The organism is Steroidobacter flavus (assembly GCF_042651805.1).
Classification (GTDB): Bacteria; Pseudomonadota; Gammaproteobacteria; order Steroidobacterales; family Steroidobacteraceae; genus Steroidobacter; species Steroidobacter flavus.
In genome coordinates this window covers 230687-287470 of record NZ_JBHSDU010000015.1, presented here as the reverse complement: position 1 = coordinate 287470, position 56784 = coordinate 230687, and the positions used below count along the sequence as shown (strand labels likewise).

The following is a 56784-nucleotide window of genomic DNA, read 5'->3' as shown; positions in this document are numbered from 1 at the left end:
TCCAGATCTTTGCGGCTGCGTTGTCCGCCGCTGTGAGTAATCGTGCTCATCGAAACACTCCGAGCCGCTCCAGCTCTTCGATGCGGGACGCGCTCAGTCCGCACAGGTCACGGGCAATCGCGAGGCTGTGCTCGCCGATCGACGGTGCGCGATAGGGGGAAGTGACGGCGCTCGAGAAACTGATTGGCGTGCGCACGTGGCCGAACGCGCCCAGCAACGGATGCTCCAGCGTCATCAGTGCCTGGCGGGCGGCAATTTGCGGGTCGCGTTCGGTGAGATCCTGGATGTCCTGGACGACGCCCGCGGCGATACCGGACGCTTGCAGCTGTTCCATGAGCGCATGCGCCTCGCGCTGCCGGCTCCACGCATTCAATGCTTTCTCGGCATCGTGCGCGGATTGATTCGGGTTGAGCTGCGTTAATGAGCACAGGATCTTCCAATCGGACAGCGAGCCGAGCGTGATCGCAATCCATTGATCGTCGCCTGCTGTTTGATAGACGCCCTGATGAAACACCTTCGGATCGTCGTTACCTTGTCGTGCAGGACGAGCGCCTTTGTCTGCGGCGACAATGGCGTCGTGCATTTGCTGGACGCAGATCTCATACATCGCCGCGTCGATGTGACATCCCTTGCCGGTGCGGCGACGATGATCGACCGCAGCGGCGGTCGCGGCTGCCATCACATAAGGAACGATGACATCGCCGTACGGCACGGCGCCTGGAATGACGGGATTGCGGTCGGGCCAGCCGGTCAGGAAGGTACGGCCGGACAATGCGGCGCCGGTGCCATCCACGCCCCACGATTCGGCAAGCGGTCCGGTTTGTCCGAACACGCTCCCGGAGACCATGATCACTCCCGGGTTGCGTTTCTGCAGCGATGCATAGTCGAGGCCCAGCTTGGCCATCGTGCCCGGCGAGAAGTTCTCCACGACGATGTCGGCCCAGTTGAGCAACGGGTTGAGCACTTCACGGCTCTGTGGGAGCTTCAAGTCGAGCGCGAGGCTGCGTTTCGAACTGTTCAAGTGCGCGAACCAGGGCTTGTCATCGAAACTGTCGGCGCGGGAGGCGTTCACTTGCACGTCGATGCGCGACAGGCAGGGGCGGCTGCGGGTTTCGATTTTGATGACGTCACAGCCGAGATCGCCGAGGACCTTGGTGGTGATCGAGCCGACCAAGGCCCAGGAGAAGTCCAGGACTCGCAGGCCTTTTAATGGACCGGTGCGCTCGATGGTTCTGGGGTTGGATCGATTCGGTTGCGCGGCTGTCGGTGCTTCGGTGATCGAGACGAAACGCGAAGGCTTGCGTTTGTTCTGTTGATCGCGAGTCCAGAAGTTGCGAGCTTCCAGATGTGGATCGGCCAGCACATCGCCGGGCTCTGCGACGACCGTTGCGTTGATGCCGCGACGGCGACCTTCCGTCGAGATCTCGTGGCGCGTGCGCGTTGAGAAGAAGCCTTCGATGGCTCGCTCCCATTCACGGCGCGTTTCCGGATCGAGCGTCGAGCGGTTGTAGCGTGTCCAGTCGACGCCTCGGAGTGGGTTGGGCAGGCCTGCTTCGTCGATCCAATCGCTCAACGCTTGATTGGCCGGGGCGCCGAAGCGGCCGGTCATCAATGTGTGGAAACAGAAGCCATCCGCGAGGGGCCAGATGCAGCGAACGGTCGCGCGACCGTAGTTCAAGGCGCCACCCACGCGGTGTAACTTACGACGATCGAACTGCCACACCAGCACGCCGTTGACGTTGCGTGAGAACGCGACCTCTTGAACCGAGATATCGACGTGCTGACCCCGGCCCGTGGTTGCAAGTTCCACCAGCGCGGCCATCGCGCCGGCGGCGCCTGCCATGTCCGCATGAAACCAGCAGGCATCCAACGCTTCCTTGACCGGCGGTCGATCCACGTCGCCGGTGACCCTCAGCGTTCCGCCCATCGCTGAGGCGATCAACTCCCCACCTCGCCATTCGGCTCGCGGGCCTTCGCTGCCAAAGGTGGTGACGGAGACGTGAATCAACTTCGCGTTCAATTGCTCGATGCGAGCCCGATCGAACCCCGCGCGTCGCAGGGCGGGGATGCCCAGGCCCTCGATTAGAAAGTGAGCGTTAGGGAGTTCGTTGGCCAGTGAAGCGAATTCGACCGGAGACACCTCGGCGCCGAAGGTCGCCAGCAACCGTGCCAGGGCGCCATCCGCAGCGTCGCCGAGAGCTAGCGCACGCAGGCTATGCAGCGGCTTCATGCGACCTCCAGCGTGCGACGGAACTGCGCGATCTGATCGAGCGTGTCGGCATTTAGCGTTTGAGGTTTCGAGGTGAGCATGAGCGTCGGCAATGACGCCTCACGCAGTGCGCGTTCGATGCGAGGGGCTTGCCAGGCGAGGCCGGTATCGGTGGCGACCATCCAAACAATGACACCATCAGCTCGTAACGCTCGGGCCGCGCTGACGAGATCGGCCGGGGACTGTAGCAGCGTGCTGATCGCATTGGTTCGGTCGTAGTAGCGGCGCGCGATGGTTTCCACCGAGTCGCCAGACACAGCGGCTCGCGGAGCCAGGAAGGACGCCTCATTGATTTCGCCCACAACGACGGTCCCATCCACTTCGATAGCGTTATGAACGCGATCGTCCGCAGGCGCGCTTCCAACCAACAACACACGCTTACGCGGTGCGCCCGTCGCACAATTGGACAGCCACTCTTGCAGAGACCGATCAAATTCTTCCGACCAGTCAGTCCGAGCCCCGCGCTCGATCCGATACGCGACGGACCCAAGCGGCACCTCATCCGCCGTTCGCCGCTTCGACAACTCAGCGAGCATCTTCTCGCGAACAGCAACGCGCTCCATCGCAGCGGGCAATCGTGATTCATCGACGCGAAGGGCGGCGGCAAGCGCCCGAGTGGACTCCATCGTATGAGCCACGCTCGTGCCCCGTTGAATGCGCGCCAGGTCATAGAGCAGGGGCTTCGGTCCTTTGCATACACCCACGCGTTGCAGTTCGCAAAGGTAGTAGTACAAGCGCTGAGCATTGTCATCGCTGCGGGAGAAAATCACGGCGTCCAATGCATCGAGACCACCATCGAGCCATCGCTGAGCGACGATGCGACTCTGCGCCGAGAAACTATTCTCCAAGAACCGATCGGCAAGCTCAGTGCCACAACCCGGCAGGGCACCCAACTGCACAGGCACCGCATCCGCCGCGAGAATCAACTCAACCGGCACATTCCACCCTAAATATCCAATGGCACGCCGAGACCCCACCGCATTCAGCGGATCGCTCAAGGCACGAACCAATAGCGAAGACAAGCTCATTGATGTAACCACCCGGGCAGCGCCAACGCCATCGCTGGCAAGGCGATCAGCAGCGACAGATGTAACAAATCGGCCGCCAGGAACGGCACGACGCCCTTGAAAATGCGTCCCAGCGGCACGTCCTTGGCGATGCCTTGAATCACATACAGGTTGATGCCGATGGGCGGATGCACGAAGCCGATCTCCATCGTGCGCACCAGATAGATGCCGAACCAGATCGGCGACAGGCCCAGATCGGTCACGATGGGCAGCAGGATGGGCGTCGTGAGCAGCATCAACGCCAACCCGTCGAGTACCGAGCCGAGCAACAACAGCAGGACGGTCATGATGACGATGGCCATCAGCGTGCCGCCCGGCAGGCCTTCCATGAAATCGGCGACCTGCTCGGCCAGGCCCGTATAGCTCATGAACACCGCGAAAATGAGCGCGCCGATAATTACGACGTAGATCATTCCCGTCGTGCGCAGCGTTTGCGCCAGCGCTTCGCGCAGAGAATCGCGATTCAACTTACGGCGCCACGCGCACAGAACGAGCGCGCCGGTCGCGCCCACCGAGGCGGCTTCAGTCGGGGTGAACCAGCCGAAGGCGATACCACCGAGCACGACGAGGATCAACGCACCGAGATCGAGAATGCGAAGGAGCGCTGCCCGCCGCTCGGACCACGGCGCCCGCGCTGTGGCCGGGCCAATGGAAGGACGCCACCGACACAACAACACGATGGTGACGATGTAGAACAACGCCTGCGACAGCCCGGGGATGATGGCGGCGGTAAATAACTTTCCGATCGATTGCTCGGCCAGAATGCCGAACACGATCAGCGCGCCCGACGGTGGAATGATCGACCCAAGCGTGCCGCCTGCCGCGATCGATCCAGTCGCGAGCGCATCGGAGTAGCCTCGCTTTCGCATCTCTGGCAAACCGATCAAGCCGATGGTGGCAGCGGTTGCGAGGCTCGAGCCGCTGATCGCACCGAAGCCCGCGCACCCTGCGACCGATGCGATCGCGAGACCGCCGCGACGATGACCAACCATTCGCGCGGCCGCTTCGAAGAAGTCACGACTCGCACCGGCGGCGAAACATAGGTGGGCCATGAATAGAAACAACGGCAACACACCGAGCTCGTAGCGAGTGATGGTCTCGAACAGCACGACGCCCGATTTGATGATGGCGGGCTCGGGCCCCAACAGCAGCATGAGGCCGGCCATGCCGACCACGCCCATCGACACACCGATGGGAACACCCAGCGTCAGCAGGACGAGGAGGGCGATGACGCCTAGGAGACCGTTCATGCGCGGCCTCGGAGCGAGCGCCCCATATCTCGCAGGAACACGAGCGCAATGGCGACGGCGGCGATGAGCGACACGATGCGGAGCGGACGGAAAGGAATATGCAACAGCTCGCTTTGCTCATGATCGTTCCAGGCTTCCACGGCAAGCCACAACACGCCGGTTGCCAATCCTACGAAGAACAGCGCCGACATCAGATTGGCAAAGGCGTGCAGGTAGCCGCGTGCACGTTCACCGACGCGCGTCGTGAGCAACGTGACGGTCGCATGGCCCTTGTTCAGCGTGGCCGACAGCATGGCGGTCGACGCCATCAACAGAATCGATGCCTGGATGATTTCCATCGCACCGAGCAGCGGAATGCCAGCATGACGACCGAGCACCGCGAGGGCTTCGACGGCCATCGCGAGCACCAGGCCGCCGGCGCCGATGTAGAACAACGGTCCGCGCGTCTGGCCGCCGCTGTTTCGTTCCATCAATTCAGCCACACGCCCTCGCTTGTGATGTGCAGTGTCAGTGGCGGCAAACCGGCTTCTATGCCGATCGTCTGAATGTAGTCGGCGATGCGTTGCGCGGCTTCCGGCGCAACGCGCGGTCGGCCCGGTGCATCGACGTGAACGGGAATGAAGCCCACGCGAATCTTGCCGCTTGCATCGATTCGCACTCGACCGAGCAGCGCATTCACCGCTTCGGGATGAAACGGTGCCAACACATACGCGGGATCGGGTTCGAAACCGAACAGCGCTTTACGCTTGCGAGCCCAGGCGGCGCGTTCGGGCGAGGCTTGATCGGGGCTCAACGCGCGAGTCACGACGCAGCCGTTTCCCAGCCCGTGGAAGATGGGCACACCCCGATGAAACTCGATGCCGCGCACGATGTGAGCGTGGTGGCCGATCACCACATCGCAACCTGCTTCAACGGCCGCATGAGCGAGGGGGCGCTCATAGGGCGCCAACCGAGCGCGTGTATGAACGATCCCTTTGTGAAACGCGACGACGACGAAATCCGCCTGCGCCTTGGTCCGTGCGATGTCATCGGCGAGCATTTGCAACGAGGCGGGGTCGATCCGCTCCAGCGCTGCCGCCGGACGAATCGGACCGCCATCGGCCGGTTCCACCCGAATATATGAACAGCCCGCGTGGGTCGGTCCGGCCCAGGCGCTCTCCGGTCCAACACAGTTGTAACTCAACACAGCGATGCGCTTGCCGCGCCGATAAATGATGGCGGGCTTGCGAGCATCGCTCAACGTCGCGCCGGCGCCGGTGTATGCAATGCCCGCGCGCGTCAGCCCGCGAATCGTATCGGTAATGCCGATTTCACCCAGGTCAGCGATGTGATTGCCCGCCAAGGTCACCGCACCGATGCCGGCTCGCGCCAGCGCGGGCAGGTGCGTCGGGTCCGCACCAGGTGCAGGCACATCGTCTCGACTCGCGGCGACATGCGTTGTATGTGGGACTTCCAGGTGTCCAATCGTGAGATCCGCATTGCGCAGCGCCGGTGCAATGCCGCCCAGCCAGTGGTCCGGCTCGGGTTCATCGAGGATCAGATCGCCGGTGAAGATCAGCTCCATGACGCGATCGGTCCCGGTTGATTGTTGACCAAAATATCGATCATATTGTCGGCCATGCCAGCCAAGACCGACACCAAATCTCGATCCAGCGTTAGAGCTGAACCGCGGAGCGTCAGCGACGTCGTCGACTGGATTCGCGAACGCATTCGCCGGGGCAGCTTCGTGCCGGGCCAGCGCCTGGTGGAAGCGGACATCATGCGCGAGCTGCCGACCGCGACTCGGACTCGGGTTCGCGAAGCGCTACAGCGGCTGTCGAGCGAAGGATTGGTCACCATCGAGGAGTTCCGGGGCGCGTCAGTGAAGCGCTTCACGCACGACGACCTGCGCCAGATGTATCGGGCGCGGATGGCGCTCGAAGGCATGGCCGCAGCCGATTTCGCCGCCGCGGACCGGCCCGACCTCAAGCGGAAGCTGCAGAAGATCCAGGGCGAATTGAACGAGATCGAGCACACCATCGACCACGAGCGCTTCGCGCGGCTCAACGACGAATGGCATCAGCTGATCATCGAAGGCTCGGGCAACGAGTTCATCCGCATGTTTCTGGAGCGGCTGCGCATTCCCATCTACCGGCTGTTGATCGCGACCTTCTACAGCGCCCGCCGCATCGACAACGCCAACGCCGGTCATCGCAAGATCACCGAAGCGATCGCCAACGGCCGCGTCAAAGATGCGGAGCGGCTGATGCGCGAGCATATCGCCGAGGGCCTGGAAACGTTGTCCGCGATGGACCTGGACCTCAAGTAACGTCACTCGCCGGGCCCCTCAGCGGCGAACGCACCGACGATGGGCAGCGTCAGTTGTGATGCATGCTCGCGGTCGTGATGGATCGTGGTGGTCGGCGGCGGATCGAATTTCACATTGCGAGAGCGCTGACGTGGATCGGCCCCTGCGACAGTCAAGCGCAGGCGATGACCGGCCTTGACGATCGTCGACGTAGGTAACAAATCCAGCCGCAGCTTCGCGGGCGTTCCCGGAACCAATGGCTTCGCATCGCGCCGCTCGCCGCGGTGATAGGGCAGACCCATGAAGTTGCGATAGGGCGCGGGCTGCTCGTCTCGATGCGATGCTCGGAGCCGTCCATGGGTCACGATGGATGCAGTGCCCTCCGGTGCCACGTCCTCGAGATACACGAACACATCGGCATCGTCGGTAGTCGATGAGATCCACAGATCGACGATGGGATGCCCGGCGATGTGCGTGTCGGCGGTGAGCGGCGGTGTGGCGTAGCCCAAGCCGTGTTTGTCGACTCCGCAAGGCCACATCAGGAAGTACAGATCGACCTTCTCGCTGCACTTCGGATCGTAGTCGACGACGAACTTGTCGCTCGCGGCGCCTGCGGCAACCATGCTTGCGAGCTGACCTGTCGCGCCTGGCGAAGCGCCGCCACCGATATGCAATGTTTGATTACGCGCGTTTGCGAGCGGCCACTGGTCGGTGCTACTCCATTCCTTGCCGGCGGGCGCGTTGACCGTGCGGTAGTAGATTGGCGCTTCGCGTTGCCAGCCGTTGTCGATCTTCTTCAGGAAATAATCGAAGAAGCGATGCATTTCGGTGGCCATGGGAAAGTCGCCCACCTGACAATGGCCCCATTCGCCCATCCAGAGCTTGCGAGGATTGTTGAGGTTGTTATAGGCGAGCGTCGCTTCGAAGCTGCCTTCATCCAGCCAATTGCCCCAGATGAACAGGCCGACGCCGGAGCGCTCGATTTCTTTGGCATACGTCGCGACGCTGGACTCGCGCCAGAAGGGGACGCCGAGCAGCGGCGACACATCGTCGCGATAGCGCATGCCCGCCCACAACTCTGCCATGGGCGTGCCTTTGCTGTGTTCATCAATCGCCGTGGCCGCTTGCTTGCCATCGATATCGGCAGTCACCGGAACCACGCCTTGTCCGTAATCCTGTCCTGGATTTTCAGGACGCGTGTTGAACTGTGCTGTGATGCCGCCACGGCTGACGAAGCCATATTTGTCGAAGTCGGTGCAGCCCGGCGCGATGGCTTTCAGATGTGGCGCCATCATGGTCGCGGCATGCCACGTCGTGCCGCCGAGATAGGAACATCCGGCGACGCCGATGGCGCCCGTGCTCCACGGCTGCTTGGCGAACCATTCGGTCATTTCATAAGCATCGCGAGCTTCGGTGCGGTCTTGAAAGCCGCGACGAGCGCCGAACGATGCGCCTCGTCCGCGGGTGTCCACGGCCGCGACCACATAGCCATGGTTCAACAGCGGCATGAGATACAGTCGCTCGAGCGGATTGACCAGCGTGCCCTTGGGATCGGTATAGGCGCGCCGATACGGGGTGTGAATCCAGACAACCGGAAACTTCTCATCGACCGCACGGCCATTCACGGCCGGGCGATAAATATCGACCGCGAGCTTCACGCCGTCGGACATCGACACATATTGAGACGTCTTCTGCCATTCGCTGAAGCGTGCTTCGGAGTAGCCCCGATACACGCCGGGCCGCGACTCCTTGGCTTCGCTGGCATAGAGAGAAAGGGGCAGCAGCAGAGCGCCAACTGCCCAGGTTGCTCGAAGTGTCGTCGTCAGCGTGCTCATCATCACCAGCGCTTCGTGACCACGAAGGAAACAAAGCGACCGAGCGGCGAGACGTTCTGGTTGTCCCACGACACGATGCCGTTCAATACGATGGGCGGATCTTCATCGAGAATGTTCTGTCCATTGACTGACAAGCTCACGCCGCTGAGCACGCCGCGTTGCTCGCCGAAGTCGTACACGATGGAGGCATCGACGGTCTTGTAACTATCCACCTCGACGTTGGGCGAGATCGCCGTGTTGAGATAGCTATCCACGTAGTTCAGATAGGTGTTCACGGACCAGCCGTTCAGTCGCCAGCCGATGGAGGCGCGGGCCCGCAGATCGACCGGGTTGCTGTACGTGTCGAGCACGTCGACGTAGGGCAGGCCGGGGGCGACCGAGCGAGTGAGATCGAGAATCTTCGCGGCGTCGAAGCCGAAGCGCCAATCGCCGAACGAGGTGTTGAGGGTGTAGCCCAGATTCAGGTCGATGCCCTGTTGCTTCATGCTGCCGAGATTCGCCCGGCGGCCATCGATGATGGCATTGATGTTGGTGACCGGTTCCGCCGGGCTTTGCAAATCGGGATTGCTCAGGAACGATGCGACCAGGGCGTTGAACGCCGCGGTGGCGGTGGTGTCGCTTGCGGCCGGCCGGCGAATCACATAGGGCCCGTAGACGGACCCGTTCGTCAGCGCAGTATTCAGCACGACATCGATCCGGTCGGTGTAGTCCACGTCGTAGTAGGTGAGCGAAGCCGTCAGGCCTTGCAGCGCGCCGGTCGGCACCCAGTCCAGCCCGACCGACCAGGTCGTCGCCTCTTCGGCTTTTAGCGAGGCGCGACCGCCGTTGTGATAAATGCCGCGCGTAACGCCGCCCGTACCGGCGGGATCGGTCAGGTTTTGAATGAAGATGTTGTGGATCTGCTCGCTGGTGTCGACCAGCGACGGCGCGCGAAATGACGTGCCGTACGTGGCGCGTGCCGTCAGAGAGGTGAGCGGCCGCCAGACCACCCCGATTTTCGGATCGGTCGTCGAGCCGAAGTCGGAATATTCTTCGCGACGAGCGGCCAGCGACAAACTCAAGCTGTGAACGGCGGGAATGGCCTGTTCCTCGCTGACCAGCGGCACGAACACTTCGCCGAAGAACGAGGTGTTGTGACGGCGGTTCTGAATATTTTTGGTGGTGGTCTCGCCGGAGGCCAATACGTTGTTGGCATCCAGTCGCTGGCGGAACTCGTTGTCGTGACGCTCCATGCCGATGGCGACTCGCACATCGCCCCCGGGCAGCGAGAACAGCGGACCGTCCGCCTTCAAGGACAAGTCACGGGCTTCGCTGGTGGCGTGCGTGTCGCGGTTGGCGATGATCAGATCGACCAGCGCCGGATTGTTGGTGACGTTGTACGTGCCGTCGCCGAACGGATTGAAGGCAGTCGCCGGGTTGCTGCTCGCCAACGCGGCGGTCAGCGCCGCGCCATTGGTGATCGCGCCCCGTCGCTGAAAGCCGCTGTTCTTGCTCAAGTTGGCGTACGTCTCGATGCGCCAGTCGCCGCCCAGGTCGTAGCCGGCGCCGATCGCATTTTGTTGAGCGTTCTCATAGCCTGCCAGGCGAGGATCGGCGTCCTCCGCGAGGAAACGATATTCTACGTTGACGAAGGTCGGCGAGCCGAGCGCGGCCGGTGCGACGAAGAAGGCGTTGGTGTTCGGAACGCGCAGTTGTCCCGAGGCTGGAGCGACGCGTTCATCGAAGTCGCGCTCCGACAGCCAGCCCTGATACCACACGTCGAGCGCACCGAATTCCTGACGCGCATCCAGGAAGAAGCTGTCGCGCTCCTGATTCGGCAGCAAATCGGCGAACGAGCCTTCGTCGAATCGATTGGCGGTGCCGGCGGTCAATTGAGCCGGATTCAGGCCAGTGCCCGAGCCGGCAGGTAACGGATAGCGCGTCGTTCCGACGATGATGTTTCCTGGCGAGGAGAGCGTTGGGCGCGCATCCGAGCCGCCGCGTGCGCGCCGATCGTTCGATGCGAAGTCGCGGTCGGCGCCCGAGAGACTGTCGCGCTCGTTGTGCTCATACGCCGCGAACACACTGCCGGTGTCCCAGCTGAAACCAAAGTTCTGGCTGACGATCTTCTGACTGGTGCCATCGGCGACGCCGTAGCGGACCATGGTTTCCGCGCCGTTGAAGCCCTTGCGCGTGATGATGTTTACAACGCCGGCGACGGCATCCGAGCCGTAAATCGCGGATGCGCCGTCGACCACGACTTCCAATCGCTCGATCGCGGCCGAGGCGATGACGTTGGGATCGTAGAGCGATTTGATGACGCCGGCCGGTGCGAGTCGTCGACCGTTGATGAGCAGCAGGGTGGCTTCGTTGCCGATGCCGCGCAAATTGATGCCCGAGACGCGCGTGGCATTCGCGGCGCCATCCTGCGCGCCGCCCAGTCGGCTTTCATCGGCGCCGAGATTCAACACCTGGGGCAGGGCACGTGCGAGATCGCTGCTCGTGGCGAGGCCCGTGGCCACGAGGTCTTCGCGATCCATCGCGATCACCGGCGCGCCGGCACTCGCCACGCCACGAATGCTCGTGCCCGTGACGACCACCTGTTCCATGACCTGTTCGTTCTCCGCTTCCTGTGCCGCTGCCGTCGTGACCGCGACCAGTGCACAAGCGCCGAATAAAGCTGGACGTCGTCGCATGGATCCCCCTTGCCGTCCCAGTGCCGTGCCCGGCTGATGCCGGGTTGTTTATGGTGTGGCGGCAATCTAGGAACTGCCGATGAAATTGTCAACAATTTGGCCGATGAAAACCGGGCGGCAAGCGCTTGTTTGGCGGGATAAAAATGACCTATGGCGGGCAACGCTTCCGCTTATGAAGCGCCCGCTCGAGCAGATTTGTTAAGGCGGGAAGTTAGACGAAGCCGATCCAGCGACCGCAGATCACGACGCCGATCCATAGCAGCATCGAAATGGCACCGGCCGCTTTGGCGAGCACCGGGGTGGTGTCAGGCGTTTGCCATTCAGACATGTCGTGAGCGACGAGATGGTGGAACGCGAACATGTTCACACCGGCGAGCAAAATCAGCACCAGCTTGATCTGGAAGAACACGTTGTCCCAATAGGACACCGCGTTCGAGATGAACAGCAACGAGCCCGATATCACAGCGACGGCGAACGCGCCCCAGGTGATCGGCAGCGCATTGCTGGCGAGCTGCGCCACGCCGCGCTTTTTGGACGCGAGGCCGATCAGGCGCAGATCGACGATCAGGATGAAGCCGACGACCAGCACCAGCGCCAGCACATGAATCGATTCGATCCACGGGAATAACAGGCCTTCCTCGCGGATGGCGGTGGCAAGCCTCAGGTTTTCGATGGTAGCGAGTGTGTCTTCGAGCATGCGCGCGGTCCGGTCAGAAGGGCGAGACGTACGCGATCCAGCGACCGCAGAACACGATGGCGACCCAGAGGATGAGCGAGGTGACGGCGATCCCCGACGCGAGCTGGCGCCGACGGGTTTCATCCCACCAGGACGGATCGCGGCGAAGCGGGCGGGCGTAGGTCAACGTGATGACGATGCCGACGAGCAGCAATCCCATCTTCCAATAGAACGCGGGATTGCGTAGCGAACGTGCCGGCTCGGCGACGATGAGCACCGAGCCCGTTGCGAGCAGTACTGGCAATGCAATCCACAACGCCGGCAGGAAGCGATCGACGATTTCGCTACGCGTCTGGTCTCGTGCCAGCACGCCGATGGATCGCAGATGAATCATCAGCAGCGCCGACATGGCAATCGCAATCGCGAGGATATGAATGCTCTGCGCCGCGGGCACGATCCACAGCACTTCCTGAAACAAATGACTGGCCGAGGTGTCGGCGAGCCAGTTGCAGAATTCGGTCAGCGACAGCAAGGACATCTCCATCAGCCGAGAGACACGGTGCGACCCAGGAACCAATACAGTCCTTGTCCGATCAGCACCGCGGCGGCGATGTCGGTGAACAAGGGGCGGGGCATGGAAAGTCGTACCCGCACGAGCAGCGCGGCAACGGCCAGTGCCCCGAGCACGACCGCGAGCTGTCCGATTTCCACGCCGATGTTGAAGCCGATGAGCAGTTCGGTGAGCCGTTCGGGAGGCAGGCGCATCTCCAGCAGGTTGGCCGCGAAGCCGAACCCATGGATCAAGCCGAAGACCAGGGTGATCAACAAGCGAACTCTCGCAGCGTCGCGCAGCTGACCGGCGAACATGAGATAGCCCGCGGCGAACATGCCGCCGCCAATGAGCAACGTCGTGGGCAATGTGATGCCGACGCCGAGGTGTTTCGCGATGACCATTGCAAACAACAAGCCACCGAGGCCGATGGCGACGGGCAGGGGACGATGCGTCGAGTCGCCGACGTTCTCGGCGCCGATCAGCACGATGGTCAGCGCCACCAGTGCATCGATGAACTGCGCATCCGGCCGGAGCACGCCGGTGACCGCGAGCGCGAGCGTCAGGCTGTGTCCGAGCGTGAAGCCTGTGACCACGAGCAGCAGATCTCTCACGCGACGGGAGATCAGCACCAGCCCGAGCATGAAGGCCATGTGATCGATGCCGGTGAAGATGTGCATGATGCCCATCTGGATGAACTTCAAGAGGCCGGCGCCTTGCAGCGTGCCGTGCGACTCGCCGCCGGTGATCTCAGCCTCGCGATGTTCGTTGGTCAGCAGTTCTTCGAAGAAATCCTGGTTGCCGATCTGAACGCGCGCGAAGTTGGTGTGTGAGGGGACCACATCGAAGAACACGGATGATTGAATTGCGAGTGACTTGCTGTCCGGGCAGGTGAACTCGAGTTCGTCGCGAAGGAAACCTGGAACCGCCGCTAAGGCCGCCGGACCGGCGGCGCGTTTGCAAGGTTCATGGTCCGCGAGCACGGCGACTCGTTCGCCCAAGTAGCGGCTGTATTCCTCGCGCGCTGGCAAGTCGGTGCCGGTCTTGGATAAGCGCTTTGCCTCGAGCTCCGGCACGATCATTTCGACGCGCACGGTGTTGCCCGAGACCTGCCAGGACGAGTGACTTTCGCTCAAGGTGTGCGCAAGAGCGCCGCCGGCATTGAGTGCCAGCCAGGCGAAAGTCAGAAATGTCGCGACTGACCGAGCGCGCTGGAGCAATCGCGCACGGGCAACGCGAATCTTGGGCGGACGTTGGAGCAATCTTGCACGGGCAATGCGAAGCAGGGGCGGGCGCCGCAGGTGAGCATGTTGCGCCAGGGGCGCTCGCTGGAGACGGGCAGAGCGCGTCATGGCTGATATTCGCTCGCGTAGTCCTTCGCGATGACGATGCTCGACTTGCTCTGCAAGAACTTGATCGTCGCATCCATCAGACGCGCTTGCTCGGCGTCCTTGTATTGAGTGAGCACCTGATCGCCCGCCGCCTCGAAGGTGAGGGGCTGAGGGGTTTCGTTCTTGATGACCTGCACGATATGAATGCCGCTGCCGGTCTGCATGGGTTCGCTGACCTGGCCGGCCTTGAGCTCATGAACCTTGGCGAACAACGCATCGCCCAAGCGATATTTCACGGCGAAGTAGTAATCTTCCTCGTGACGCTCCGGCTCTTGCAGATCGAAATCACGTATCACACTCTGCACCGGCGATCCTGATCTCAGGGCTTCCACCGCAGCGGATGCCGCGCGGGCATCTTTCGCAATGAAATCCCGCACCTCGATCTTTCCTTCCGTCGTGAACCGACCGGGATTCGCGTCGTAATACGCCTGCAACTGGTGCTGCGTCGGATTGGCCGTCGCGACTTGCACGGTGATCTGACGGGTCACCGCGCTGACCAGTGCGTTGCGAATATCCTGGTCCGTCTCGCCGAAATTCAATTCGAGGCTGCGCTGGACGAGCAGCTCCTCGCGAACCATGTCGTTCAAGATCTTCAGCTGCGTGGTACGCGAGCTGGTCGCGAGGGTCTCGCCGGTTTGTGTTTCCAACTGCGTGCTGAAATCGCCACGCAGGATGGGCTGGCCGTTGATCAAAGCGACCGCTTCCTTCGGCACCGATCGGGTGGAGGTGCCTGCAGCGGTGAACAGGCCATAGCCCGCAATGGACAAGCCAACGATCGCACCGATCGCGCTGAACGCTAGCGAGCGGGCGTGGTTCACCGACGGCTCGATCGCCGCGTCCGCCTCAATGACTGTGCTCATCGCTGAGATCCGCAAGGAAAAAGTTGTTGTCAGTGTTGCTCGGATCTTTCGACGGGCTTCGTTGCGTGCTGCCGAGTGCAGCGCTGAACAGCAGCCGGCCGCTGAGATTGGAGCGGTTGAGCCCGGCGACCTCATACAGCGCCTCAAAGGATTCGCTCTGGATCGAGCGAGACAGCTGCGCCAACGGCCACGCACGGGTCAACGCCTCGGCGGTTTCCATCACCGCCACATCGCGCGTGCCCGCGATGATCACGAAGCGATTGCCGGTCGGTCCCGGGAAGCTCGAGAAGAAGCCATAGTCGCGATAGGTCGTGCCGGCCTCGGGCAGTTGCCCGGCCTGGCTCACGCAGCGCTGACCGGTGCGCTTGTCGATGAGCTCATCGAACGACGAGCCGACGCGCAGGCGGGAGTGCTGGAACGCCAGCTCCTGTAACTGCCGCATGCCGCTGATGTAGCCGATATAGATGATGTGCGACGTCCGAAGCATCTCGGTGGTGAGCTCGGAGGCGAGCACGATCTGCACCCGTTGTTGCGGTTGGCCGGGTGCGGCGAGCGTGGTGAGCACATCGCGCATGGCAAACGCCGTCGACGTGGGCAGATAAGCGAGATCGAGATCTTCGTAGCTGCCGTTCAGCTGCGGGTCGGATTGCAGTTGTTCTTCCAAATCGCGAGCCGAGTTGATCGAGAACTCGCGCACCATACGTTTCACGGCACCGGAACGTGGATCGGTCTCGCCGAAGATGTAATAGTCGCCGACGACTACGACGACGGGGCGCTGGTCATGCAGCACCTTGGCCCAGATCGGATTGCCGCGAACGGTATCCAGTTCGCTCGCCGGACCGCCGCTCTTCATATGCGTGCCGATGAGTGCACCGCCGGCAAGTAGCAAACATCCCGCGGCAGCGAGCACTGTGTTTCGCAGGTTGAGCCAACGCCGCTGCTCGACGGGCGGCGGAGGAGAAGGCGCCGGTTGCTCGGCGCGCTCGATGGCTGGCGCCGCCGAGTGCTCGATGACGATGCGATATTCACCCTTGGGCAGCACCAGGCGCGACGCGTCCTCACGCCCGCTCTGTGCATGAAACTCTTCGAGCTTACGTCGCAGCTTGTGGACGTACACGCGGACCGTCGAGTCCTGGGAGACCGCGAACGACTCGTCCTTGCCGAACACGTCGACCGCGATCTCGATTTCCTTGGGCGCCGTGCCGCTCACCGACCGGGCGATCAAATAGTCGAACAGCCGGCTCAGCAGGCCGGGCTTGCCGAGCAAGCCGGCGGCGCGGATGCGTTCGGCCAACTGTTGAATGGATTCGGACTCGGTCATGCGGTCGGGGTTGTCGTGCTCCTACGCATCTAACGTTGCACGCGACCGGCACAGACATTAAATGTCGACAGTGCCGCGTCCGCTGCGTTTCAACCGCAAGACACGACGACACTGGGATGCTCATCCTATGCAGAGAAGAATGGCGGGGGGATTGCTGGCGCTCGCGTTGATCGCAGGCCCGGCAGCGGCGGAGCTCGACCTCACCGGAGCCTGGGGTCAGAAGATGCACGAGGACCGGCTCGATCGCGGCGGCGGCCCCGACATCGGCGACTTCACCGGTCTGCCGATCAACGACGCGGCGTTGCTGCGCGCTCAAACCTGGGACGCGAACAAGTGGTCGGTGCCGGAGCATCAATGCGCGCCGCATCCGGCCGACTACGGCCCGCACGGCCCAGCGCACATTCAGATCTGGACGACGACCGATCCGAACTCGTTCAAGGTCATCGCGTATCACATCATGCTGGGCTGGATGAACCCGGTGCGCACCATCTGGCTCGATGGCCGTCCGCATCCCTCGCCGAATGCGCCCCATACCTGGGAAGGCTTTTCCACCGGCGTGTGGGACGGCGACACGTTGATCGTGAAGACCACGCATTTGAAGGAAGGCTGGATTCGCCGCAACGGCATCCCGCGCAGTGCCAACGGCAAGCTCACGGAATTCCTGATCCGTCACGACAACGTGCTCACGTGGGTGAGCGCCGTCGATGATCCTGTGTATCTCACCGAGCCCTACGTGCGCAGTTGGAATTGGGTGCTGGCGCCGGGCTTGTGGATCAATCCATACACGTGCGCCGCGCGCGTGGAAGTGGAGCGACCGCAAGGTTTTGTGGCGCATTGGCTGCCGCCGGGCATGAATCCCATGCTCAAGGAATTCAGCGACAAGACCGGCTTCCCGATGCAGGTCACCAACGGCGGCGCGGCCCAGCTCTATCCTGAATATCAGCTGGAGCTGAAGAAATTGTTGCCGGCGCAGTTGCCCCAGTGGGGCGAGCCGCCGAGTCCCTTCTGATCACGGAGCGCATTGTGAGTTTCAACACTAAGCCCGCATTGGCGATGGTGATGCTGTCGGTTGCTTTGATGGCGGTGCCCGCGCACGCTCAAAAGGCACGCACCGCGAAGGCATCTGCACCGGCCGAGTTCACCGGCGAGCTCGATGTGATGCACGTGAAAGGCAACGTGTATCTGATCGGCGCGGCCGGCGGCGGCGCGCACTCGGTCTTTCAGATCGGCCCGGACGGCGTGGTGGTCGTCGACACGCAAACGTCTGCGACCAGCGCGAAACTGATCGAAGCGATCCGCAAAGTCACGCCCGAGCCGATCCGTATCATCTTGAACACGAGCTTCCTGCCGGCTCACACCGGCGGCAACTTGCCGGTCACGAAGGTCGGCAAGTTCATCGGCGATCGTGGCGAAATCAATGTCGCTTCCATCAAGGGACATGAAGGTGTGCTCAATCGGATGAGCGGCGTCGTGGGCACGACCACGAGCCCCGAGGAGGCGTGGCCGACGGATGTTTACTACACCGGCACCATGGATTTGCACATGAACGGCGAGCCGGTGATTCTGATTCATTACCCGGCGGCCGCGACTGATGGCGACAGCGCCGTGTTCTTCCGCGGTTCCGATGTGATCGTTGCAGGGGAGATCTTCACGCCCGACAGTTATCCCGTCATCGAGGCCGACAATGGCGGCAGCTTGCAAGGCGTGATCGACGCGTTGAATCGGATCATCGATCTGGCGGTGCCGGTAATGAATGCACAAGGCGGAACGTTGGTCGTACCGGCCTACGGCGCGATCGCGGACGAGTACAGCGTGGTGATCTATCGCGACATGCTCACCATCATTCGCGACCGCATCGCCGATCTCATCAAGCGCGGCATGACGCTCGATCAGGTGAAGGCCGCGCGGCCGACGCTCGATTACGACGGGATCTATGGCACCGCCCCGCGCGGATGGACCACCACCCAGTTCGTCGAAGCCGTGTATCGCGAGCTGAGCGCGACGGTGGACAAGTCCAGCCCGGACGCGTCGAAGGCGTCGCCCTGACATGACTACGGAGATTGCTATGAGCTCGATGCCGATTCGCGGCGCTGGTTGGATGGTCATGGGCGCGTTGTCGCTGGCGTTGGCGATGCCGAGTGGCGATGCCTTTGCGCAGAACCGAAACCGGGGCGCCGGGGCTGCGGGAGCGCCGGGTCAGCCGGCGCCGCCGAAGTCCGCACGCGAAGCGGCGCCGTTCGATCTCACCGGTTATTGGGTGTCGGTCGTGACCGAGGATTGGCTCGAGCGCATGACCATGCCGCCGAAGAATTTCATCGGCAGCTTGCCGGTCAACGACGCGGCTCGGAAGGTCGCGGCCTCGTTCGATCCGGCCGCGGATAAAGCGGCCGGGCAGGAGTGTCGACCGAACGGTGCCGCCGGCAATATCCGTTCACCGGGCCGCTTGCACATTACTTGGGCGAACGACGATACGTTGCAGATCGATTTCTCGGCCGGCACGCAGACGCGCACGATTCCGTTTAAACCCACTGCAGCGAGCACGGAGCTGACGTGGCAAGGGCAGTCGAGCGGCAACTGGAACGAGACGGTGCATCTCCGGCAATTCGCCGCGCCCGCGAGGACCGGGCGGCCGGCACTGCGCGTGATCACGAAGCAGATGCGCTCCGGCTACTTGCAGAAGAACGGCATGCCCTACAGCGAGCAGGCTGTCATGACCGAGTTCTTCGATCGTTTCGAGCTCGACGGCACGCCGTGGATCGTGGTCACGACACAGATCGACGATCCGCAGTACTTAAGGGAACCGCTGATCTGGAGCACGCAGTTCCGCAAGGAGCCCGACGGCAAGAAATGGCAGCCCACGGCCTGCGGCGAGACCTGATCGACCTGAGCGACAAATTGGGGCGTGGGCGGCTGCCGATCGAACCGTGGACCCACGCATTACGAATGCGTTGCTCGACGGTCCGAGCTGGAGGGTTCTGTTGCCTGGGCAATGAGTGTATGTTGTCGAACGAGCCGCCGCTGACGATTGCACGCGACTTTGCATAAGCAACGCAGACGCCGGCCTTCAAGTCGGGGGATACGTTGCGTCGAGGCGATCGGTCACGTCATGAGACGGCCGGCGGCGCAGGGAATGCGCGTGCGCTGGCAGCCGTGATGCTACTGGCTGTGTCTACCGTTGCGCTCGCAAGCAGCGCCGGCAAGCTGCGTTTCGACATTCCTTCGCAAGGGCTCGACGACGCCTTGCGCGAGTTTTCGCGTCAGGCCAAGCATCATCTGCTGTATCCGTCGGACGTCATTGGCGCCGATCTGCGACGTGGCCTGCGCGGCTATTACACCGTCGAAGAAGGGCTCGCCCAATTGCTCGACCAGACCGATCTGGAGTTCGTGATCGACGGTCATGGCAGCGTGGCCATTCGCCGTCGCTCGCGAGCGGTGAAGGCAGAGCAGCCGCCGACCGTCGTTTCCGCGACGGAGAATGTTGTCGATCCCGACGACGCTCAGGACATCTGGCGCAGCGTCTCGATTGCCGAAGTCATCGTCACCGCCCGGCGTCGTGAAGAGAGCCTGCAACAGGTGCCGTTGGCGGTTACTTCCATCGATGCCGATGAGATCGAAGCACGCGGCATACAAAGCACCGAAGATCTAAACGTTCGCGCGCCCGGTGTCGCCGTGAACGGCGGCAACTTCTTCGGCAGAACCAGCGGCGCGTTTCGAGTGCGGGGCGTTCCGGGTGTCGCGGTGTATGTCGATGGTGTGGTTCGAAGCGGCGCGTCCGGGCTGCTGATGAATGTCGTGGAAGTCGAAAGGCTCGAAGTACTGCGCGGTCCGCAGGGCACGACGTTCGGGAAGAATGCGATTGGCGGCGCCATTCAATACGTCACTCGCAAGCCGCGCGAAGAGCAGGGCCTGCGCATCAAGGCGACCACGGGCTCAGCGAATCGAAACGATCTGCTGGTCGATCTGGACCTGCCGCTCAGCGACAACTTGCTGAGTAAGTTCACCGCCGCGACTCTGAATCGCGAGGGGTATGTCGACAGCGTCGACGGCAGTTTCTCATTCGGCGATCAGCACGATCGGGTATTGCGAGCCGACCTGCTTTGGAAACCGAACGACCATTTCGATGCGCTGCTGATCGGCGAGTACGCGGTTCAAAAGAGCAATGGCACGCCGGGCGTGACCTGGCAGCTCAATCCGGTGTGTCCCACCGATCAAGCGCCGCGCAACTTCGTCGGGATGGCACCCAACAGCGCGTGTATCTACGAGGCCGTCGGCTTGCCCATCGATCCTGCGTGGACCTACGGGGCCTCTGAACAGTGGAAGACCGCGGCGAATCGGCCGATTCGTCAAAACAGCTATGTATCGACGGGCGGCACGCTCGAGCTGAACTGGGACGTGAACGAGCGCGTGCATGCGAAGTCGATCAGCGGCTACCGACAAATTGACTCGTACGTGGGTCATGACTTCGATGGCACGCCGTATCACTTGTACCAAGCGTTCTCGGCGCAAGACCGGCGCGAGATGAGTGAAGAGCTGCAGTTGCTCTACAGCGGCGAACATCTCACCGGTACGAGCGGCATTTACTACTATGCGGATCGAAGCTGGTCGAGTCGCCAGAACTGGGTCGCGAACGAGCTGCGCTTCGACCCGTGGTTGAGCGCGCGTCAGGCGCTGGGCGGTCAGTACGCGGCTTACGATCCGCTCATCATCGATTCGTTGAATGAAGCCCGCAGCGATGGTTGGGCGGTGTTTTCCGAGTGGATCGCACGACTCACCGGCAAATTGTCGGTGAGCCTCGGGGCGCGCTACACGCACGACGACATCGTGCAAAATTACTATCGCCCGAGTCAGCCGCTGGCAGAGCTATGTTGTGCGCCGACGCGCGCACTGAGTCCCAACGGTCCGAAGCTCGAGAACAACTCCGGCCGCGCGACGTTCGATGAAGTCTCGCCGCGTCTGTCCATTCAGTATCGATGGTCGCCGGATCTGATGACGTACTTCACGCGCTCGTCGGGCTTCAGCGCGGGCGGCTTCAGCGGCGGCAATGTGCCGTTTCTGCCGAATGGCGGCTTCACGCCGTATGGTCCAGAAACCTTGATCACCAACGAAATCGGTGTGCGCGCCGACTTGCTCGATCGCCGCCTGCGATTCAACGCGACGTGGTTCAGCGGTGAGTACGACGATGTCCAGATCACTGAGGAGCTGCAGGAAGCGCCGGGGTTTCCCGTCACGACCAATGCGGGCGAGGGACGCATCCGCGGCGTCGAGCTCGAAGGGGCATGGAACGTGACCAAGCAGTTCACGTTGCAGTATGGCGCGAGCTGGTTGCACACCGAGTTCACCGAAGTGGGACGTGCGAAGAATCTGGCGCTGGGCTCGGAGTTCGCTTACTCGCCCAAGTTCGCCTATTCGCTCGGCGCGCAATATGACTGGGCGTTGCCCGCCGGTAATGCACTAAGCGCACGTTTCGATTACGGCTGGCAGGATGGCGTGTTCACGCAATCGGATATCAACACGCGCTCGCGGCAGCCGGCCTATGGCGTCGGCAATGCTCGACTGTCGTATCGGGATGCACGCAATCGCTGGGAAGTCTCGCTGTTCGGGAGCAATCTGTTCAACGAGTTCTACCGCATCAACGGGTTCTTCCTGCCTGCCGATCAAATCGACACCGGCACGCCAGCCCGGCCGCGCGAGTGGGGGCTGTCAGTGCGTTATGCGACCAACTGATTTGTCGACAGTGGGCCCTTGCCGAAGTATTAGCTTCGGTGGAGCGGAGCCGGAGGTTGAGTGCTGCCATTCGTCTTTGAAATTGCCCGTCTGAGGGTTGTCTCGGGTCGAGGCAGTCGTGCGCGCGTCGTCGATGAGGTGGCCGCACTGGGCTGTCGGCGCATGCTCATCATTGTGAGCCCGAGTCATGCAGCGACGGCGGCCCAGGTCGCCGCGTCGGTTGGCGAGCGCAGCGCCGGCATTTACGACAAGGTGGTTCAGCATGTGCCCGCGCCGGTGGCAGCGGCGGGGGTGGCCCATGCTCGAGCCGTTGGAGCGGACGGTTGTATCGCTATCGGCGGGGGCTCGGCCATCGGCCTGGCCAAAGCCATCGCGCTCGAAACAGGGCTGCCCATCATCGCCGTGCCCACCACGTACTCCGGCTCAGAAATGACGGCGGTGTGGGGCATCACGACCGATGGCGTGAAGCGCACCGGCAAGGATGAAAGGGTTCTGCCGCGCTCGGTCGTCTACGATGCCGAATTGACCGCGACGCTGCCCGCGAAGATTGCCGGGCCGAGCGGCTTGAATGCGCTGGCGCATCTGGTCGAAGGGTTATACGCACAGAACGCCAATCCAATGATGTCGACGCTCGCGCAGGAAGGCGTTCGCGCGATTGCACGAGCGTTGCCGAGAGTCTGTACGAATCCCTCCGATCTCGATGCGCAGGAAGAAATGCTCTACGGCGCGTGCCTCGCGGGCATCCTGCTGGGATCGACGGGCATGTCGTTGCATCACAAGTTGTGTCACACGCTCGGCGGCACGTTCAACACGCCGCACGCCGAGACGCATGCAGTCGTGCTTCCATACGCAACGGCGTTCAATTTGCCGGCCGCCGCGGATGCGCGTCATCGCTTGACGGTTGCATTAGGTACCGAGGCGATTGCCAGCACCATTCATGCATTGGGAACGGCGGTCGGCGCGCCGCGCTCGCTGCGTGAGTTGGGGCTCAGTCGTGACGATCTGGATCGTGCCGCCGACCTCGCGACGCGCACGCCTTACTTCAACCCGCGTCCTGTCACACGCGAAGCCATCCGGCAGCTGCTGGAGGACGCTTACCACGGAGTCGTGCCCAGCCCATGACTCAACTCAACGAAAATGTCACTTTGACGCAAGCAGCGAACGTGCAGCTGCTCGATCAAGTCATCGCCGCGTACGCTCGCACCGACAACGAGCGCTGGAACACGCTCATCGAAAGTCTGTTGCGTCACCTGCACGGCTTTGCGAACGAAGTGGAGCTGCGGCCGGAGGAGTGGTGGACGGCCATCGACTTTCTGACGCGCACGGGTCAGGCATGCATCGGGCCGCGACAAGAGTTCATTCTGTTGTCCGATGCGCTTGGGTTGAGCTCCGCCATTGATAATCTCAACAACGTGACGATGGCGGGCGCGACCGAGTCCGCAGTGACCGGTCCGTTCTACGCGCCCCATTCGCCGTACATCGAGCATGGCGGCAGCATTGCGTTGGCGGGCGAGGGCGAGACTGCTTTGATTCGCGGTCGCGTGCTCGATACGGAAGGCACTCCCATCGCCGGCGCCGAGTTGGATATCTGGCACACCTCGCCGAATCAACTCTACGCGGTTCAAGACCACAGCCAGCCGGAAATGAATTTCCGAGGCAAGCTGCGCACTCGCGAAGATGGCAGCTATGCGTTCCAAACCATCAAGCCGATCGCCTATCCGGTGCCGGTGGACGGGCCAGTCGGTCAGCTGTTGAACAAGGCGGGCCGTCATCCGATGCGCCCGGCACACATTCATTTCATCGTCAGCGCCGAGGGCTATCGCTCCGTCACGACCCAACTGTTCACTCGGGGCGATGAGTTCAACGACTCCGATGCCGTGTTCGGCGTGAAGGGCTCGCTGCTCATCGACTACCAACGCAACACCGATCGATCGCTGGCCGTGGACTGGCTGCTCGATCATGACTTCGTGCTGGCTCGATAGGCCATGTCCCACGACCAGGAAGGCTTCGAACCCGAGCTCGGCGGCGCCGCCGGGCAACCGACTTACTTCATGTACGAGGATGGCGGGCAGCGCTGGCGCTGGTTCCTGCTCGATGCCCAGCGGCGCAAGATCGCGAACTCCGGGCGGGGCTACCGGAGCCGGGCGGATTGCCTCGCGAGCATCGATCTGGTGCGCCTGTCGGCCGACGCCGGGCTGCGCGAGCCGTGAGCCTGCTCGCAATTGTCGACACCGGGGCGGCTGCTACGTATGTATCGGTGTCCGCGTCGAAATACGGGTTTTAAACGTACCGTCCCATGAGTTTTGCCAAGGTCAAGCTGCAGCTGGTCCGGGCCATCAAGCCCCAGGCCAACGAGCCGGTCGACGCTCCCGTCGCGGGCCCGGCGACCGGGACGCAGGCGGCGGCGATGACCGACGCGGAGCGGGCCGCCCTGGTCGAGCGGCTGTTCAGTCATCACCGGACCGCCTTGCTTCAATACCTCACGCGGCTGCTGTCCAACAGCGATGACGCCGAAGAGGTCCTTCAGGAAACGTATGTCCGCCTGCTGCGGGTCGAGCATCTCGATCACCTCGACGATCAGGTGCGACGTTTCCTGTTCAAGATTGCCACCAACCTGGCGCGAGACCGCTTCCGCCAGCGCAAGTCGCGGTCCTACGCGACCCATATTCCCTACGAGCTGGTGGATCTGGTCGGCGAGCAGGACTCGCCCGACGAGATCATCGATTGGGATCACGGCATGCAGGTCGTGAAGCAGGTGCTGCTGGATCTACCGCCGCGGCACCGGCAAGTGTTCCTGCTGCACGTCACACAAAATATGAGTTATCGGACGATCAGTCGTCATCTGGGGGTCAGCACAAAAACAGTGGAGCGCGATATCGCCATGGTGTTGGAACTTTGTCAGAGCCGCCTGAGGACGAGGGAGCGATGAGCGACCAGGACCTCAAGAGCGACATCCGCGCAGTGGAAGCTGCCGCGGCCCGTTGGTTCGTCCGGTTGCACGATCACCCGGTCAGCCGCGACACCGAAATTGAATTCGACGCCTGGCTCGACCAGGCCGCGGAGCATCGCGAAGCTTACATGCGATGTGAGCTGGCGTTGGCGATGACGCGCGGACTGACCACTGAAGCCGAGCTGCAGGCCGACATCGACGTCGTCGCGGCCATCGCTGCCCGAGAGGCGGCGGCTCAAGAACGTTCGCGTCGCTTCAGAGAGAAGCGCTCGATCTGGCTGAGCGCCGCGGCCACGGTGCTGCTCATGGTCGCGACCGGCGCGTATTTCTTCACGCACCGGATCGACACGCAGATCTATCAAACGCAGGTGGGCGAGCAGCGACGGGTCGTGCTGGCCGATCATTCCACGGTCACGTTGAACACCGACACAGTGCTGACCGTGAAGCTCTCCGACAAATCGCGGCGGATCGAGATGCAGCGAGGCGAAGCTTTCTTTTCTGTCGCACATGACACCTCGCGTCCGTTTGAAGTCATAGCGGCGGGTGGATTGGTGCGCGCCGTCGGGACCGAGTTCGGTGTGGAGATCAAGCGTGACGATGTGACGGTGTCGGTGCTCGAAGGCGCGGTCGTGGTGCTGCCCAAGCAGTCCGATCCCGTGTCGGGGCTGCCGCATCTCACGGCCAACATGGCGGTGAGCTATCGAGGCGGCGGGGCGATCGGCGCCGTGCAAACGGCCGACGTGAGGCGCATCACCGCGTGGCGCGAAGGCAAGCTGGTGTTCGATCAAGTGCCGCTGGCCGATGCCATTGCCGAATTCAACCGCTACTCGCCGCGCAAGGTGCAGGTGGGCTCCGTGATCATCGGCAGCCGACCGGTCAGCGGGGTGTTGCAGATCGGCGATATGAGCTCGTTGCGCTTCCTGTTGCAGGAGTCGCTGGGCCTGAAGCTGGTCGATCAGGGCGACACGCTGCTCTTGCAGAGCGCACCGGAAGCAACTGAATCGGGGGATCGATGACTCAAGAATTTCAAACGGTGTTCGGCTCGCTCCAGGACTATGCCAAGGGGGAGCTGGAGATCATCAACGACAGCCCGAAGAACTATGCGTTCTCCAACGTCTTTGACGTTGCCTCGCGCTCCGCTGCGTATGAGAAGGTGGTGGTGGCGATCAACCTGGGCTACGTGCTCGAGACGCTGCGGGCCGAGGGCACCTCGCCCTGGTTCGCAGCCTCGCATGACGAGTTTGCGATCGTGATGGACGGCGAGGTGGAGGTGGAGCTCACGAAGCTCGACGCTCCGGCGGCGCCGGCCACGAAGAAAGGTACTGTTTCGTTGTCCGGCGAGCCTGCCGGGCGCCGGATGGGGACCGTCAAGTGCAAGCGCGGACACCAGGTGTTGCTGCCGCAGGGCGCGGCCTACCGCTTCAAGGCGGCGCGTCCCGGAGTGATTCTGCTTCAGACCATCGAAGGCGAGCTGTCGAAGCAGAAGTGGCGCGAGATCTGTTACACCTGAACGGCGAGGGCGAGAACAATGAATGCGTTGGAAGTGGTGGCAACACCGGCGAGCAACGAGACGGGCTATCGCAGCTTCCAGCTCGGCAGCTTCTCGTTCAGTCGCGATGAATATTTCGTGCGCGTCGGCTGGGAAGCGAACGGCCAGCAGCTGTCCCACAAGATGTCCGCCGATGCGTTCCTGCGCGCCGTCATGCGCGACGTGGCGTGGGGCTTCTTCTACGGCTGGGTGAACTTCGATGCGATGATCGGCACGCGGAATCTCTACGGCAAAGTGGAGTTCTACGCCGGCACCTACAATCCGGCGTACAAAGAGCGCGGCCTGGATCACATGGAAACATTCGATTCGCGCCAGATCATGGCGACCTTCAAGGCCATCCTCGATGACTGGACCAACGAAGGGTTCGATCCGTTCGCCGCGCCCGATGAAACCAGCAAGAGCTGGCTCGGCAAGAAGCGCGGTCACAATCGTGGCGCCATCGAGCGCGAGCGTCAGGCCTGCAAGCGCATGCCGGGGTTGCCGGGCGATGCGGAGCTGCGCACCGATGAAAATGGTTATCCCGTGAACCGTGCGTTCGCCGATGTTTCTCAGGATGAGCCTGAGATTCATGCGGAGCCTGGGTTTGAGAACGAGCTGCATGCGTTCAGCTTGTTTGCTTATCTGTCGCGCTCCGATGTGACGTGGAATCCGTCCGTGTCTTCGGTGCTCGAGCGCAGCCTGTGCTGCCCGACGACCGAGGAATACATCCTGCCGATCAAGCACGGCAACGATCGGGTCGAATGGTTCATCCAGCTGAGCGATGAGCTGGAGTGGCAGATCGAAGACAAGACCACCGGTGCGCCGCGCGCCAAGGTCATCATGAAAGCGGGCGATGTCGCGGCCATGCCGGCGGACATCCGCCATCAGGGCTTCTCCAAGAAGCGTTCCATGCTGCTGGTGTGGGAGAACGCCACGCCCGAGCTGCCGCAGCTGTACGAGAGCGGCAAGCTGAAGCCTTATCCGGTCGAGTTCTAAGACCGGAGGCCCTCAATCGCCGTACGGCTCGGAACCGAGCTGCATCCGAGCCGTACGGCGATTGAGGGCCTCTGACTCCGGTTGTATCGAAGCACGACACACCGTTGCCGCTGATGGCAACGGCAACGGGATGCTATTGCCCACGAGTTGATCATGACATTGCAGACCAAACTGTATATCGGTGGCGAATTCGTCGACGCGCTCGATGGCGCGACCCTGGACGTCATCAATCCGTTCGACGGCTCGGTGATCACCAGCGTCGCGGAGGCGAAGGCCGCTGATGTCGATCGCGCCGTGGCTGCGGCGACCAAGGCGTTTCCCGCCTGGCGTGCGACGCCAGCCATGCAGCGAGGCCGCTTGCTCGGCAAGCTGGCCGATGCCATTGAAGCGCATGCCGAGGAATTGGCCGAGCTCGAATCGATCGACACGGGTCATCCCATTCGAGACACCAAGGGTCTCGATGTGCCCCGCACGGCGGTGACGTTTCGTTACTTCGCCGGCATGGCGGACAAGCATCAAGGCAGCGTCGTGCCTGTCGAAGCGGGCTTCTTGAATTACGTGCAGCGTGAGCCGGTCGGCGTCGTCGGGCAGATCGTGCCCTGGAATTTTCCGCTGATGTTCACGAGCTGGAAGATGGGCCCGGCGCTCGCGGCCGGTAACACGGTCGTGTTGAAGCCGGCGGAGATCACGCCGCTGTCGACGTTGAAGATCGCGCAGCTCATGGCGGAAGTTGGCTTCCCACCCGGCGTGGTCAACATCCTTCCGGGCTTCGGCCACACGGCCGGCCAGCATCTCGCCGAGCATCCGGGTGTGCAGAAGATTGCATTCACGGGCTCGACGGCAGTCGGTCGTCGGATCGTGCAGGCCTCGGCAGGCAATCTGAAGCGCGTGCAGTTGGAGCTGGGCGGCAAGGGCGCGAACATCGTGTTCGCCGATGCGAATCTTCCTGCGGCCATCAATGGCAGCGCGTTCGCGATCTTCCACAATCAAGGTCAGGCCTGTATCGCAGGCTCGCGGCTGCTATTGCAAGAAGAGATCGCGGCGCCGTTTTTGGAAGGCTTCGTCAAGCTGGCGAAGTCCATCAAGCTGGGCAATCCGCTCGATCCCTCGACCGAAATGGGGCCGCTCACCTCGCAGAAACAACAGCAGAGCGTGCTCATGTACTGCGACGTGGCGAAACAGCAGGGCGCCGAAGTCATCACCGGCGGACGCAAGCCGGAGGCGGCGGCGCTGTCGAAGGGCTTCTTTGTCGAGCCCACGATTGTGAGAGCGCAGCCGAAGGATCGGGTGTGTCAGGAAGAGGTGTTCGGGCCGTTTGTTTCTGTCACCACATTCAAGGATGAGGCGGAGGCGATCGCCATTGCCAACTCGACCGAGTATGGACTCGGCGGCGGTCTGTGGACGACGAATTTGCAGCGCGCCCATCGCATGGCCGGCGTCATGCGGGCAGGCATGGTGTGGATCAATAGTTATAAACGCGTCAATCCCGGCTCGCCGTTCGGCGGCGTGGGCAGCTCCGGCTATGGGCGCGAGATGGGCTTCGAAGCCATGCACGACTACACCGAGGCGAAGTCGGTGTGGGTCAACGTGGACGCGCAAATTCCTCCTCACTATCCGCGCTGAGAGTGAATTGGCAATCCCATCCGCAGGCACCGACCGCGGACACCCACGTGTGTTCGCTCGATGCGATTCCGGATGGCGGTTGCATCGAAGTGAGCTTCGGCGATGCGGATGCGCTACGGCTGGTGGTCTTGCGGGACGGCGGCGAGGCGTGGGCGTACGTCAATGTGTGTCCTCACTTTTCGTTGCCGCTGAACTCACGACCGGGCGAGTTTTTAGTGACGGATGACCGGCACCTCATGTGCGCGTATCACTGCGCTCTGTTTCGATTTCACGACGGGCTGTGCGTGGATGGGCCCGCGAAGGATCGGAGTCTCGAGGCGGTGCCGGTGACGATTGTCGACGGCGTCGTGCGGATTGCTGGTGATCGATGAGCGATGACGCTGAATTGTTCGCGCTGCCGGACACGACTGTGTCGCTGCGGGCGGCGTTTGGAATCGATCGCGATGGCGTCGTGCCGGCGTTCAGTCAGCGCAACGATCATGTGCCGGCGGTCGATGCGTCCTATCGTTTCGATCCTGAGACGACGCTCGCCATCCTCGCAGGCTTTGCTCACAACCGGCGCGTGTTGGTTCAGGGGTATCACGGCACGGGGAAGTCGACGCACATCGAGCAGGTGGCGGCTCGGCTCAACTGGCCGTGCGTACGGATCAATCTGGATGGCCATGTCAGCCGCATCGATTTGATCGGCCGCGACGCCATCGTCCTTCGCGACGGTCGACAGGTGACGGAGTTTCAGGAAGGTATCCTGCCCTGGGCGTTGCGGCGGAGCGTCGCGTTGATTTTCGATGAGTACGATGCGGGCCGGCCTGATGTGATGTTTGTATTGCAGCGGGTGCTGGAGGCGGAGGGCTCGCTCACCTTGCTCGATCAGAACCGAGTGATCGCGCCCCATGCCTGTTTCAGGCTGTTTGCGACGTCGAACACGATTGGGTTGGGGGATGCCAGTGGGCTCTATCACGGGACGCAGCTCATCAACCAGGGACATCTGGATCGGTGGCACATCGTCGCGGTCCTGAATTATCTGCCGCCCGCTGCTGAGATCGCCATCGTTCGCTCGCGAGTGCCGGCGTTCGTCGATTCATGGCCGCACGCGATTGAGTCTATGGTGACCTTGGCGGAGCTGATCAGGAACGCTTTCGTTGCCGGGGATGTGTCGACGGTAATGTCGCCGCGGGCTGTCATTTCGTGGGCCGAGAATGCGGTGATCTTTGGTGATATGAAGCGCGCGTTCGAGCTGAGCTTTCTGAACAAGTGCGATGAGTCGGAGCGGGCGGCTGTGATGGAGTTGCATCAGCGCTGCTTCGGAGAGGTGTGATGCCCTCGTCGGTTGCTGCCTCTGCCAGCTGGACCGACGCTCACGGCGATGAGGATCGGCTCGCACGGATGAAGCGAGCGTCGCTGACGGCCCTCAAAGCGATCAGCGACGTTTCTGATCCGCCGGGCGCTGCGTCGCTGATCGGCGCGATTCAGCAGGTCCCTGGTCCTGATGGGCTAGCTATTTGGCGTGGGCGCGTCGACGCGCATGCACTTCGTTTGCGCTTCACCGACGCTTCGCTCCACGCGGCCCTCCGACCTTCCGGCGCTGCCGCGCCGTTGTTTGATGCGCTCGAGCAGTGTCGCGTTGAGGCGCTTGGAGTGCGGCTCTTTCCTGGCGCCCGAGCAAACCTTCAAGCGCTACATCACGCCCGGCACCTCGCCACCGCCACAGCTGCGACAGGATTGGATCGCGCCGAAGGTGCAAGGCTGGCCTTGGTTGAAGCAGCGATGGCGCGCTTTGATTCAGCCTGGGCTGTGCGCGCAACAGCAGATCAAATGCTAACTGGCTGCTCGCGCGATCAGACAACGGTGCCTCGCAGTGATGTGGCAGCCAAATCATCGCCGGCGGCGGAGATAAGCGAGCGACCATCGGGGCCTGCGACGGCTGTGCCTTGTAGTGATGTGCCGGATGGTTCATCGCAAGCTACAGGCGATGGAGGCGAGCGACCACCGCTGATAGCGATGGCTGTGCCTTGTATTGGTGCGACAGATAGCTCATCGCTGGCTGCGGCCGATGGAGGCGAGCGACCACAGCTGATAGCGATGGCTGTGCCTTGTATTGGTGCGACAGATAGCTCATCGCTGGCTGCGGCCGATGGAGGCGAGCGACCACAGCTGATAGCGATGGCTGGGTCTTGTAGTGATGTGACAGATAGCTCATCGCTGGCTGCGGCCGAGGGAGGCGAGCGACCACCGTGGATAGCGATGGCTGTGCCTTGTAGTGATGTGACAGATAGCTCATCGCTGGCTGTGGCCGAGGGAAGCGAGCGGCAACCGTGGATAGCGATGGCTGGGCCTTGTAGTGATGGGACAGAGAGCTCATCGCTGGCTGGGGCCGAGGGAAGCGAGCGACCACCGCTGATAGCGATGGCTGTGCCTTGTAGTGATGCGCCAGATAGTGCATCGCTGGCGGCGGCGGAGATAAGCGAGCGGCGATCGGGGCTCGCGATGACGGCGCGTTCTGGTGATGCGGCACTAAGATCATCGCTGGCGACGGTTGATGGAAGCGAGGGACTAGCGCGGCTCGCGACGCTGCTGAATGACCAGCGGGCGTTTGGGGTCGAGGCGGCGAAGTTGGCGGTGGCGATAGGGCGCGGCGAGCGGAGCGAGGCCGAAGCGGGAGCGGAGCCGGAGGCGAAGCGACGATCGGAGGACGAGGCGAGGCGACGAGAGGAGGATGAGGCGAGCGCGCAGCGGCCGAGCGTCGACGCAAGCATGCAAAGGGCGAGCGACGACGCGGCGGCGGGGGCGGTTCGGGAGGAGGGGCTGCACGTCGATATTCTGCGTCGAATTAGTAATGAACCTCGTGGTCGGGTGGTGCCGCGAGCGACGGCCAGTGAGAGCGGCGAGGGCGGCTATCGGGTTTTCACTCGACAGTTCGATGCCGTCATTGACGCATCCTCGTTGCTTAGCGAAGAGAGACGCGAGCTCGCGCGCCGATTCGAAGACCTGTCGGCGGCATCCAGAAAGAACGGGGCGCGATGGGCGCAGCGGCTGCAGCGATATTTGCTATCCAAACAGCGCCGCTCCTGGACCTTCGACTGCGAAGAAGGCCAGCTCGACGCCAGCAGGCTGACCCGGGTGATCTGCGATCCGCTGCAGCCGTTGTTGTTCAAACAGGAAGCCGACACCGACTGGCCCGAAACCGCCGTCACGCTCCTGATCGACAACTCCGGCTCCATGCGAGGCCTGCCCATCGTCATGGCTTCCGTCTGCGCCGAACTCCTGGGCGCCGTACTCGAACGCTGCGGCGTCACCACCGAAATCTTAGGCTTCACGACCCAACGATGGCGCGGCGGCCGAAGCCGGGAACAATGGATCGCATCCGGACGGCAAAAGAATCCCGGCCGCCTCACCGATCTGCAACATGTCATTTATAAATCAGCGGACACCCAATGGCGCCACGCCCGCCACAACCTCATCGCCATGCTCGATGAATCCTTGCTCAAGGAGAACGTCGACGGCGAAGCGCTGCTCTGGGCGCATGAACGACTGCGTCGCCGGCCGGAGCGAAGAAAGATCCTGATGGTCATCTCCGACGGCGCGCCGCTCGACGACGCGACGCTCACAGCAAACGATGTCGGCTACCTGGACCGTCATCTAAGAACGGTCATCAAACAGCTGGAAGCCAACAAAACCGTCGAGCTGCTGGCCATCGGCATCGGTCACGATGTCGGCTCTTACTACGCCCATGCGTTTACTGTTACCGAGCCCCAAGAACTCGGCGAAGCCATGGTGAGGCAGCTCGTTGCGCGCCTGAAAGGTCGCAGCGGCCGACGCGGGTCGGGCCCATGAAGACAAAGCACGAACAGAGTTCCGCGATGGTAAAGCACTTGGTGATGTGGCGCCTGCGCGCCGCCGAGAATGGCGAGCGCGCCGAGCAACTGGCCGCGATTGCGCGGGCCATCGAAGCCATGCGCGACGGCATTCATGGATTGCAGCGAGTGGAGCTGGGACGCGATCAGTCGCAGGTGAGCGATTCAGCCGATCTCGCTCTGTACTGCGAGTTCGACAGCTGGGCGGCCTTGCAAGCGTACGAAACCCATCCGCTGCACGAACAGCTCAAACGCGTGATCGGGCCGCTGCGCATCGAGCGCCGCGTGGTCGACTACGAAACCGGCATGACATTAGACGCATGACATTCGGGGGAACCATGACAAGACGATTAGTCCATGTGCTCGCGACGCTGTTATCGGGCGCGTTGACGCTCGGCGCGGCTAACGCGCAAGCATCGAGCGACGATAGAGCAATCCTCACCGCCACGGCCGAGGCATTGGGCGGACTCGAACGCGTGCGTTCGGTCAAGAACATCACGCTGTCCGGTTACGGCCAGTACGCCTATATGTTCGGTGGCGGCAATATCACCGGCTCGCCGGAGGCGCCGCAGAAGTATCAGGCGGCCAACGATCTGAAGCGCGTCTACGACCTGGAGCATGATCGGTTCCAGCAGCTCGAACGGCGCAATTTCCTGTTCCCGTTCGCGGCGATCTTCGGTCACGCGTACGCGCAGGCCAATCTGGTGCTCGATGGTGACATTGGCTACGAGGTCGCACCGGATGGCAAGGTGACGCGCTCGCGCAAGTGGATCGAAAGCCCGCTGCATATCGATGGCGTGCACATGCGCCGCATCTGGATGCTGAATAATCCGGTGGCTTTGGTCCGCGCAGCGCTCGATCCGGCTAACAAGCTGAGTGCACCTCGCAAGGAAGGGGATCTCACTGTGCTCGACCTGACGCTGAAGCAGGGCGACAAGCTCAGTTTCGCGATCGACGGGCGATCCAAACTCCCGACGTGGGTGCGTTGGAAGAACCCGCACAGCAATCTGGGCCAGGTGACGCTGACGACCTATCTCAACGGCTACGCGCCGTATGGCGGCTTGCTGATGCCGCTGGGTTACGTCACGCGCATCGACTGGCGCAACGTCGACTATTTCAAAATGTATGTCGATGACTATGTCGTCGATACCCAGATCGCGAATCTCGCGGCGCCCGAAGCGGTGCGCACCGCATCCGATGCGGACCCCGTGGTCACTTCCGAAGCGACGCAAGTGGCGCCCGGCGTGTGGCGTCTGACACCATATGGAAATACCGTGTTTGAGTTCGCCGATCACCTCGCGATTTATGAGCTCGGCGGCAGTCACGCCGCGGCTAAGGCGGCGATCGACAAGGCACGCACCCTGGTGCCGGGCAAGCCGCTGACGGAGTACATTCCTTCGCATCATCACTTCGATCACACCGCGGGGTTCCGCGTCGGTGTGGCGGAAGGGCTCACCGTCGTTTCCCGCTTCGGCAACGAAGGCATCCTCCGTGAAATGGCCGAGCGACGCGCGCCGGACTATCCGGACATTCAGGAGAAGAACCGCAAGCCATTCAAGTTCCGCGGCTTCGACGATCACCTGCGCATGTCCGACTCGAAAGCGACGGTCGATTTGTATTGGGCGCGTGGGAACACGCACATGGCCGACGCGGTGTTTGCGTACGTGCCGGCGTCGAAGGTGTTTGTGGAAGGCGATATGGCCACCGCCGCCAAGGACTATCAGTTCTGGGGCGACAACTACATGGATAACGTCGAGCACTACAAGCTCGAGGTGGAGACGCTCTCGACCGTGCACATGGGCATCATGAAGCCGGCCGAGGTGATCGAGATGGTGAAGGGGGGCGTGCAGCGGGCTCGCGAGCGGTGCGCGTCTGAGCTTGCGAAGGGCAACTACTTCCCGGGCTGTCCCATCGTCAGCAATCGTTACTGAGATCGAAACACGGGGCGGGCAAGCCGCCCCGTGTGCTCAAGCTCAAATCATTCCATTCCTGTTACGGGCTTTGTCCTCGGGCGGAATGGATTCGGTGACGGCCCAGTGCTCGGCAATCTGGCCGTCCTGGATCCGGAAGATTTCCATGGTCGCGACCGGGCCATTGGGATCCTCGCGCCGGAAGTGCACGACGACCAGATCGCCCTCGGCGACAACGCGCGCGAACTTGGGCATCACGCCTTTGCCCTTGGGCGCCATCATATCGATGTAGTTGAGGATCGCCGCTCGCCCGGAGGGGATCATCGGCATGTGCTGGATGTAGTCCTCGCGCACGATCTTGGTCACGGTCTGCTTATCGCGGGATTCGACAGCGCGGAAGAAGGACTCCACCAACGCCTTGTTGGCCGGCAGATCGTTGGCGCTGCCGGCCAGGCCGACGCTGGCGGCGAGCAGCAGGCCGGCCGCGCCTGCGAACAAATATTTCATCTCCAGTCTCCGGGTCGGGCGGGAGTGCCCGCAGTTAAATACGTTCGGCACCAGAAATGTCGACAGGGCGCCGGTAGCTCCGTTTATCTGGAAGCAGATCGCTTCCTCGAGGAAACACCATGGTTTCGTTCTCACGCATTGTGAGCGGCTGTGTCGCCGCCGCGCTGCTCTCGGCCGCCGGGCCTTCGCTGGCTCATCATTCCTTCCCGGCGACTTACTACATCGACAAGTCAGTCACCATCAAAGGCAAGGTGGTGCAGTTCATGTTCCGCAATCCGCACTCGATGATCATCGTTCTGGCCCCGGGGCCGGACGGCAAGGACACCCGCTACGCGGTGGAATGGGCCGCCGCCGGCGCGCTGGCCAAAGACGGCCAGGCCTCGCGCGAGTCCTTGAAGCCAGGCGACGTGGTGGTCATCACCGGCGCGCCGGGTCGCCAGGAGACCGATCACAAGATCCGCCTGAACCAGATCGAGCGGCCCGCCGACGGTTGGAAGTGGGGCGGCTCCTTCGAATAACCGCTCATCGCATCGATGGGCGCCGGCAAACCAGACAAAGGCGGCGCTGTCATGGCCGCCTCCATACCAATAGCTTTCGGGGGATGAGCGATGACCAGTTCGCAAGGGCCGTGGGACACGTCGTATGAATGGAAGGCCGTCACGCTGCTGACGCTGGCGTTCGGCCTGGTGGGCCTGGACCGGTGGATCATCGCGCCGTTGTTTCCTTCGATGATGCAGGACCTGGGCCTGGATTATCAGGCGCTGGGCAATCTCATCGGTGCACTGGGGCTGGCGTGGGGCGTGTTCGCGATCGTCGCGGGCGGCCTGTCGGATCGACTCGGTCGTCGCAAGATTCTGGTCCCGGCCATCCTCGGCTTCTCGTTGCTCTCGGGCTTGAGCGGGTTCGCACAGGGCCTGACCAGCCTGATCTTCATTCGTGCGCTGATGGGCATTACGGAAGGATCGTTCTGTCCCACCAGCTTCGCCGCGACGGCCGACGCGTCGCTGCCCACCCGTCGCGGTTTCAATCTTGGCGTTCAACAGAGTGCGTTTCCGCTGATGGGGCTCGCACTCGGTCCCATCATCGCCACGCAGTTGCTGCAGGTCGTGAACTGGCGCTGGGTGTTCGTGCTGGTCGCGGTGCCGGGCTTGATTCTCGGCCTGCTGATGTGGCGCATGATTCGTGAGCCCGCGACTGTCGGTGCCCATGCGAAGGCGGAGCGCGCACCGCTCGGCGATCTGCTGAAACATCCGAACGTGAAGCTCGGCATGGTTGCGCTCATGTGCGCGATGAGCGGCATCTTCGTGCTGAGCGCGATGGTGCCGAACTATCTGGTCGATTATCTGAAGCTCACGACGGTGCAGATGGGCTTTGTGACGTCGGCCATCGGCTTCGGTGGCTTTCTTGGCCAGGTGGTCCTGCCGGGCGCATCCGATTTGTTGGGTCGAAAGATCGTCGCAGTCGCAGGCTTCGTGCTCGGCGCCGCATTCCTGTACGCCTTCATGCACGTCGGCCCCAATCCGGCATTGTTGTTCGCGCTGCTGTTCGTCTGCTGCTTCTTCTGTTTCGGGTTGTTGGGATTGATCACCGGTCCCATCGCCGCCGAAGCGGCGCCGCGCGGTCTGATCTCATCGACTGCCGGCGTCATCATCGGCACGGGTGAAATATTCGGTGGCGGCATCGCGCCCGCGATTGCCGGCAATGTCGCGCAGACCTATGGAATCCAGCATGTGCTCACCATGGCGTTGATCGGCCTGTGCGCCGGCGTCGTGGTCAGTTTGTTTCTACGGGAGACCGCGCCTCGCAAGCTCGAGGCGGCGCTGGCCGAAGCTTGAAAACATCGCCGATCAGAATGTCGGTGACGGAGCGCGGGATACGTTTTGTTTCCAGTGACTCCGAAAACATCTGCAGATCATGGGGGAAACGCAATGCTTCGCTTGCCAAGAAAATCGCTGAGCCTGTACGGTCTGGCGCTGCTGGGCGCAACGTCGGGCCTGTCGGCCGCGCCGCAGGACGCCGCCGCTCCAGTCAACGATACCGCTGAATCGGGCAGCGGCCTGGAAGAAGTGCTCGTCATGGCTCGCCGCCGTGAAGAGAGCTTGCAGGAAGTGCCGCTCGCCATCACCGCGATGGGCACGGAAGATCTCGAGATGCGCGGCATCGATTCGACCGAAGGCCTGAATCGGATGGTGCCGAACGTCGTGATCGCCAGCACCAACTTCTTCGGCCGGCAGGGCGGCAGCTTCCGCATGCGCGGTCTGCCGAACGTCGGCATTTATGTCGATGGCATCGCCTCGAACAGCAGCGCCGGCACGTTGATGAATATCGTGGAAGTGGATCGCGTCGAAGTGCTGCGTGGCCCGCAGGGCACGTTGTTCGGCAAGAACGTCATCGGCGGCGCAATTCAATACATCACCAAACGTCCGCAGGACACCTTCGGCGGGCGTGTGAAGTCGACCATCGGCTCGTACGATCGCTTCGATGTGTCCGCCAACGTCGATCTGCCGTTGAGCGACACGTTCCATACCAAGATCACCGCGGCCAAGCTGTCGCGCGACGGCTTCGTGCCGAGCACGACCATCGACAAACGGTTCGGCAGTCAGAACGACACGACCGGCCGGCTGGATCTACTGTGGGAGCCGTCGGATTCGTTCAACTGGCGCTTCGCGGCGGGTTACGACGACATGCGCACCAACGGCAATCCCTCGACGGTGTGGGCGCTCAATCCGGTGTGTGTCGGCGATCCGAATCCGCCGGCGAATTTCCCGGGCGGCGCGCCGAACTTCCCCTGTATCTATGAAGCGGCCGGCCTGCCGATCAATCAAGAATACGTCTATGGCGCTCGTGAGGAGCGCAAGACGGCCAGCGATTACAACGGCCCGGAGCTGTACACCAAGTCCAAGTCGTTCTCCACCGAGATCAACTATGAGCTGAACGATGCCTGGGCGTTGAAAGGCATCGGCAGCCGTCGTGAGATTCGCACGACCGCGTATGCTGATTTCGACGGCACGCCGTATCACATCTTCGACGGCGCGAACTACAGCGAGCCCGAAGAGACCACGGCCGAGCTGCAGTTCCTGTTCAGTGGCGATCGTTTCCACGGCACCAACGGTCTGTACTACTACAACAACGAAACGTACGGCCGTCGCATCAACTGGCTGGCGAACGATCTGAAGCTGGAAGTGAATCCGGCCCGCAATGCCTTGGCATCAGCCTATGTTGGCGGTTTCTTCTTCGCGCCGACCATCGACCAGCTCTCGTACACCAAGACCGAAGGTTGGGCGGTGTTCGCGGAGTGGACCTATGACGTGACCGACAAGTTCTCGATCACGGCCGGTGCGCGCTACAACGAGGACGAAGTCACGAACGCACAGTACACGCCGAAGACGGCAGTGCCCGCTGCTTGCTGCTCGCCGGTACTGAGTGTCGAGACCAACGGTGGCCCGGCACGCGCGGGCACGGCGCTCGGCGACAAGTGGACCAACATCGCCCCGCGTCTGTCGTTCCAGTATCAGTGGACGCCGGAAGTGATGACGTATCTCACGTACTCCGAAGGTTTCAACCAAGGCGGCGTCAACAACGTCAACGGCCTGGCCATCGGCTTCGATCCGGAAACGCTGAAGAACTACGAGATCGGTCTGCGCTCGGATCTGTTCGATCGCCGGCTGCGCTTCAACGCCTCGGTGTTCTACGGTCAGTATCAGGACATCCAGGTCAGCGAAGAAATCATTCCGCGCTTCCCGACCACCACCAACGCCGGCGAGGCGGAAGTGAAGGGCATCGAGATCGAAGGCGTGGTGCTGGTCAGCGACAACTTCACCATCAACTATGGCCTGGGCTGGCTCGACTCGGAGTACACCGACCTCGGCACGTCGACGGCGATTCCGCTTGGCGCTCGCTTCCCGTACGCGCCGGAGAAGTCGTACAGCATCGGCGCTCAATACGACCTGCAGCTCGCTTCGGGCGGCATGACGTTCCGCACCGACTACGGCTGGCAGGATGAAGTGGACACCGCGGCGGACATTCAGAAGTCCGTGATTCCTGCTTACGGATTGCTGAGCGCTCGCATCGTCTACACGCCGCCGAATGGCAAGTGGGACGTGTCGCTGTTCGGCTCGAACCTGACGAATGAGTACTACCGTATCAACGGTTTCTACATTCCGACGGATCAGATGGACAACGGCACGCTCGGTCGGCCGCGTGAGTGGGGTCTGACGTTCGGCTTCAAGTTCGAGTAATTCCCCCGAGAGGTTCGTGCCGGGCGCGCGTGCGCCCGGCACGAGCTGCGATAGTTCCTGGACCGCGGAGTGTCGATGCGATCGAACGCACTACGACTTGTTTTGGCAACGCTGTCAGTGGTGGCGACGGCGAACGCGAGTACGCCGGCGGCGGGCGGTGACTTTTCGCCCGTCGTGAAGTCGCTGGTGTCGCAGATGACGCTCGATGAGAAGCTGACGATGGTGCAGGGAACGCGCGATCCCGCATACAACGGCGGTGCTGGCTATATCGCCGGTGTGCCGCGGCTGGGCGTTCCGCCGCTGCGTATGGCAGACGGCCCGGCGAACGTCTACGTGAGATACGAAACGACGGCGCTGCCTCAGCCCATCACGCTGGCAGCGACATTCAGCAGAGAGTACGCGAAGCAGTACGGTGAGATTCTCGGGCGCGAATCGCGCGCCACTCGTAACGACGTGTTGCTCGGGCCGATGGTGAATCTGTCGCGACTGCCGAATTGGGGACGCAACGTCACGAGCTTCGGCGAAGATCCGTTCGTCATCGGGCAGCTGGCGGCCGCCGAGATCGGGGGCATTCAGTCCACCGGCACGATGGCCAATGCCAAGCACTTTCTCGCCAACAACCAGTCGCTGAATCAGGGCGGCGGCATCAACGGCGCCGACGGCTTCGACTTCATCGTCGATCAGCGCACCTTGCATGAAATCTATCTGCCGGGCTTCGAGGCGGCATTGCAGGCGGGCGTCGCTTCCGTCATGGCCTCGTACAACAAGACCAACGGCTCCTGGAATGCCGAGAACAAGGGCAATCTCACGGGACTGTTGCGCGATGAAATGAAATGGGACGGGTTCGTGGTGTCCGACTGGCATGCCAATCGGAGCACGCCGTCCATCGTGGCCGGCCTGGACATGGAAATGCCGGGCGTGGGTCCGCAATACCCGACAGGTCGTGAAGGCGCGAAGTGGGGCCCACGATTGAAGGCGGCGGTGGAGAGCAAACAAGTGGGCACCGATGCGTTGGATCGCGCGGTGGGTCATGTGCTCACCCAGATGGAAAAGTTTGGATTCTTGAATGGCACGCGGGTGCCCGGACCGACCGAGATCGATGTCGAAGGTCATGCCGCGTTTGCTCGGAAGCTCGCGGGCGAGGGCGCGGTGCTGCTCAAGAATCAAGGAAACATTCTGCCGCTGAGCGCGGCGGCGGCGAGCGAAGTGCTGTTGATCGGACCGACGGCGGAACAGTTGGCCATCGGGCCCGGGATCTCGGGCTTCGAATCGCGCTTTGTTTCTCCTCGCGAGGCGCTTCAGCGCTCGTTGGGCTCGAGCGCGCCGTTGAAGCACGTCGTTGGCGATGAGTTGACGGGCGTGGCGATTCCCGCCGAGTTCCTGACGCCAGAGGCAGGACAAGGCGCGGGGCTGACGCGTCGTGCGTCGGACTCGAGCCCAATGGGTATCGATCCGGGGGTGAACTTCACCGGCGATAAAGCCCTGCCCGTGGGCCGCGGTTATTCCTGGCGCGGCACGCTCAAGGTCGGTGAGAGTGGTTCGTATGCGCTCCAGGTTCACAGCTGGGGCGGCACCGGCGTGCTCAAGGTCGATGGACAGCCGCGCGCATACTCAGCGTCCGTGCGCTTTGGTCACGGCATTCCTCGCAAGTACTCGAGCGTCGTGCCGACCAAAGACGGTTTGGACAACGCGCAGTACAGCGTCGGTTTGGTCGCGGGGAAGTCGTACGCCATCGAAGTTGAAGGCCAGGCGGAGCCTGAGTCGACGTTGCAGGTGAGGTTGGCGTGGGTCACGCCGGCGATGCGTAAGCAGAATATCGCGGAGGCAGTCGCTGCAGCGAAGGACGCGCGCACCGCCGTGATCTTTGCTTGGGCACGCAGCGGTGAGTTCGACGATCCGGATCAGGCGCTGGCGCTGCCGGGCGATCAAGACGAATTGATCTCTGCTGTTGCGCGCGTGAATCCGCGAACCATCGTCGTGTTCAACAGCGGCAGTCCGCACGACATGCCCTGGCGCGATCAGGTTAAGGGCATTCTCTATTTGTGGTATCCGGGCCAGGAAGGCGGCTGGGCCACGGCCGATGTGCTGTTGGGCAAGACCAATCCTGGCGGCCGGCTGGCGATGACGTTCCCGAAGAAGTTCTCCGATGTCGCGGCGTTCGATCCGAAGCATCCGGAGCGCTACACGGGCGTGAACAAACAAGTCGTGTACTCGGAAGGCATCTTCACCGGCTACCGTCACTTCGATGAGCACAAGATCGCGCCCTTGCATCCATTCGGCTTTGGGCTCTCGTACACGACGTTTGCTTACTCGAACCTCAACGTCGCCGCAAGCGGCGACGGCTTCGATGTGAGCTTCACCGTTCGCAACACCGGCAGGGTCGCCGGCGCGGACGTGCCGCAGGTTTATCTCGAGCGTCCGGCCAATGCGCCGATTGCAATGGCGCCCAAGACACTCGTCGGCTTCGACCGCGTCACGTTGGCACCTGCTGAACAGAAGACGGTCACGGTGCACGTGTCGCCGCGACAGCAATCGTATTGGTCTGAAGCGGATCGTGGCTGGCACAAAGCCGAGGGCGCACGAGGCATCGTCGTCGGCGCATCGTCGCGCGATATCAAGCTGTCCGGCCGCCTGCCGCAGTAATCGAGGACACCATGACGATTAGAAATAAAACACTGTCCCACGCCGTCGCGCTGGCCATGACGGCGTTGTGCTCGACGGGCGCATTCGCAGCGACCGATCTGTCGGGCTTCTGGGAACTGAAGCACGATAGCAAGAAGGTGGGGAAGGCCGAGCTGACGGCGGAAGGAAAGCGCTTGGCCGAGGCGAACCGTCCGAAGGTCGAGGACGGCATGATCATGACGTACGCCTCGCGCTGGTGTCATCCGCTCGGCACACCGTTCATCATGGGCGATTCGGCACCGCTCGATCTGATTCAATCGAAACGGGAGCTGGCGATCACCGCGGAAGTGCAGTCCTCCGCCCGTCACATCTATCTCGACGGCCGCTCGCATCCGGACATGGGTGCATTCGATCCGACGACCAACGGTCATTCCATCGGACGCTGGGATGGCAACGCGCTCGTAGTCGACACCGTCGGCTTCAACGATCGCGGCAATCCCATGGTGCCGGGCGGCGGTGTGCGCGGTGAGGGCACTCATCTCCTCGAGCGCTATGAGCTGATCGAGAACGGCGCACGTTTGAAAGTGACGTTCACGTGGACCGATCCGAAGATCTTCGTGAAGCCACACACGTACTCGTTCACGTACTACAAGGCGGCGCCCGAGACTTACGCCCTGGAATACTTCTGCGATTCCAGCGATCCGGAGCGTGCGAAGACGGCTGAAGAGCCGCCGCAGCTGTCGGGTAAAGAATGAACATGCAGCGACGCGACTTTCTACGTTGCGCAGGCGCGGCCGCCGTGGGCGGCGCCAGTGCCGCTGCGACGGCGATTGGCGGATTGGGCGCGGCGATGATGACGTACTCGAGCGTTTCGAAGTCCGCGACGCGTCGTTATGAGCTGGGCATTCAGTTCTTCACGTTCAACGCGCTCGCGACGCAAGGCTGGGAGAAGTTCTCGGAAGCCATGGGCATCGCGCGCGGGCTGGGCTACGAAGCCATTCAGTTCGCGGGCTTGATGGGGCACTCGCCCGAGCTCATTCGCAAGCGGGCGGCGGAGCTGGGACTCGCGTTACGAACTCTGCACATCGGTAACGATCAAGTGCGAGCGTTTCGTGCGCCCGGCGGCTCGATCGGCGAAGCACAGGACGCCGTCTACACGCCCACCGGCATCGTTCAACTCACCCGCGTCAATGTGCCATTGGCTCGCGATCTCGGGTGCGAGTGGGCCGTGGTGGCAGCCTCCGGGCCGACGAACGTGCAGTCGTTGGATAGCGTGCGTCGCATGTGTGATGCAATCAACACGGCGAATGACATCGCGCGCAAGGCGGGCATCGGGCTGTCGTATCACGGCCATGGTCCCGAGTATCGATCGCTGGATGGGCAGAACGTGTTCGAGTTCATGCTCGCGAACACCGATCCCACGATTCGTTATGAGCTGGACGTCGCCTGGGTCGCCGCTGGTGGGAGCGATCCAGTGGCGCTGATCGAGAAGCATGCCGATCGCATCGTGAGCTTCCATCTGAAAGATTGGAGCAAGGCCGGCAAGGCGGTCACCGTCGGCGACGGTCAGGTCGATTTTGCCGGGATCTATCGCGCCGCTGCGCGCATCGACAAGCCCATCTTCAATGTCGAGTGCGAGGGCGGACCCGGCGTGGATCTCACCCGCGAGGCGCGACGCAGTCTCGAGCATCTGCGCCCGCTCGGCTGGACGTTGACGGCGTAGGCGACCACAAAATTTTGCATTCGGAGAGTCATCATGAGGTTTAAGCTGGCCTTTGGCATCGGAGCCTGGCTCGTCGCGTCGGCGGCGCTGGCCCATCATTCGTTCGCGATGTTCGATCAGCAGCAGGTCTGGACCTGGGAAGGCACCGTGGTCGAATACAGCTGGCGGCAGCCCCACGTGCACATCGTCGTGCTCGTGCCGGAGAACAAGAAGAACCCGAAGATCGCGGGCACCTGGGATTTCGAGAGCTCCGGTCCGAACATCGGTGCACGCCAGGGCTGGACGCGGACCTCGTTCAAGCCGGGCGACAAGATCACCATCGTCGGCAATCCCAAGCTCGATGGCAGCAAAGGCGCGTCGTTGAAGTACGCCAAGACGTCGTCGGGGCAGATTCTGTATCACGATGTCGAACGCAAGGTCACCCCGGAAATCACGCCGGCCTCCTGAGGTACATGTCATGTTCATGCGACGGCAGTTGGCGATGCTGATGGTGACGGGCGGCGTGCTGTTGGCAGGCTGCTCGAAGACGGAGCCGGCGCATTCCGCCAGTACACCGGCGGCCGCGCCGGCGGGTCCGACGTTCAAGGTGGTGGGGCCGAGTCGTCAGATCATGCTCGCGGTGACGATTCCCTCATCCGACAAGGTCTTCAATGCCGCGGCCGAGCCGCCGACGACGGATGAGCAATGGGTTACCGTCGAACGCGCGGCGCTCGAGCTTGCGGAGTCGGGAAATCTGTTGTTGATCCCGGGGCGGGCCGTGGATGACGGCGATTGGTCGCGCTACTCACATATGCTCATCGATACCGCGTCGCAAGCCTACGCGGCCGCGCAAGCGAAAGACATCAATGGTGTCTCGGACGCTGGCAATGTGATTTACGAAGCCTGCGAAGGCTGCCACAAGAAATATATGCCGCAACCGGCGGCGCCTGCCTCGGCCGCCGCTCAGTAATCAGGCCCTGTCCGTGCAGGCCCGGCTGCCGCCGGGCTGCACGCCGCTAAGTCGGAGTTTTCCCCCCGTTGATGCCGCTGGACTGCGCGCTGCTGAGTCGAAGTTTTTCCCACCATTGGTGCCGCCAGGCTGCGCGCTGCTGGTTGAGGTAAGCGGCTCGGCCGCGAGCCCAGATTATTTTTTGTCCGCAGTGGCGACCTTGTGCCGTTGATAGCAGCGTACTGCGTACAACAGCCACGCTGCATCGGGAGCCCAATGATCAGCCTACTAGAAACATTACAGAACTCCGAGTTCTCGCAATGGCTGCTGGTGTCAGTGTGGGGATATCCCATTCTGCTGACCCTGCACTCCATCGGTCTCGCCTTGCTGGTGGGCCTGCTGATCATCATCGATCTGCGCGTGCTCGGTGTGCCGCGCATGCTGCCGTTCATGCCATTCAACCGGCTGATGGCCCTGATCTGGGGCGCGTTCGCGGTCAACCTCGGCTCGGGTGTCGCGCTGTTCGTCGCGGACGGCGTGAAGTTCTTCAACAGCACCGCGTTCCGGTTCAAGTTCGCCAGCATCATCATCGGCATCACGCTCGCGGTCATCATCAAGAATACGGTGTTGAACGACGCGCCGAGGCTCGATGCGGAGCGGGGCACGGCGCCGGTGACTGCCAAGGCACTGGCGGCGATTTCTATCCTGATGTGGATCTCGGCGATCGGCTTCGGTCGCTACATGGCATACGAATAAGAGGCCGCCCCCATGATCGTCGACTTGCTGCGTTGGTTGGAAGCGTCCTGGTATGGGCATCTCATGCGGGACGTGCCGTGGATGTTCCCGACATTCGAGGGACTGCACTTCGTCGGGATGGCGCTGTTGTTCGGCTCGATCGCCTTGATCGACCTGCGCGTGCTGGGATTCGCGAAGGGGCTGCCGATCGGGCCGCTGCACAAGCTGTTGCCGTTGGCGTTCGGCGGCTTTGCGTTGAATGTGATCACCGGCATCGGCTTCGTCGCCTCCGATCCGATGTCTTACTGGGTCGTGCCGGCGTTCCGGTTCAAGATGCTGTTGATCATGCTGGCGGGCTTGAACGCGATCTGGTTCTGGATCAGCGTGCTGCCGAAGGTGGAGGACTGGGGCGCGGGCGAGGAGGCCTCGTCGCTCGCCAAGAAGATCTCGATGGCGTCGCTACTTTTGTGGGTCGGCGTGATCACGGCGGGTCGTTTTATTGCGTTCGCCGGCACCGGCACGCTTTGAGGCCCTGAGCGTCGATTGAGCCGCTGCTCGAGCCTGATCGCGCAGCGCCTTGTCCCACACGGGCTCGCCGGAGAACCGCTCGGTGATGAACTCGACGAACAGACGCACTTTCAACGCACGGCGGTGCGTGGCCGGATAGATGGCGAGCAGCTCGAGCGGCGGGATGTGATATTCATCCAGCACTCGCACGAGGTTACCTCGCAAGAGATCTTCGCCACACACCAGCGTCGGCAGACAGGTGATGCCGCCGCCACTGAGCGCGAAGTCTCTGAGCATGTGCACGGAGTTGGTCCGGATCGCGGCGGGCAGCACCAGCGAGACTTCGTCCGAGCCGCGCTTGAAGGTCCAGCGATCGCGCGTCGGATAGGCCGAATACAAGCCGAGCCGAAAGCGCAGCAAGTCCGGTGGCGCGAGCGGCACGCCGGCGCGTTGTAAATAAACCGGCGAGGCGCAAAACACCCGCTGCACAGGAAACAACGAGCGCTCGATCAGCGTCTCGGCGGCGGGCTTGAAGACCTGCAGGGCCACGTCATAGCCCTTGTCGACCGGGTTCACCGGCACGTCGCTCACCGTGATGTCGAGCTCGATCTGGGGATATTTGCTGCTGAAGTCCTTGAGCGCGGAGCCCAGGTGGCCGAGCGCGAAGCCCGGCAACACCTGCAGCCGTAACACGCCGGTCGGCGTGGTTTTCATCACGCGCATTCGCTCCAGCGCCGAATCGACGTGCGATACCAGGTCGGCACATTCCTCGAAGAAATTCGCACCGGCCTCCGACAGGGTCACCGCGCGTGTCGAGCGATGAAACAAAGGCGACTGAATATAAGTCTCGAGCTTCTTGACGCGGCTGGTGATGACTGACGGCGTCACATTCAACTGTCGCGCAGCCTCGACAAAACTGTGAGTTTCGGCCACGCGCACGAAGGCTTGAATACATTCGAACTTATCCATTCGCCCACCTCCCGGCCAAGGCTGTATTCGCGTAACGCGAATAATCAGAGGCCAATTGCATCATAAACTAGAACAACAAAATGAGCACGGCGCGAATGCGCGTCGCACGGGGGACAGCCAGGTGAACAACTCATTCTTCGAGCCCGCGGATTCAGGCGTCGAGGAGCGCACTCAGACGCAGCGTCTGGTGCAGCTGGTGGATCTGCATCGCGCGGCTCTCCTCAAATATGTGAATCGTATTCTCAACTGCGCCGAAGACGCGGAGGATGTCGTGCAGGAAACCTGCGTGCGCCTGATGCGTGTGCAGGATCTGTGGCGCGGTGAGCGCGAAGTGCGCGCCTTCTTATTCAAGATCGCCACCAACCTCGCGCGTGACGAGTTGCGTCGTCGCCGGACTCGCTGCCACGGAATGCATTTGCCTCACGACTCGGTGGATCTCATCGGCGAGGAGCAGCAGCCGGATGAAATCGTCGATCGTTGTATCGCGCTGGAGGTCATCTCCAGTGCGCTCTCGTCGTTGCCGCCGAGATATCGTCAGGTGTTCTCGCTGCACGTCGATGAGGAGATGAGCTATCGCGCCATCGCGCGTCAGCTCGGCATCAGCACCAAGACGGTCGAGCGCGATATGAGCGGCGCGCAGGAGCTGTGTCAGGATCGGCTGTTGAAGGCACGGCGCGCGGTCGCTGCCTGAGTCCAGATGGGAAATTTGTCTACGCGACGCGGCCTCGCGCGTAGTACTCCCGTATGAGCAGAAAGGTCTATTTCGACGCCACGGCGGCACTCGAAGGAGTGCTGTTCGATGGCATGAGCATCATGTCCGGCGGCTTCGGGCTGTCGGGCAATCCCGAGAATTCCATCGCCGCTCTCGCGCGTGCGCCGGTGAAGAACCTGACGGTCATTTCGAACAACTGCGGCGCCGATGGGTTCGGGTTGTGGACGCTGCTGAACAACGGGCAGATCGCGAAAATGATCAGCTCGTACGTTGGCGAGAACCGGCTGTTCGAGCAGTTGTACCTCACTGGCAAGCTGCAGCTGGAATTGAATCCTCAAGGTACGCTTGCTGAGCGCATTCGAGCAGGCGGCGCCGGTATCGCCGCCTTCTTCACGCGCACCGGCGTCGGCACCGTGGTGGCCGAAGGCAAACCCGTGCAAGAGTTCGACGGCGAGTTATATGTGATGGAGCGCGGCCTGCGTGCGGATCTCGCCATCGTGAAGGCGTGGAAGGGCGACACGGCCGGCAACCTCGTCTTCCGAAAGACGGCGCGTAACTTCAATGCCGTGATGGCGACGGCGGCAGCGGTCACCATCGCCGAGGTCGAACATCTGGTGCAGCCGGGTGAGATCGACGCCGATGCGATTCACACGCCGGGCATTTATGTCGATCGCATCTATCAAGGCGTGAATTACGAGAAGCGCATCGAGAAGCGAACCACGCGGCCGCGATCGGACGCGCAGTCGACGAGGGCGGACGCATGAGTTGGTCTCGCGAACAAATGGCACAGCGCGCGGCGGCCGAGTTGCGCGACGGCTTCTATGTCAATTTGGGGATCGGCATTCCCACGCTGGTGGCGAACTACATCGCCGATGGCGTGGATGTGACGCTTCAGAGCGAGAACGGCATGCTCGGCATGGGCCCCTTTCCGTTCGAGGGTGACGAGGACCCAGACCTCGTCAACGCGGGGAAACAAACCATCACGCAGCTCCCCATGTCGAGCTTTTTCTCCAGCGCCGAGAGCTTCGCCATGATTCGCGGCGGTCACATCGATCTCGCCGTGCTCGGGGCAATGGAAGTCGCCTCGAATGGGGATCTCGCGAACTGGACCATCCCGGGCAAGATGGTCAAAGGCATGGGCGGCGCGATGGATCTGGCGGCCAACGTCAAACGCGTCATCGTGCTCATGGAGCACACCTCCAAGTCCGGTCAACCGAAAATTCTCGAGCGTTGCACGCTGCCGCTGACCGGGATCCGCTGTGTCGACCTGATCATCTCGGACCTGGGCGTCCTTCGTTGCGACAAGAAGGGCCATGGCGGGCTGACACTGCTCGAGCTTGCGCCCGGCGTCACCGCGGAGGAGGTGATCGCGAAGACCGGTGCGCCTGTGAAGCTCGCGCTCGCGTGAGCACGCTCGCCCTTAACCCATGTTATAGACCGCGAGTACCCCGGCTGGACTGAATCTGCGCAGACATCGTTGCGCAAGACTTTGTCTATTCCGCGCTCTTGCCGTAAACGACGAGCCTGTGGACACAACTCGGCGACCGCCATTTCATCTCAAAATAACAAGTGTTATTTGCCGCGGTGACAATGCGATCAGCATCGCAGTGACCTGGGTCGTTGAGCAGTCATCGGCGTGATCGAGCGCCGCGCCGTCTCCGTTTATTTACGTAAATGTACTGGGTCAGTCACAGCTGATTCTGTCATGTCAAAGTGAGAGGCTACACCGCCAGCAAATCAGCGGTGGAGGAAACTAGACCATGCCTCACGAACAGCATCGCAGGAGTTTCTTGTCGAAGACGGGCCAGAGTTGGGCTCTGATTCTCGCCGGCGGGGAGGGCAGTCGACTGCAGTCGCTCACCACCACCGCTTCAGGCGTCGCGATTCCCAAGCAGTTCTGTTCGTTTGGCGGTGAAGCCTCTCTCTTGCACGATGCCTTGCGTCGAGCGCAGACCGTGACGACCCCGACGCGCACGTGTGCCGTGGTGTCCGAGCATCACCGATTGTGGTGGCAGGCGATGGACCTGCGCATTCCTTCCGCGAACGTCATTCGTCAGCCGTGCAATCGCGGCACGGCCATCGGCATTCTGTTGCCACTGTTACAAATTCTTCATCGCGATCCGAACGCCACTCTACTGGTGCTGCCATCGGATCACTTTGTGTGCGATGAAGACGTTCTGGCCGAGAGCTTGCAGGCAGCGATGCGCCAGATCCGACGCCAGCCGGATCGGATCGTGATGCTCGGCATTTCGCCGGACGAGGCCGATCCGGAACTCGGCTATATCCTGTCGCGCTCCAATCGCGCGGCGGGGCTGCGATCGGTCAGTGAGTTCGTCGAGAAGCCCAGCGCGGCGGTGGCACGCACGCTGATCGCTCGCGGTGGCGTGTGGAATTCTTTCATTTTCGCCGCTCGCGGCAAGACGCTGCTGCGCGCTTTCGAGCAACAGTGTCGCCAGCTTGCATTGGATATGTGGGAGATCGTCTCTTCGCACAACGTCCTGGCGCAGGCCGACGATCTTGCCGATTTATATGAACGTGCGCCGCCGCTGGATTTCTCACGCGACATCCTGCAGTGCTCGCCCGAGCTGTTGCGCGTGCTGACGGTGCCGCCCTGTGGGTGGAGCGATCTCGGCACGCCGCGCCGTGTGAGCGAGGCTCTGCATCGCTTTCCACCACGACAAGTGCGAACTCGAAAGGCGCGCCATGCGGCGTTCCTGGATCTCACTCAGCATCGGCCGGTGACGTACGCGTCCGGGTGAACGCGGACCACTCGATCGGGGAGGCTGTTATGAAAGTCGGTGATCTTTGTCGGCGCGGCGTCATCTCCGTCGACAACAGTACAGACGTGACTTCGGCGGCGCGTCGCATGCGCGAGCAGCACGTGGGATTTCTGGTCGTGTATCGGCTCGGCGATCCGTTGCGCCGGCCGATCGGTGTGCTCACCGATCGCGACATCGTGCTCGAGGTGATCGCGGCCAAGGTCAATCCCGAGGAGCTGACGGTGGATGACGTCATGACTCGCGAGCCGCTGATTGCGAGCGATACCGATGAGCTGAGCGAGGTGCTGCAAGCGATGCGCCTCGCCGGCATTCGGCGCGTGCCCGTCACGGACGAGCGTGACGCGCTGGTCGGTGTCCTTGCGATCGACGACGCGCTCGATACCGTGACCGGCCTGTTGTGCGACATCACCGGCTCAATCAAGAGCGAGCTGCGTCATGAGTGGCGGGCGCGGGTGGGCTGACTCGAAGCCAGCGACCCGTCACGAGCACCAGCACGACGGTGGCGAGGGCCACCGCCATGATCATTTGCCACTGCGGCGGTGTGAAGCGAAACACCGCCGCGATGGCCGGGATATAAATGACGAGTGCGAGTGCCACGCACGCCAGCGCTGCCATGATCCAGAAGATATTGTTGTGACGGCGAGCGATGGCCCGCACGCTGCCGCTGCGGGAACGGCTGACGAAGATCAGCGCCACATTTGCGAACACGAGGCTGACGAACACCAGCGCCCGTGCGCTCGAGTCATCGAGCCACTGCAGCGCCGCGCCATAGATGCAGACGGTCCAGATCATCACGCACGTGCCGAGGCCGATGCTTCGCTTGAGCATGTCGTAGGAGAAAAGCGGCTCCTCGCGCGGGCGAGGCGGGCGTTTCATGACGTCCTCCGATTCCGGGTCCGCCTCGAACACGAAGGCACACGCCGGATCGATCACGAACTCCAGAAACAACACGTGCACTGGAAATAGGAGCAGCGGCCAGCCCAGCAGCACGGGTAAGAGTCCCATGCCGGCAATCGGAATGTGCACCGAGACGATGTAGCTCATCGCATGACGGATGTTCGTATAGATGCGACGGCCCAGTCTCACCGCGGCCACCAGCGATTTGAAATCGTCGTCGACGAGCACGAGCGAGGCGGCCTCTCGCGCCACATCGGTGCCGCGACCGCCCATCGCGACGCCGACATGAGCGGCTTTCAACGCGGGCGCATCGTTCACGCCGTCGCCCGTCATGACCACTTCATTGCCGTCCGCTTTGAAAGCTTGCACCAGGCGCAGCTTGTGCTCGGGCTTGGAACGCGCATAGATGTTCACGTCGCGAGCACGGCGTCGTAATGTTTCATCGTCTAGCGTTTCGACTTCCGCCCCGGTCAACACGCCGGCGCCCACATCGAATCCCGCTTGAGTGGCGATCGCGAGCGCGGTGCCGGGATGATCGCCGGTGATCATCACGACGCGGATGCCGGCTTGCTTGCACTCGGCCAACGTGGCCGGTACATCGCCGCGCAATGGATCGGCCAGGCACACGAAGCCTAAGAATTGCAGTTCGAAGCCTCTGGGGGATTCGGGCAGCGTGTCACTCGAGGTCATTCCCTGGGCGACGCCGAGGATGCGCAGCCCGCGCTCGGCATTGGCGCTCACTCGTTTCATGAGCTCCGCACGCTCGGACGATGCCAAGTGACACAACTCCATCACTGTTTCCGGGGCGCCCTTGACGGCAACGTAGGCGCGGTCTTCCTTGGCCGCTTTCCAAACGTGCGTGACGGCGAGCAGTTCGGGGGTGAGGTCGTACTCGCGGATCAGGTCCATGCCTCGCAGCTGTTCCACCGCCGGGGATGCGAAGGATTGCGCGGCGGTGTGAATGGCCTTTTCCATGGGATCGAAGGGGGCGCGTTCGCTGGCGGCGAGGGCGATGCCCAGCACCTGTTGAGGCGCGTCCGTGATCGAAGCGCCAGCCTGCATTTCAATCCGATCGGTGCGGGTCTCGATGGCAACCACTCGCATCCGGTTTTCGGTGAGCGTGCCGGTTTTATCGACGGCGAGAATGGTCGCGGCGCCGATGGATTCCAGCGCGGGCAAGCGTCGGGTGAGGACGCCGACGCGAGAGATGCGCCACGCGCCCATCGCAAGGAACACGGTGAGCACGAGGGGAAACTCTTCGGGCAGCACACTCATCGCGACCGTGATGCCCGCGAGCACGCCGGCCAGCCAATCGTGTCGCGACAGGCTATAGATGACTGCGATGGCGGCACACAGAATCAGCGCGGCGGTCGCGATCCATCGCACGAGTCGATGCACCTCACCGAACAGGGCGGTCGTCTCGGCCTCGAGGGTCTTGAGCACGCCGCCGATCTTGCCAATTTCGGTGCGCGCTCCGGTCGCGACGACGCGAGCGCTGCCGTAGCCCTGAACCACGAGGCTGCCGGAGTACACGTGTCCGTGCTCGTCGGTATCCGAGGGAAGCTTTTCGACGGGCAACGACTCGCCGGTAAGAATCGACTCATCGACGCTGAGCGCGGTGGCGTCGAGCATCACGGCATCGGCCGGCACGCGATCGCCTTCGCGTAACAAGACGAGATCGCCCACGACGACGTCGCGACCGGCGATGCGTTGCTCGACGCCATCGCGGATGACGAGCGCCCGTGGACTGGAGAGATCGCGCAGTTTGGAAAGGGCTTGCTCGGTACGGCGCTCCTGCAAGACGGTGATGCCGACGACCACGACGATCGACGCCGCGAGAATCGTCGCCTCACGCACATCGCCCAAAATCACGTAGATCGAGGCCGCTGCGATCAGCAGCAGAAACATCGGTTCGGTGAGCACCTCGCGGACGATGCCGGCCAGGCTGCGCGGACCTTGACCGGGCAACTCATTCGGACCGTCCGCACTCAATCGTCGTGCCGCCTCGGCGTTGCTCAACGATTCGAGCGCGCGTGGGCTGGCGTCAGGGGCGTTCATTCATGGGCACCTCGGCCTGCGGAAGCGAGGACAAACTACTTTACCTCCGAGCCGGGTCACTCGGTGGGATCACGTAATTGTTAGGGCGTTTCGCGCATGGTGGGCGAGGGCGATTGCGTTCGACACTGTATCGGTCTCACGACCGCAGGGATTCCAAGGAGTGCCCATGCCCGTTCTACGACTTGTGGTCGCCTCGGCGCTGCTGTCCGTGCTGTCTGTCGGCACGGTGGTCGCTTCGCCATCGAGCGTCGATGAGAAGATTCGCAACGCCTTGCAGCTCGATCAGAACATCGCGCGCGGTGAAAAGTTATATGCCGCTGAATGTGCCCAGTGTCACGGCCAGCGGGCGCTCGGGAGTGCGAGCCGGGTGATTCCGTCGCTGGCCGGGCAGCGGCGCGCATATCTGGTGAAGCAGCTGGCGGATTTCAGCGAAGATGAGCGGGCGAGTCGTGAGATGCATGCCGTCATCAACAAGCCCGGGCTGGCCGATGAGCAGGCGTGGGCCGATCTGTCCGGCTATCTGAACTCGTTACCGCGCGCCAGTTTTCCGCAAACCGGCGATGGCCGGGGGCTGGAGCTGGGCGAAGCCATCTTTCAGGATCAGTGCGCCTCCTGTCATCAGGAAGACGGCCGGGGCGACGACGACGGTTTCATTCCTTCGGTGCGCGATCAGCATTACGCCTATCTGGTGCGCCAGATGCGTTCGATCGCTTCATGGCATCGTCTGAATGTCGATGCGGACCTGGTGCGTTACTTCGATAGCCTGGATACGGAAGAGGCGACGGCGGTGGCCGATTATCTGTCGAGGATGCGCGGCCCGATCAAGGACCATGAGCGCATGAATAACGACGGTACCAGCAACAACTGACAGTCGCGTTCCGGCGGCGATGCCGCTATCATGGCGCACGGTCTGCAGTTCACCGAGGCGTCGCCGCCCCGTCCAGGGGAGCTAAACCTGCCCAATTTCCCATAGACACGCACTTGTCCCGTGCCGTTGTCGAAAGCCGGCGACCATCGACGTTTCCTAGAGAACGGCGCGAAGAGGATGAGTCATGTCCAGAGTCGCCCTGTCGTTACAAATCGCCGATCTGTCGGGGTTCGCCAAATCCGTGCGCGAACAGCTCGGCAAGCTGCCCGAGCCGCCGGGTCATGTCGAAATGCTCAACCTGCTGTGCCGCTCGGCGGGTTTCAGAAACTATCAGCACTGCAAAGGGGTGATGGAGGCCCAGCAGCGTCTGCAAATGCCGGCCCCGCCGGCTCCCGCTCCTGTCGATTACGCATTGGTTGAGCGAGCCGTGCGATTGTTCGATGAGCAAGGCCGCCTGCTGCGTTGGCCGACGGCGGCTGCGCTTCAAGACCTGTGTTTGTGGGTGCTGTGGTCGCGCCTTGCGAGTCGCCAAACCTTCAGCGAGAAACAAATCAGCGAATTGATCAAGCGCTGGCACGTGTTTGGCGATCACGCGCTGCTACGCCGGGCGTTGATCGGCTGGCGGCTGGTTCAACGCACGTTGGACGGCAGCGAATACCGTCGCATCGAGCAGAAGCCGCCCGCGGAACTACGGCCGTTAGTGACTCGGCTGCGGCTCGGCGCGTGAGAGATACATGAGATGAGCCGTGCCGAGCGCAGGTAGCAGGCCGATCAGAACGATGAAGCCCATGTCGGCGGCGTAAGCGCCCGGCCCGGTGAACAGGCGTAGCAGGATGGATGCAACGATGTAGAGCGTGACGCCTGCAATCATCGCGATGCCGAGCGCGCGGCTTCGCAGGCCTGCGCCTGTGATCACCGCGCGTGAGGTTAGAAACAATCCGATCGGTCCCGCGAGGCCGATGAGGGCGCTGCCGATCATCATGCCGAGGATGACGCGGCCGAGCGGCGTCGCGGTGAAGTGATCCTGAATGATGCTTTGATTCAGGCCGAGCACACCGGATTGTCCAAACACCGCGTCCCACCAGCCCAGGCTGATTGGCAGGAAACAAAGCAGCAGCTCCAGGAGCAACACGCCTCGAGAGACTTGGAAATTTCCGCTGCGCATGGTCTCGAACCTCCATTTCACGGCTGCAAGCACACAACCCAGCGCCCACAAGAGTCGATCGTTGTTGGGCACATGATTCAATTCGGCATTCATCGCACGCGACCACTCACTGCCGTGTTTGCCCATTAGCGCGGCGGCCAATCGCAGGCAGAGTGAGATGAGATCGTTCATGCGTGACGCAGCGGGCGACCGGACGTCGCATGGGTCGCCGCGCACAGCTCGATTTGTTCCTTCGCGTGCGACAGACCCTTCGCAGTCAAGCGATAGACGTGGCGGGGCAGGCGACCGCCTTCTTCGGGCGGCACCCACTTGTGCTCGAGCAATCCTCGCTCGGACAGACGCATCAAGATGGGATAGAGCGTGCCGGACATGAGCTCGGTGGCTTTGGACAACTCATAGCCATGTCGCCACTGCTTCGGCTCCTCGATGAGGCTGCGGAGCAGGTTGAGCGTCTGACCGGAGGGGCGGCGTGAGCGTGGCATGGCGATAAGTCTACATATGTGGAGTTTGGCGTCAAGGAGTCGTTTATCATGGTGTTACAACATGTGAGCAACGTCTCAAGGAAACGATGACCACCATCCGTGTTTGCTGTGTTCTGTTCTATTGGCTGCTTCCCGCGGCGGTGTTCGCGTCTGAGATGAGTACTCCCGTGGGCGTGCCCGAAGAAGTGCTGGTGCTGGGCGAGCAGCCCGGGCCGGGACTGTGGAAGGTGTCGAAGGGCTCGCACACGCTATGGATTCTCGGAACCTATGTTCCGACGCCGCGAGGCATGGTGTGGCGATCGAAACAAGTTGAAGCGGTGATCGCGGCGTCGAACGAAGTGTTAGGGCCGTACTCGGCCTCGTTGCGTGTGAAGGACGCGAAGCCATATCAGTCGCAAGGACGGAAACTCAAAGAGGTCTTGCCTCGTAAGGTGTATGCGCGGTGGCGGTCTCTGAGAGACAAGTACATCGGCGACGATCCGGAAACAGAGAAGCTTCTGCCCACGGCCGCGGCCTTGTTACTTCGCTCACGCGCTTATGAGCGAATCGGACTGAGCTACGGCGATGACGTGTGGCGCAGGATCTATCAAGTCGCCGGCGCGAATGCGGTGCCCATTCGTCGACTGGACTATGAGATGGGGCCGGTGCCATCTGATAAGGGCAGCTCGCGGCGCTCGCGCGAGAACAGCGTCAAATATCTGGTCGAGACGATGGATCGCCTCGAAGCGGACATGACCCAGGCGCGAGATCGCGCGAACGCGTGGGCGCTCGGGGATATGGACGTGTTGAGGACGTTGGTGGACGCCGATGCTTCGTACGCCCAGTCGTTG

General features: G+C 62.3%; 55 protein-coding genes and 1 pseudogene (2 of these 56 only partly in view). 38 read left to right on the top strand and 18 right to left on the bottom strand.

The features are described 5' to 3' along the window. The 6 genes in view from ACFPN2_RS29135 to ACFPN2_RS29110 are tightly spaced (each overlapping or abutting the next) and all read right to left on the bottom strand, a layout consistent with a single transcriptional unit that may run on beyond the window. Positions 1-50 carry the 5' end (the start) of a 2-hydroxyacyl-CoA dehydratase subunit D gene (locus ACFPN2_RS29135; protein ID WP_380603255.1) on the bottom strand. Its footprint begins 1246 nt before the window's first position, so the window shows 50 of its 1296 coding nt (coding positions 1-50); its start codon is at positions 48-50; its stop codon lies off the left edge, out of view. Further along, a complete protein-coding gene (locus ACFPN2_RS29130) occupies positions 47-2230 on the bottom strand; it encodes a CaiB/BaiF CoA-transferase family protein (RefSeq protein ID WP_380603253.1) in 2184 nt (727 codons plus the stop codon). Before ACFPN2_RS29130 ends, ACFPN2_RS29135 begins: the two co-directional genes overlap by 4 nt. Then, positions 2227-3297, bottom strand: a complete 1071-nt coding sequence (locus tag ACFPN2_RS29125) for a 2-hydroxyacyl-CoA dehydratase (protein ID WP_380603251.1) — start codon at positions 3295-3297, stop codon at positions 2227-2229. Before ACFPN2_RS29125 ends, ACFPN2_RS29130 begins: the two co-directional genes overlap by 4 nt. Beyond that, positions 3294-4586, bottom strand: a complete 1293-nt coding sequence (locus tag ACFPN2_RS29120; protein ID WP_380603249.1) for a TRAP transporter large permease — start codon at positions 4584-4586, stop codon at positions 3294-3296. Before ACFPN2_RS29120 ends, ACFPN2_RS29125 begins: the two co-directional genes overlap by 4 nt. After that, a complete protein-coding gene (locus ACFPN2_RS29115) occupies positions 4583-5056 on the bottom strand; it encodes a TRAP transporter small permease (RefSeq protein WP_380603247.1) in 474 nt (157 codons plus the stop codon). Before ACFPN2_RS29115 ends, ACFPN2_RS29120 begins: the two co-directional genes overlap by 4 nt. Beyond that, entirely contained in the window at positions 5056-6150 is a 1095-nt protein-coding gene (locus ACFPN2_RS29110; RefSeq protein ID WP_380603245.1) for a CapA family protein, read from the bottom strand. Before ACFPN2_RS29110 ends, ACFPN2_RS29115 begins: the two co-directional genes overlap by 1 nt. 54 nt (positions 6151-6204) lie before the next feature. On the opposite strand from ACFPN2_RS29110, the gene ACFPN2_RS29105 reads away from it, so the two are divergent. Then, positions 6205-6894 carry a GntR family transcriptional regulator gene (locus ACFPN2_RS29105; protein WP_380603243.1) on the top strand — a complete coding sequence of 230 codons (690 nt, stop codon included), beginning with the start codon at positions 6205-6207 and terminating at the stop codon, positions 6892-6894. A gap of 2 nt (positions 6895-6896) precedes the next feature. On the opposite strand, the gene ACFPN2_RS29100 is transcribed toward ACFPN2_RS29105, so the two are convergent. From ACFPN2_RS29100 to ACFPN2_RS29070, 7 genes are all read right to left on the bottom strand, one after another. After that, the gene (locus tag ACFPN2_RS29100) at positions 6897-8711 is read right to left on the bottom strand and encodes a CocE/NonD family hydrolase (protein ID WP_380603241.1); all 1815 of its coding nucleotides are present in this window, start codon (positions 8709-8711) and stop codon (positions 6897-6899) included. Then, on the bottom strand, positions 8711-11383 hold the full coding sequence (locus tag ACFPN2_RS29095) for a TonB-dependent receptor plug domain-containing protein (RefSeq protein ID WP_380603239.1): 2673 nt from the start codon (positions 11381-11383) through the stop codon (positions 8711-8713). Before ACFPN2_RS29095 ends, ACFPN2_RS29100 begins: the two co-directional genes overlap by 1 nt. Positions 11384-11594: 211 nt before the next feature. Continuing rightward, on the bottom strand, positions 11595-12080 hold the full coding sequence (locus ACFPN2_RS29090; protein ID WP_380603237.1) for a DUF6644 family protein: 486 nt from the start codon (positions 12078-12080) through the stop codon (positions 11595-11597). 13 nt (positions 12081-12093) lie between these two features. Further along, a complete protein-coding gene (locus tag ACFPN2_RS29085) occupies positions 12094-12591 on the bottom strand; it encodes a DUF6644 family protein (RefSeq protein ID WP_380603236.1) in 498 nt (165 codons plus the stop codon). 11 nt (positions 12592-12602) lie between these two features. Continuing rightward, positions 12603-13745, bottom strand: a complete 1143-nt coding sequence (locus ACFPN2_RS29080; protein WP_380603235.1) for a HupE/UreJ family protein — start codon at positions 13743-13745, stop codon at positions 12603-12605. A gap of 212 nt (positions 13746-13957) precedes the next feature. After that, a complete protein-coding gene (locus ACFPN2_RS29075) occupies positions 13958-14860 on the bottom strand; it encodes a peptidyl-prolyl cis-trans isomerase (protein WP_380603234.1) in 903 nt (300 codons plus the stop codon). Continuing rightward, positions 14844-16181 carry a hypothetical protein gene (locus ACFPN2_RS29070; RefSeq protein WP_380603233.1) on the bottom strand — a complete coding sequence of 446 codons (1338 nt, stop codon included), beginning with the start codon at positions 16179-16181 and terminating at the stop codon, positions 14844-14846. The genes ACFPN2_RS29075 and ACFPN2_RS29070 overlap by 17 nt, the downstream gene beginning before the upstream one ends. A 127-nt stretch (positions 16182-16308) precedes the next feature. Here ACFPN2_RS29070 and ACFPN2_RS29065 point away from each other — a divergent pair, with 127 nt between their 5' ends. From ACFPN2_RS29065 to ACFPN2_RS28975, 19 genes and pseudogenes are all read left to right on the top strand, one after another. Then, entirely contained in the window at positions 16309-17190 is an 882-nt protein-coding gene (locus tag ACFPN2_RS29065) for a hypothetical protein (RefSeq protein ID WP_380603231.1), read from the top strand. A gap of 14 nt (positions 17191-17204) precedes the next feature. Further along, a complete protein-coding gene (locus ACFPN2_RS29060) occupies positions 17205-18227 on the top strand; it encodes an MBL fold metallo-hydrolase (RefSeq protein WP_380603229.1) in 1023 nt (340 codons plus the stop codon). Positions 18228-18246: 19 nt separating this feature from the next. Beyond that, positions 18247-19059 carry a hypothetical protein gene (locus ACFPN2_RS29055; RefSeq protein ID WP_380603227.1) on the top strand — a complete coding sequence of 271 codons (813 nt, stop codon included), beginning with the start codon at positions 18247-18249 and terminating at the stop codon, positions 19057-19059. Positions 19060-19334: 275 nt separating this feature from the next. Continuing rightward, positions 19335-21905 (top strand): TonB-dependent receptor, encoded by a 2571-nt coding sequence (locus ACFPN2_RS29050; RefSeq protein ID WP_380606678.1) that lies wholly within the window; start codon positions 19335-19337, stop codon positions 21903-21905. Between the two features lie 60 nt (positions 21906-21965). Continuing rightward, positions 21966-23027, top strand: coding sequence for a maleylacetate reductase (locus tag ACFPN2_RS29045; RefSeq protein WP_380603225.1), 1062 nt, complete (start codon positions 21966-21968; stop codon positions 23025-23027). Beyond that, complete coding sequence (locus ACFPN2_RS29040) at positions 23024-23887, top strand: dioxygenase family protein (RefSeq protein ID WP_380603223.1); 864 nt, start codon at positions 23024-23026, stop codon at positions 23885-23887. The genes ACFPN2_RS29045 and ACFPN2_RS29040 overlap by 4 nt, the downstream gene beginning before the upstream one ends. Positions 23888-23890: 3 nt before the next feature. After that, on the top strand, positions 23891-24115 hold the full coding sequence (locus ACFPN2_RS29035) for a DUF1508 domain-containing protein (RefSeq protein WP_380603221.1): 225 nt from the start codon (positions 23891-23893) through the stop codon (positions 24113-24115). A gap of 86 nt (positions 24116-24201) precedes the next feature. Then, a complete protein-coding gene (locus ACFPN2_RS29030) occupies positions 24202-24834 on the top strand; it encodes an RNA polymerase sigma factor (protein ID WP_380603219.1) in 633 nt (210 codons plus the stop codon). Continuing rightward, positions 24831-25871, top strand: coding sequence for a FecR family protein (locus ACFPN2_RS29025; RefSeq protein ID WP_380603217.1), 1041 nt, complete (start codon positions 24831-24833; stop codon positions 25869-25871). Before ACFPN2_RS29030 ends, ACFPN2_RS29025 begins: the two co-directional genes overlap by 4 nt. Continuing rightward, on the top strand, positions 25868-26365 hold the full coding sequence (locus tag ACFPN2_RS29020; RefSeq protein WP_380603215.1) for a cupin domain-containing protein: 498 nt from the start codon (positions 25868-25870) through the stop codon (positions 26363-26365). Before ACFPN2_RS29025 ends, ACFPN2_RS29020 begins: the two co-directional genes overlap by 4 nt. Positions 26366-26383: 18 nt before the next feature. Next, positions 26384-27379, top strand: a complete 996-nt coding sequence (locus ACFPN2_RS29015) for a hydroxyquinol 1,2-dioxygenase (RefSeq protein WP_380603213.1) — start codon at positions 26384-26386, stop codon at positions 27377-27379. A 159-nt stretch (positions 27380-27538) separates the two neighbouring features. Beyond that, positions 27539-29002: an aldehyde dehydrogenase family protein gene (locus ACFPN2_RS29010; RefSeq protein WP_380606676.1), complete on the top strand. Its 1464-nt coding sequence runs from the start codon at positions 27539-27541 to the stop codon at positions 29000-29002. Between the two features lie 2 nt (positions 29003-29004). Continuing rightward, positions 29005-29373 carry a Rieske (2Fe-2S) protein gene (locus tag ACFPN2_RS29005; RefSeq protein WP_380603211.1) on the top strand — a complete coding sequence of 123 codons (369 nt, stop codon included), beginning with the start codon at positions 29005-29007 and terminating at the stop codon, positions 29371-29373. Then, positions 29370-30317, top strand: a complete 948-nt coding sequence (locus ACFPN2_RS29000; protein ID WP_380603209.1) for an AAA family ATPase — start codon at positions 29370-29372, stop codon at positions 30315-30317. The genes ACFPN2_RS29005 and ACFPN2_RS29000 overlap by 4 nt, the downstream gene beginning before the upstream one ends. Next, positions 30317-30694, top strand: a pseudogene (locus tag ACFPN2_RS28995) (hypothetical protein); the annotation flags it as partial. The gene ACFPN2_RS29000 and the pseudogene ACFPN2_RS28995, both read left to right, overlap by 1 nt. Next, positions 30603-30821, top strand: coding sequence for a hypothetical protein (locus ACFPN2_RS28990; protein ID WP_380606786.1), 219 nt, complete (start codon positions 30603-30605; stop codon positions 30819-30821). The pseudogene ACFPN2_RS28995 and the gene ACFPN2_RS28990, both read left to right, overlap by 92 nt. 665 nt (positions 30822-31486) lie before the next feature. Next, complete coding sequence (locus ACFPN2_RS28985; protein ID WP_380606674.1) at positions 31487-32833, top strand: cobaltochelatase CobT-related protein; 1347 nt, start codon at positions 31487-31489, stop codon at positions 32831-32833. A 26-nt stretch (positions 32834-32859) separates the two neighbouring features. After that, on the top strand, positions 32860-33177 hold the full coding sequence (locus tag ACFPN2_RS28980; protein WP_380603207.1) for a Dabb family protein: 318 nt from the start codon (positions 32860-32862) through the stop codon (positions 33175-33177). A gap of 14 nt (positions 33178-33191) precedes the next feature. Continuing rightward, positions 33192-34784: an MBL fold metallo-hydrolase gene (locus ACFPN2_RS28975; protein WP_380603205.1), complete on the top strand. Its 1593-nt coding sequence runs from the start codon at positions 33192-33194 to the stop codon at positions 34782-34784. A gap of 42 nt (positions 34785-34826) precedes the next feature. Here the strand turns inward: ACFPN2_RS28975 and ACFPN2_RS28970 are convergent, their stop codons facing one another. After that, on the bottom strand, positions 34827-35270 hold the full coding sequence (locus ACFPN2_RS28970) for a nuclear transport factor 2 family protein (protein WP_380603204.1): 444 nt from the start codon (positions 35268-35270) through the stop codon (positions 34827-34829). 119 nt (positions 35271-35389) lie between these two features. Here ACFPN2_RS28970 and ACFPN2_RS28965 point away from each other — a divergent pair, with 119 nt between their 5' ends. The 10 genes from ACFPN2_RS28965 (at position 35390) to ACFPN2_RS28920 (ending at position 46044) form a co-directional block, all read left to right on the top strand. Beyond that, on the top strand, positions 35390-35788 hold the full coding sequence (locus ACFPN2_RS28965; protein ID WP_380603202.1) for a DUF6152 family protein: 399 nt from the start codon (positions 35390-35392) through the stop codon (positions 35786-35788). A gap of 90 nt (positions 35789-35878) precedes the next feature. After that, positions 35879-37105 carry an MFS transporter gene (locus tag ACFPN2_RS28960; RefSeq protein WP_380603200.1) on the top strand — a complete coding sequence of 409 codons (1227 nt, stop codon included), beginning with the start codon at positions 35879-35881 and terminating at the stop codon, positions 37103-37105. 93 nt (positions 37106-37198) lie between these two features. Then, positions 37199-39508 carry a TonB-dependent receptor gene (locus ACFPN2_RS28955; RefSeq protein ID WP_380603198.1) on the top strand — a complete coding sequence of 770 codons (2310 nt, stop codon included), beginning with the start codon at positions 37199-37201 and terminating at the stop codon, positions 39506-39508. 75 nt (positions 39509-39583) lie between these two features. Continuing rightward, positions 39584-42151, top strand: a complete 2568-nt coding sequence (locus ACFPN2_RS28950; protein ID WP_380603196.1) for a beta-glucosidase — start codon at positions 39584-39586, stop codon at positions 42149-42151. Positions 42152-42162: 11 nt separating this feature from the next. Further along, positions 42163-42885 carry a hypothetical protein gene (locus ACFPN2_RS28945; RefSeq protein WP_380603194.1) on the top strand — a complete coding sequence of 241 codons (723 nt, stop codon included), beginning with the start codon at positions 42163-42165 and terminating at the stop codon, positions 42883-42885. A gap of 2 nt (positions 42886-42887) precedes the next feature. Further along, positions 42888-43853, top strand: a complete 966-nt coding sequence (locus ACFPN2_RS28940) for a sugar phosphate isomerase/epimerase family protein (protein ID WP_380603192.1) — start codon at positions 42888-42890, stop codon at positions 43851-43853. A gap of 33 nt (positions 43854-43886) precedes the next feature. Then, complete coding sequence (locus ACFPN2_RS28935) at positions 43887-44300, top strand: DUF6152 family protein (RefSeq protein WP_380603190.1); 414 nt, start codon at positions 43887-43889, stop codon at positions 44298-44300. Between the two features lie 10 nt (positions 44301-44310). Continuing rightward, positions 44311-44802 carry a hypothetical protein gene (locus ACFPN2_RS28930; protein ID WP_380603188.1) on the top strand — a complete coding sequence of 164 codons (492 nt, stop codon included), beginning with the start codon at positions 44311-44313 and terminating at the stop codon, positions 44800-44802. Positions 44803-45057: 255 nt separating this feature from the next. Beyond that, the gene (locus ACFPN2_RS28925) at positions 45058-45537 is read left to right on the top strand and encodes a DUF6644 family protein (protein ID WP_380603187.1); all 480 of its coding nucleotides are present in this window, start codon (positions 45058-45060) and stop codon (positions 45535-45537) included. A gap of 12 nt (positions 45538-45549) precedes the next feature. Then, positions 45550-46044 (top strand): hypothetical protein, encoded by a 495-nt coding sequence (locus ACFPN2_RS28920; protein WP_380603185.1) that lies wholly within the window; start codon positions 45550-45552, stop codon positions 46042-46044. Here ACFPN2_RS28920 and ACFPN2_RS28915 read toward each other — a convergent pair. Beyond that, positions 45976-46992 carry a LysR family transcriptional regulator gene (locus ACFPN2_RS28915; RefSeq protein WP_380603183.1) on the bottom strand — a complete coding sequence of 339 codons (1017 nt, stop codon included), beginning with the start codon at positions 46990-46992 and terminating at the stop codon, positions 45976-45978. The two genes, ACFPN2_RS28920 and ACFPN2_RS28915, sit on opposite strands and share 69 nt — an antisense overlap. A 121-nt stretch (positions 46993-47113) precedes the next feature. Between ACFPN2_RS28915 and ACFPN2_RS28910 the strand changes: the two genes are divergently transcribed. The 5 genes from ACFPN2_RS28910 to ACFPN2_RS28890 all read left to right on the top strand — a co-directional run bounded on the left by ACFPN2_RS28910 (position 47114) and on the right by ACFPN2_RS28890 (position 50945). Then, a complete protein-coding gene (locus ACFPN2_RS28910; protein WP_380603181.1) occupies positions 47114-47683 on the top strand; it encodes an RNA polymerase sigma factor in 570 nt (189 codons plus the stop codon). A gap of 53 nt (positions 47684-47736) precedes the next feature. After that, positions 47737-48468 (top strand): CoA transferase subunit A, encoded by a 732-nt coding sequence (locus tag ACFPN2_RS28905; RefSeq protein ID WP_380603179.1) that lies wholly within the window; start codon positions 47737-47739, stop codon positions 48466-48468. Next, positions 48465-49112 (top strand): 3-oxoacid CoA-transferase subunit B, encoded by a 648-nt coding sequence (locus ACFPN2_RS28900; RefSeq protein WP_380603177.1) that lies wholly within the window; start codon positions 48465-48467, stop codon positions 49110-49112. The genes ACFPN2_RS28905 and ACFPN2_RS28900 overlap by 4 nt, the downstream gene beginning before the upstream one ends. Before the next feature lie 352 nt (positions 49113-49464). Continuing rightward, positions 49465-50463 carry a sugar phosphate nucleotidyltransferase gene (locus tag ACFPN2_RS28895; RefSeq protein WP_380603175.1) on the top strand — a complete coding sequence of 333 codons (999 nt, stop codon included), beginning with the start codon at positions 49465-49467 and terminating at the stop codon, positions 50461-50463. A gap of 29 nt (positions 50464-50492) precedes the next feature. Further along, on the top strand, positions 50493-50945 hold the full coding sequence (locus tag ACFPN2_RS28890) for a CBS domain-containing protein (RefSeq protein WP_380603173.1): 453 nt from the start codon (positions 50493-50495) through the stop codon (positions 50943-50945). Here the strand turns inward: ACFPN2_RS28890 and ACFPN2_RS28885 are convergent. Beyond that, positions 50902-53439, bottom strand: coding sequence for a cation-translocating P-type ATPase (locus ACFPN2_RS28885; protein WP_380603171.1), 2538 nt, complete (start codon positions 53437-53439; stop codon positions 50902-50904). The two genes, ACFPN2_RS28890 and ACFPN2_RS28885, sit on opposite strands and share 44 nt — an antisense overlap. Positions 53440-53605: 166 nt before the next feature. On the opposite strand from ACFPN2_RS28885, the gene ACFPN2_RS28880 reads away from it, so the two are divergent. Together ACFPN2_RS28880 and ACFPN2_RS28875 are read left to right on the top strand one after the other, a co-directional pair. Continuing rightward, entirely contained in the window at positions 53606-54307 is a 702-nt protein-coding gene (locus ACFPN2_RS28880; RefSeq protein WP_380603169.1) for a c-type cytochrome, read from the top strand. Positions 54308-54491: 184 nt separating this feature from the next. Beyond that, positions 54492-55034 (top strand): DUF2087 domain-containing protein, encoded by a 543-nt coding sequence (locus tag ACFPN2_RS28875; protein WP_380603168.1) that lies wholly within the window; start codon positions 54492-54494, stop codon positions 55032-55034. On the opposite strand, the gene ACFPN2_RS28870 is transcribed toward ACFPN2_RS28875, so the two are convergent. Both ACFPN2_RS28870 and ACFPN2_RS28865 read right to left on the bottom strand, forming a co-directional pair. Continuing rightward, positions 55005-55643: a hypothetical protein gene (locus ACFPN2_RS28870; protein ID WP_380603166.1), complete on the bottom strand. Its 639-nt coding sequence runs from the start codon at positions 55641-55643 to the stop codon at positions 55005-55007. The two genes, ACFPN2_RS28875 and ACFPN2_RS28870, sit on opposite strands and share 30 nt — an antisense overlap. After that, entirely contained in the window at positions 55640-55954 is a 315-nt protein-coding gene (locus ACFPN2_RS28865; RefSeq protein ID WP_380603164.1) for a PadR family transcriptional regulator, read from the bottom strand. The genes ACFPN2_RS28870 and ACFPN2_RS28865 overlap by 4 nt, the downstream gene beginning before the upstream one ends. An 86-nt stretch (positions 55955-56040) precedes the next feature. On the opposite strand from ACFPN2_RS28865, the gene ACFPN2_RS28860 reads away from it, so the two are divergent. Continuing rightward, on the top strand, positions 56041-56784 hold the 5' portion of the coding sequence (locus tag ACFPN2_RS28860; RefSeq protein ID WP_380603162.1) for a TraB/GumN family protein. 204 nt of this gene lie beyond the right edge of the window; 744 of the gene's 948 nt are visible here — the first part of the coding sequence; it begins with the start codon at positions 56041-56043; the stop codon falls past the right edge of the window.

Excerpts from the sequence above, each read along its gene's own strand:
- ACFPN2_RS28990 (WP_380606786.1), top strand. The coding sequence starts at position 30,603 with ATGCGCTCGAGCAGTGTCGCGTTGAGGCGCTTGGAGTGCGGCTCTTTC.
- ACFPN2_RS29090 (WP_380603237.1), bottom strand. The coding sequence starts at position 12,080 with ATGCTCGAAGACACACTCGCTACCATCGAAAACCTGAGGCTTGCCACC.
- ACFPN2_RS29095 (WP_380603239.1), bottom strand. The coding sequence starts at position 11,383 with ATGCGACGACGTCCAGCTTTATTCGGCGCTTGTGCACTGGTCGCGGTC.
- ACFPN2_RS28925 (WP_380603187.1), top strand. The coding sequence starts at position 45,058 with ATGATCAGCCTACTAGAAACATTACAGAACTCCGAGTTCTCGCAATGG.
- ACFPN2_RS29120 (WP_380603249.1), bottom strand. The coding sequence starts at position 4,586 with ATGAACGGTCTCCTAGGCGTCATCGCCCTCCTCGTCCTGCTGACGCTG.
- ACFPN2_RS28960 (WP_380603200.1), top strand. The coding sequence starts at position 35,879 with ATGACCAGTTCGCAAGGGCCGTGGGACACGTCGTATGAATGGAAGGCC.
- ACFPN2_RS28875 (WP_380603168.1), top strand. The coding sequence starts at position 54,492 with ATGTCCAGAGTCGCCCTGTCGTTACAAATCGCCGATCTGTCGGGGTTC.
- ACFPN2_RS29130 (WP_380603253.1), bottom strand. The coding sequence starts at position 2,230 with ATGAAGCCGCTGCATAGCCTGCGTGCGCTAGCTCTCGGCGACGCTGCG.
- ACFPN2_RS29030 (WP_380603219.1), top strand. The coding sequence starts at position 24,202 with ATGAGTTTTGCCAAGGTCAAGCTGCAGCTGGTCCGGGCCATCAAGCCC.
- ACFPN2_RS29020 (WP_380603215.1), top strand. The coding sequence starts at position 25,868 with ATGACTCAAGAATTTCAAACGGTGTTCGGCTCGCTCCAGGACTATGCC.
- ACFPN2_RS28880 (WP_380603169.1), top strand. The coding sequence starts at position 53,606 with ATGCCCGTTCTACGACTTGTGGTCGCCTCGGCGCTGCTGTCCGTGCTG.
- ACFPN2_RS29000 (WP_380603209.1), top strand. The coding sequence starts at position 29,370 with ATGAGCGATGACGCTGAATTGTTCGCGCTGCCGGACACGACTGTGTCG.
- ACFPN2_RS28985 (WP_380606674.1), top strand. The coding sequence starts at position 31,487 with ATGACGGCGCGTTCTGGTGATGCGGCACTAAGATCATCGCTGGCGACG.
- ACFPN2_RS29055 (WP_380603227.1), top strand. The coding sequence starts at position 18,247 with ATGAGCTCGATGCCGATTCGCGGCGCTGGTTGGATGGTCATGGGCGCG.
- ACFPN2_RS28955 (WP_380603198.1), top strand. The coding sequence starts at position 37,199 with ATGCTTCGCTTGCCAAGAAAATCGCTGAGCCTGTACGGTCTGGCGCTG.
- ACFPN2_RS28920 (WP_380603185.1), top strand. The coding sequence starts at position 45,550 with ATGATCGTCGACTTGCTGCGTTGGTTGGAAGCGTCCTGGTATGGGCAT.
- ACFPN2_RS29105 (WP_380603243.1), top strand. The coding sequence starts at position 6,205 with ATGCCAGCCAAGACCGACACCAAATCTCGATCCAGCGTTAGAGCTGAA.
- ACFPN2_RS29075 (WP_380603234.1), bottom strand. The coding sequence starts at position 14,860 with ATGAGCACAGTCATTGAGGCGGACGCGGCGATCGAGCCGTCGGTGAAC.
- ACFPN2_RS28970 (WP_380603204.1), bottom strand. The coding sequence starts at position 35,270 with ATGAAATATTTGTTCGCAGGCGCGGCCGGCCTGCTGCTCGCCGCCAGC.
- ACFPN2_RS29025 (WP_380603217.1), top strand. The coding sequence starts at position 24,831 with ATGAGCGACCAGGACCTCAAGAGCGACATCCGCGCAGTGGAAGCTGCC.
- ACFPN2_RS28890 (WP_380603173.1), top strand. The coding sequence starts at position 50,493 with ATGAAAGTCGGTGATCTTTGTCGGCGCGGCGTCATCTCCGTCGACAAC.
- ACFPN2_RS28950 (WP_380603196.1), top strand. The coding sequence starts at position 39,584 with ATGCGATCGAACGCACTACGACTTGTTTTGGCAACGCTGTCAGTGGTG.
- ACFPN2_RS28940 (WP_380603192.1), top strand. The coding sequence starts at position 42,888 with ATGCAGCGACGCGACTTTCTACGTTGCGCAGGCGCGGCCGCCGTGGGC.
- ACFPN2_RS28905 (WP_380603179.1), top strand. The coding sequence starts at position 47,737 with ATGAGCAGAAAGGTCTATTTCGACGCCACGGCGGCACTCGAAGGAGTG.
- ACFPN2_RS28870 (WP_380603166.1), bottom strand. The coding sequence starts at position 55,643 with ATGAACGATCTCATCTCACTCTGCCTGCGATTGGCCGCCGCGCTAATG.
- ACFPN2_RS28935 (WP_380603190.1), top strand. The coding sequence starts at position 43,887 with ATGAGGTTTAAGCTGGCCTTTGGCATCGGAGCCTGGCTCGTCGCGTCG.
- ACFPN2_RS29050 (WP_380606678.1), top strand. The coding sequence starts at position 19,335 with ATGCTACTGGCTGTGTCTACCGTTGCGCTCGCAAGCAGCGCCGGCAAG.
- ACFPN2_RS28915 (WP_380603183.1), bottom strand. The coding sequence starts at position 46,992 with ATGGATAAGTTCGAATGTATTCAAGCCTTCGTGCGCGTGGCCGAAACT.
- ACFPN2_RS28885 (WP_380603171.1), bottom strand. The coding sequence starts at position 53,439 with ATGAACGCCCCTGACGCCAGCCCACGCGCGCTCGAATCGTTGAGCAAC.
- ACFPN2_RS28980 (WP_380603207.1), top strand. The coding sequence starts at position 32,860 with ATGGTAAAGCACTTGGTGATGTGGCGCCTGCGCGCCGCCGAGAATGGC.
- ACFPN2_RS29015 (WP_380603213.1), top strand. The coding sequence starts at position 26,384 with ATGAATGCGTTGGAAGTGGTGGCAACACCGGCGAGCAACGAGACGGGC.
- ACFPN2_RS29040 (WP_380603223.1), top strand. The coding sequence starts at position 23,024 with ATGACTCAACTCAACGAAAATGTCACTTTGACGCAAGCAGCGAACGTG.
- ACFPN2_RS28945 (WP_380603194.1), top strand. The coding sequence starts at position 42,163 with ATGACGATTAGAAATAAAACACTGTCCCACGCCGTCGCGCTGGCCATG.
- ACFPN2_RS29035 (WP_380603221.1), top strand. The coding sequence starts at position 23,891 with ATGTCCCACGACCAGGAAGGCTTCGAACCCGAGCTCGGCGGCGCCGCC.
- ACFPN2_RS29100 (WP_380603241.1), bottom strand. The coding sequence starts at position 8,711 with ATGATGAGCACGCTGACGACGACACTTCGAGCAACCTGGGCAGTTGGC.
- ACFPN2_RS29065 (WP_380603231.1), top strand. The coding sequence starts at position 16,309 with ATGCAGAGAAGAATGGCGGGGGGATTGCTGGCGCTCGCGTTGATCGCA.
- ACFPN2_RS28965 (WP_380603202.1), top strand. The coding sequence starts at position 35,390 with ATGGTTTCGTTCTCACGCATTGTGAGCGGCTGTGTCGCCGCCGCGCTG.
- ACFPN2_RS28895 (WP_380603175.1), top strand. The coding sequence starts at position 49,465 with ATGCCTCACGAACAGCATCGCAGGAGTTTCTTGTCGAAGACGGGCCAG.
- ACFPN2_RS29115 (WP_380603247.1), bottom strand. The coding sequence starts at position 5,056 with ATGGAACGAAACAGCGGCGGCCAGACGCGCGGACCGTTGTTCTACATC.
- ACFPN2_RS28865 (WP_380603164.1), bottom strand. The coding sequence starts at position 55,954 with ATGCCACGCTCACGCCGCCCCTCCGGTCAGACGCTCAACCTGCTCCGC.
- ACFPN2_RS28975 (WP_380603205.1), top strand. The coding sequence starts at position 33,192 with ATGACAAGACGATTAGTCCATGTGCTCGCGACGCTGTTATCGGGCGCG.
- ACFPN2_RS28930 (WP_380603188.1), top strand. The coding sequence starts at position 44,311 with ATGTTCATGCGACGGCAGTTGGCGATGCTGATGGTGACGGGCGGCGTG.
- ACFPN2_RS29070 (WP_380603233.1), bottom strand. The coding sequence starts at position 16,181 with ATGACCGAGTCCGAATCCATTCAACAGTTGGCCGAACGCATCCGCGCC.
- ACFPN2_RS29125 (WP_380603251.1), bottom strand. The coding sequence starts at position 3,297 with ATGAGCTTGTCTTCGCTATTGGTTCGTGCCTTGAGCGATCCGCTGAAT.
- ACFPN2_RS29110 (WP_380603245.1), bottom strand. The coding sequence starts at position 6,150 with ATGGAGCTGATCTTCACCGGCGATCTGATCCTCGATGAACCCGAGCCG.
- ACFPN2_RS28900 (WP_380603177.1), top strand. The coding sequence starts at position 48,465 with ATGAGTTGGTCTCGCGAACAAATGGCACAGCGCGCGGCGGCCGAGTTG.